This is a genomic window from Salipiger sp. PrR002 (genome assembly GCF_010500775.1).
Classification (GTDB): Bacteria; Pseudomonadota; Alphaproteobacteria; order Rhodobacterales; family Rhodobacteraceae; genus Salipiger.
Genome location: NZ_JAAGOU010000031.1, coordinates 1 through 54,024, shown reverse-complemented (window position 1 = coordinate 54,024; position 54,024 = coordinate 1). Strand labels below are relative to the sequence as shown.

At 65.3% G+C, this 54,024-nt stretch carries 48 protein-coding genes and 1 riboswitch; of the genes, 21 read left to right on the top strand and 27 right to left on the bottom strand.

What is annotated here, in order from left to right; genetic code table 11:
- From G0A00_RS21465 to G0A00_RS21445, 5 genes are all read right to left on the bottom strand, one after another.
- Nucleotides 1-2,117: G8 domain-containing protein (locus G0A00_RS21465; RefSeq protein WP_203595470.1), on the bottom strand; the 2,117-nt coding region annotated here is incomplete at its 3' end.
- A gap of 747 nt (nucleotides 2,118-2,864) precedes the next feature.
- Nucleotides 2,865-4,097 (bottom strand): glycosyltransferase family 4 protein, encoded by a 1,233-nt coding sequence (locus G0A00_RS26900; RefSeq protein ID WP_164182830.1) that lies wholly within the window; start codon nucleotides 4,095-4,097, stop codon nucleotides 2,865-2,867.
- Nucleotides 4,094-5,044 (bottom strand): glycosyltransferase family 2 protein, encoded by a 951-nt coding sequence (locus G0A00_RS21455; RefSeq protein ID WP_164182831.1) that lies wholly within the window; start codon nucleotides 5,042-5,044, stop codon nucleotides 4,094-4,096. The genes G0A00_RS26900 and G0A00_RS21455 overlap by 4 nt, the downstream gene beginning before the upstream one ends.
- The gene (locus G0A00_RS21450; RefSeq protein WP_164214278.1) at nucleotides 5,037-5,801 is read right to left on the bottom strand and encodes a sulfotransferase family 2 domain-containing protein; all 765 of its coding nucleotides are present in this window, start codon (nucleotides 5,799-5,801) and stop codon (nucleotides 5,037-5,039) included. Before G0A00_RS21450 ends, G0A00_RS21455 begins: the two co-directional genes overlap by 8 nt.
- A 31-nt stretch (nucleotides 5,802-5,832) precedes the next feature.
- Entirely contained in the window at nucleotides 5,833-6,846 is a 1,014-nt protein-coding gene (locus G0A00_RS21445) for a glycosyltransferase family 2 protein (protein ID WP_235953131.1), read from the bottom strand.
- A 354-nt stretch (nucleotides 6,847-7,200) separates the two neighbouring features.
- Between G0A00_RS21445 and G0A00_RS21440 the strand changes: the two genes are divergently transcribed.
- Together G0A00_RS21440 and G0A00_RS21435 are read left to right on the top strand one after the other, a co-directional pair.
- Nucleotides 7,201-7,890 carry a hypothetical protein gene (locus G0A00_RS21440; RefSeq protein ID WP_164182835.1) on the top strand — a complete coding sequence of 230 codons (690 nt, stop codon included), beginning with the start codon at nucleotides 7,201-7,203 and terminating at the stop codon, nucleotides 7,888-7,890.
- Between the two features lies 1 nt (nucleotide 7,891).
- Nucleotides 7,892-8,785 carry a family 16 glycosylhydrolase gene (locus tag G0A00_RS21435; protein ID WP_164182837.1) on the top strand — a complete coding sequence of 298 codons (894 nt, stop codon included), beginning with the start codon at nucleotides 7,892-7,894 and terminating at the stop codon, nucleotides 8,783-8,785.
- Between the two features lie 42 nt (nucleotides 8,786-8,827).
- Here the strand turns inward: G0A00_RS21435 and G0A00_RS21430 are convergent, their stop codons facing one another.
- From G0A00_RS21430 to G0A00_RS21420, 3 genes are all read right to left on the bottom strand, one after another.
- On the bottom strand, nucleotides 8,828-10,060 hold the full coding sequence (locus G0A00_RS21430; protein WP_164182840.1) for a polysaccharide biosynthesis/export family protein: 1,233 nt from the start codon (nucleotides 10,058-10,060) through the stop codon (nucleotides 8,828-8,830).
- Entirely contained in the window at nucleotides 10,057-12,330 is a 2,274-nt protein-coding gene (locus G0A00_RS21425) for an exopolysaccharide transport family protein (protein WP_164182842.1), read from the bottom strand. The genes G0A00_RS21430 and G0A00_RS21425 overlap by 4 nt, the downstream gene beginning before the upstream one ends.
- Before the next feature lie 153 nt (nucleotides 12,331-12,483).
- Nucleotides 12,484-13,470, bottom strand: coding sequence for a sulfotransferase (locus G0A00_RS21420; protein WP_164182844.1), 987 nt, complete (start codon nucleotides 13,468-13,470; stop codon nucleotides 12,484-12,486).
- A 267-nt stretch (nucleotides 13,471-13,737) separates the two neighbouring features.
- Here G0A00_RS21420 and G0A00_RS21415 point away from each other — a divergent pair, with 267 nt between their 5' ends.
- Nucleotides 13,738-14,940 carry a glycosyltransferase family 2 protein gene (locus G0A00_RS21415; RefSeq protein WP_368667736.1) on the top strand — a complete coding sequence of 401 codons (1,203 nt, stop codon included), beginning with the start codon at nucleotides 13,738-13,740 and terminating at the stop codon, nucleotides 14,938-14,940.
- Nucleotides 14,941-14,967: 27 nt separating this feature from the next.
- Here G0A00_RS21415 and G0A00_RS21410 read toward each other — a convergent pair whose 3' ends face one another.
- From G0A00_RS21410 to G0A00_RS21355, 12 genes are all read right to left on the bottom strand, one after another.
- Complete coding sequence (locus G0A00_RS21410) at nucleotides 14,968-15,981, bottom strand: glycosyltransferase family 2 protein (RefSeq protein WP_164182847.1); 1,014 nt, start codon at nucleotides 15,979-15,981, stop codon at nucleotides 14,968-14,970.
- Between the two features lie 17 nt (nucleotides 15,982-15,998).
- Entirely contained in the window at nucleotides 15,999-16,748 is a 750-nt protein-coding gene (locus tag G0A00_RS21405) for an SDR family oxidoreductase (protein ID WP_164182848.1), read from the bottom strand.
- Complete coding sequence (locus tag G0A00_RS21400) at nucleotides 16,745-18,076, bottom strand: FAD-binding oxidoreductase (protein ID WP_164182849.1); 1,332 nt, start codon at nucleotides 18,074-18,076, stop codon at nucleotides 16,745-16,747. Before G0A00_RS21400 ends, G0A00_RS21405 begins: the two co-directional genes overlap by 4 nt.
- Complete coding sequence (locus tag G0A00_RS21395; protein ID WP_368667735.1) at nucleotides 18,076-18,498, bottom strand: GtrA family protein; 423 nt, start codon at nucleotides 18,496-18,498, stop codon at nucleotides 18,076-18,078. The genes G0A00_RS21400 and G0A00_RS21395 overlap by 1 nt, the downstream gene beginning before the upstream one ends.
- Nucleotides 18,495-19,958, bottom strand: coding sequence for a UbiA family prenyltransferase (locus tag G0A00_RS21390; RefSeq protein WP_235953133.1), 1,464 nt, complete (start codon nucleotides 19,956-19,958; stop codon nucleotides 18,495-18,497). The genes G0A00_RS21395 and G0A00_RS21390 overlap by 4 nt, the downstream gene beginning before the upstream one ends.
- A 269-nt stretch (nucleotides 19,959-20,227) precedes the next feature.
- Nucleotides 20,228-21,253, bottom strand: a complete 1,026-nt coding sequence (locus G0A00_RS21385) for a YeiH family protein (protein ID WP_164182850.1) — start codon at nucleotides 21,251-21,253, stop codon at nucleotides 20,228-20,230.
- 95 nt (nucleotides 21,254-21,348) lie between these two features.
- Nucleotides 21,349-22,407 (bottom strand): TRAP transporter substrate-binding protein DctP, encoded by a 1,059-nt coding sequence (dctP, locus tag G0A00_RS21380; protein ID WP_164182851.1) that lies wholly within the window; start codon nucleotides 22,405-22,407, stop codon nucleotides 21,349-21,351.
- A gap of 30 nt (nucleotides 22,408-22,437) precedes the next feature.
- Complete coding sequence (locus tag G0A00_RS21375; RefSeq protein ID WP_164182852.1) at nucleotides 22,438-23,727, bottom strand: TRAP transporter large permease; 1,290 nt, start codon at nucleotides 23,725-23,727, stop codon at nucleotides 22,438-22,440.
- 1 nt (nucleotide 23,728) lies between these two features.
- Nucleotides 23,729-24,316, bottom strand: a complete 588-nt coding sequence (locus tag G0A00_RS21370) for a TRAP transporter small permease (protein WP_164182853.1) — start codon at nucleotides 24,314-24,316, stop codon at nucleotides 23,729-23,731.
- A gap of 49 nt (nucleotides 24,317-24,365) precedes the next feature.
- Complete coding sequence (locus G0A00_RS21365; protein WP_164182854.1) at nucleotides 24,366-24,872, bottom strand: flavin reductase family protein; 507 nt, start codon at nucleotides 24,870-24,872, stop codon at nucleotides 24,366-24,368.
- Nucleotides 24,872-25,762 carry an aldo/keto reductase family oxidoreductase gene (locus G0A00_RS21360; RefSeq protein WP_164182916.1) on the bottom strand — a complete coding sequence of 297 codons (891 nt, stop codon included), beginning with the start codon at nucleotides 25,760-25,762 and terminating at the stop codon, nucleotides 24,872-24,874. Before G0A00_RS21360 ends, G0A00_RS21365 begins: the two co-directional genes overlap by 1 nt.
- A gap of 38 nt (nucleotides 25,763-25,800) precedes the next feature.
- A complete protein-coding gene (locus tag G0A00_RS21355) occupies nucleotides 25,801-26,955 on the bottom strand; it encodes an LLM class flavin-dependent oxidoreductase (RefSeq protein ID WP_164182856.1) in 1,155 nt (384 codons plus the stop codon).
- A gap of 112 nt (nucleotides 26,956-27,067) precedes the next feature.
- Here G0A00_RS21355 and G0A00_RS21350 point away from each other — a divergent pair, with 112 nt between their 5' ends.
- The 5 genes from G0A00_RS21350 to G0A00_RS21330 all read left to right on the top strand — a co-directional run bounded on the left by G0A00_RS21350 (nucleotide 27,068) and on the right by G0A00_RS21330 (nucleotide 32,458).
- On the top strand, nucleotides 27,068-27,793 hold the full coding sequence (locus G0A00_RS21350) for a GntR family transcriptional regulator (protein WP_164182858.1): 726 nt from the start codon (nucleotides 27,068-27,070) through the stop codon (nucleotides 27,791-27,793).
- 18 nt (nucleotides 27,794-27,811) lie between these two features.
- Nucleotides 27,812-28,954, top strand: a complete 1,143-nt coding sequence (locus G0A00_RS21345; protein ID WP_164182861.1) for a Gfo/Idh/MocA family protein — start codon at nucleotides 27,812-27,814, stop codon at nucleotides 28,952-28,954.
- Nucleotides 28,955-29,124: 170 nt separating this feature from the next.
- The gene (locus G0A00_RS21340; protein ID WP_164182863.1) at nucleotides 29,125-29,583 is read left to right on the top strand and encodes a (2Fe-2S)-binding protein; all 459 of its coding nucleotides are present in this window, start codon (nucleotides 29,125-29,127) and stop codon (nucleotides 29,581-29,583) included.
- Between the two features lie 139 nt (nucleotides 29,584-29,722).
- Nucleotides 29,723-31,837 (top strand): xanthine dehydrogenase family protein molybdopterin-binding subunit, encoded by a 2,115-nt coding sequence (locus G0A00_RS21335; protein WP_235953142.1) that lies wholly within the window; start codon nucleotides 29,723-29,725, stop codon nucleotides 31,835-31,837.
- Nucleotides 31,838-31,840: 3 nt separating this feature from the next.
- Complete coding sequence (locus tag G0A00_RS21330) at nucleotides 31,841-32,458, top strand: Isoquinoline 1-oxidoreductase subunit (protein WP_164182867.1); 618 nt, start codon at nucleotides 31,841-31,843, stop codon at nucleotides 32,456-32,458.
- A gap of 149 nt (nucleotides 32,459-32,607) precedes the next feature.
- Here G0A00_RS21330 and G0A00_RS21325 read toward each other — a convergent pair whose 3' ends face one another.
- Nucleotides 32,608-34,677 (bottom strand): TonB-dependent siderophore receptor, encoded by a 2,070-nt coding sequence (locus tag G0A00_RS21325; protein ID WP_235953136.1) that lies wholly within the window; start codon nucleotides 34,675-34,677, stop codon nucleotides 32,608-32,610.
- Between the two features lie 167 nt (nucleotides 34,678-34,844).
- Between G0A00_RS21325 and G0A00_RS21320 the strand changes: the two genes are divergently transcribed.
- Nucleotides 34,845-35,801: a helix-turn-helix transcriptional regulator gene (locus G0A00_RS21320; RefSeq protein ID WP_164182871.1), complete on the top strand. Its 957-nt coding sequence runs from the start codon at nucleotides 34,845-34,847 to the stop codon at nucleotides 35,799-35,801.
- A gap of 148 nt (nucleotides 35,802-35,949) precedes the next feature.
- Nucleotides 35,950-36,465 carry a cell wall hydrolase gene (locus G0A00_RS21315; RefSeq protein ID WP_164182873.1) on the top strand — a complete coding sequence of 172 codons (516 nt, stop codon included), beginning with the start codon at nucleotides 35,950-35,952 and terminating at the stop codon, nucleotides 36,463-36,465.
- 255 nt (nucleotides 36,466-36,720) lie between these two features.
- On the opposite strand, the gene G0A00_RS21310 is transcribed toward G0A00_RS21315, so the two are convergent.
- Nucleotides 36,721-37,521 carry a class I SAM-dependent methyltransferase gene (locus tag G0A00_RS21310; protein ID WP_164214277.1) on the bottom strand — a complete coding sequence of 267 codons (801 nt, stop codon included), beginning with the start codon at nucleotides 37,519-37,521 and terminating at the stop codon, nucleotides 36,721-36,723.
- Nucleotides 37,522-37,710: 189 nt separating this feature from the next.
- On the opposite strand from G0A00_RS21310, the gene G0A00_RS21305 reads away from it, so the two are divergent.
- The 3 genes from G0A00_RS21305 to G0A00_RS21295 all read left to right on the top strand — a co-directional run bounded on the left by G0A00_RS21305 (nucleotide 37,711) and on the right by G0A00_RS21295 (nucleotide 41,865).
- On the top strand, nucleotides 37,711-38,142 hold the full coding sequence (locus G0A00_RS21305) for an SRPBCC domain-containing protein (RefSeq protein WP_164182891.1): 432 nt from the start codon (nucleotides 37,711-37,713) through the stop codon (nucleotides 38,140-38,142).
- Between the two features lie 268 nt (nucleotides 38,143-38,410).
- Nucleotides 38,411-39,613 carry a hypothetical protein gene (locus tag G0A00_RS21300; RefSeq protein ID WP_164182892.1) on the top strand — a complete coding sequence of 401 codons (1,203 nt, stop codon included), beginning with the start codon at nucleotides 38,411-38,413 and terminating at the stop codon, nucleotides 39,611-39,613.
- A 191-nt stretch (nucleotides 39,614-39,804) separates the two neighbouring features.
- Nucleotides 39,805-41,865: an ATP-dependent helicase gene (locus G0A00_RS21295; RefSeq protein WP_164182893.1), complete on the top strand. Its 2,061-nt coding sequence runs from the start codon at nucleotides 39,805-39,807 to the stop codon at nucleotides 41,863-41,865.
- A gap of 7 nt (nucleotides 41,866-41,872) precedes the next feature.
- Here G0A00_RS21295 and G0A00_RS21290 read toward each other — a convergent pair whose 3' ends face one another.
- From G0A00_RS21290 to G0A00_RS21270, 5 genes are read right to left on the bottom strand one after another with little or no spacing between them, the layout of a single operon-like run.
- Nucleotides 41,873-42,835, bottom strand: a complete 963-nt coding sequence (locus tag G0A00_RS21290) for a HesA/MoeB/ThiF family protein (RefSeq protein WP_164182894.1) — start codon at nucleotides 42,833-42,835, stop codon at nucleotides 41,873-41,875.
- Nucleotides 42,832-43,440 carry a thiamine phosphate synthase gene (locus G0A00_RS21285; protein ID WP_203595471.1) on the bottom strand — a complete coding sequence of 203 codons (609 nt, stop codon included), beginning with the start codon at nucleotides 43,438-43,440 and terminating at the stop codon, nucleotides 42,832-42,834. The genes G0A00_RS21290 and G0A00_RS21285 overlap by 4 nt, the downstream gene beginning before the upstream one ends.
- Nucleotides 43,440-44,198, bottom strand: coding sequence for a thiazole synthase (locus G0A00_RS21280; protein ID WP_164182896.1), 759 nt, complete (start codon nucleotides 44,196-44,198; stop codon nucleotides 43,440-43,442). Before G0A00_RS21280 ends, G0A00_RS21285 begins: the two co-directional genes overlap by 1 nt.
- A 3-nt stretch (nucleotides 44,199-44,201) precedes the next feature.
- Nucleotides 44,202-44,399 carry a sulfur carrier protein ThiS gene (gene thiS / locus G0A00_RS21275; protein ID WP_164182897.1) on the bottom strand — a complete coding sequence of 66 codons (198 nt, stop codon included), beginning with the start codon at nucleotides 44,397-44,399 and terminating at the stop codon, nucleotides 44,202-44,204.
- Complete coding sequence (locus G0A00_RS21270) at nucleotides 44,389-45,339, bottom strand: FAD-dependent oxidoreductase (protein WP_164182899.1); 951 nt, start codon at nucleotides 45,337-45,339, stop codon at nucleotides 44,389-44,391. The genes thiS and G0A00_RS21270 overlap by 11 nt, the downstream gene beginning before the upstream one ends.
- Nucleotides 45,340-45,495: 156 nt before the next feature.
- Nucleotides 45,496-45,622: riboswitch (TPP riboswitch) on the bottom strand.
- Between the two features lie 175 nt (nucleotides 45,623-45,797).
- On the opposite strand from G0A00_RS21270, the gene nadA reads away from it, so the two are divergent.
- From nadA to G0A00_RS21230, 8 genes are all read left to right on the top strand, one after another.
- A complete protein-coding gene (nadA, locus tag G0A00_RS21265; protein WP_164182901.1) occupies nucleotides 45,798-46,850 on the top strand; it encodes a quinolinate synthase NadA in 1,053 nt (350 codons plus the stop codon).
- Between the two features lie 4 nt (nucleotides 46,851-46,854).
- On the top strand, nucleotides 46,855-48,426 hold the full coding sequence (locus G0A00_RS21260) for an L-aspartate oxidase (protein WP_164182903.1): 1,572 nt from the start codon (nucleotides 46,855-46,857) through the stop codon (nucleotides 48,424-48,426).
- Nucleotides 48,426-49,274: a carboxylating nicotinate-nucleotide diphosphorylase gene (nadC, locus tag G0A00_RS21255; RefSeq protein ID WP_164182905.1), complete on the top strand. Its 849-nt coding sequence runs from the start codon at nucleotides 48,426-48,428 to the stop codon at nucleotides 49,272-49,274. Before G0A00_RS21260 ends, nadC begins: the two co-directional genes overlap by 1 nt.
- 134 nt (nucleotides 49,275-49,408) lie before the next feature.
- The gene (locus G0A00_RS21250; RefSeq protein ID WP_164182907.1) at nucleotides 49,409-50,347 is read left to right on the top strand and encodes a DnaJ C-terminal domain-containing protein; all 939 of its coding nucleotides are present in this window, start codon (nucleotides 49,409-49,411) and stop codon (nucleotides 50,345-50,347) included.
- Entirely contained in the window at nucleotides 50,344-50,673 is a 330-nt protein-coding gene (locus tag G0A00_RS21245) for a chaperone modulator CbpM (RefSeq protein ID WP_066111632.1), read from the top strand. The genes G0A00_RS21250 and G0A00_RS21245 overlap by 4 nt, the downstream gene beginning before the upstream one ends.
- 275 nt (nucleotides 50,674-50,948) lie before the next feature.
- A complete protein-coding gene (locus tag G0A00_RS21240; protein WP_164182909.1) occupies nucleotides 50,949-51,932 on the top strand; it encodes a TRAP transporter substrate-binding protein in 984 nt (327 codons plus the stop codon).
- A gap of 79 nt (nucleotides 51,933-52,011) precedes the next feature.
- On the top strand, nucleotides 52,012-52,593 hold the full coding sequence (locus G0A00_RS21235) for a TRAP transporter small permease subunit (protein ID WP_164182911.1): 582 nt from the start codon (nucleotides 52,012-52,014) through the stop codon (nucleotides 52,591-52,593).
- A 49-nt stretch (nucleotides 52,594-52,642) separates the two neighbouring features.
- Nucleotides 52,643-53,941 (top strand): TRAP transporter large permease, encoded by a 1,299-nt coding sequence (locus tag G0A00_RS21230; RefSeq protein WP_164182913.1) that lies wholly within the window; start codon nucleotides 52,643-52,645, stop codon nucleotides 53,939-53,941.
- Nucleotides 53,942-54,024: the final 83 nt, after the last annotated feature.

The window sequence follows — 54,024 nt, the reverse complement described above, 5'->3', positions numbered from 1 at the left end:
CCCGGATTGGTCCCGGTGTCGCCGCCAGAGCCATCGCCCGGATTGGTCCCGGTATCGCCGCCAGAGCCATCACCCGGATTGGTTCCGGTGTCGCCCGAGAAGCCATAGTCGCTGAAGATCTTGATCTCGCCCGAGGGCAGCTGGAAATCGGTGATTTCGAACTGCTGAAGATATTCATCGGTGTAGCCCACCAGCGAGATATCGATGCGATAGGCGAAATGCTCGCCCGTGATCCGGTCGGTGATCCAGATCGCGATGGGCATCACCCAGCCGCCGTTGCCGTCGCGCATGGCGCCGTGGATCGGGATAAGGTCTTCGGGTTCGGGCTTGCCGAAGTTGGGATCGTCGGTGGTGATGCCGTCACGAAGCGAGAACTTCTTGCCCTCCCAATCGTTCGAGCCAAGCCGCAGCGTCCCGGCGTTGTCGGTGATCGTCCCCGAGATCAGCAGCTCCCGGTCTTTCGGCCCCATGGTCAGATCCGCATCGGCATCGAGCACGAGGATCGGGCGCGCCAGCGTCTCCATGCTGGCACCAGACTGCGACTGCAGCCGTTCGTCGCCATAGTAGTCCGACTCGATGATGGCGCCGTTGTTTATGAAGGTGTTGCCGATATAGACGCCTTCGTGGTTGCTGCCCTGATCGTAAACCACCGATCTGAAACCATCGAAATGGCTGTCGACGATCGAGGTGCCCTCTTGCTTCAGACCAAGCACGATGGCACGTCCCGCACCGTCGTCATCCCCGATGAACAGACCGTCACGGATCACGTATTCGCCGGTGTAGTTGAAGGCGAGCAGGACCGTATCGACTTCCCATGCGGTCAACCCAACGAAATCACTCCGAAGGTCGGTGGTCATGGAGGCAAGCTGCCTGTGGCCGGTGTCGATCACCTCGCTGATGGCGACGGCCACGTTGTTGTGGAAGCCGACAATCGCAGGTTCTTCATTGTTGAGGACCGGCATCAGCGGCGCGGGATCGAATTGCAGCGCGTCGCGATCGGGGTTGTCGACGCTGGCTTCCGCTGCGCGGAACATCCAGCCAGTGTTGGCGTTGGCCGCGATATTGTCCTGCTGGACGATCTGACGGGCCTGATTTTCATAGGCCACGCCGCTGTGGCCGAAGTCTGCCGCAAGCTCGTCGCGGTCGATCGAGAAATCCGTGCCATCGCCGGGGATGCCGGTGACGAAGTTCCCAATCCATTGGCCGGTTTCGTCGCCGTCTTCCGACACGATGCCGGCGCCGACGATGTCGTGGACGAAGTTGTAATCCACCGCAGCATTGCTCGAGTGCTGTACGATGCCCCAGCCCGGCGAGCCATGCACCGAGTTGCCATAGAGCACAGCCATGTCGCTGCCAGCTTCGGTGCCGGTCTCGTGCAGGTGCAGAGGGTAGCGGGCCGACACGTTGTCACCCACATCAAGCGGACGGGACTTGTCGGTCCGGCCCAGTTCCGAGAACTCCGCAAACTGAATGGAGGCATCGGGGGTGTGCATCATCATCACGTGGCCGCGGACCCCTTCGGGGTTCTCCGAGGAAATGACGATGTTGCGGGTTTCGTTGCCGACGTAGATGTCCAGTTCGGCGTAGCCGGGCGGGGTGGTATGGTCGTATTGAAGGGCGCTGTCGAGGGTCAGCTTGACCCCGGTCGCCGTCTGTTCGATCGCAACGATCTTGCGGCTCTCGTCCTCGAACTGGCCAAGCTGGGTGCCCATGACGACGATGGTATCGCCGACCTGCCAGCCTTCGGTGCCGCCATCAAGGACCAGCGACGTGCTGCCAGCGGTCGCGTTGCCTTCCAGCGTTCCGTAGGGCGATTTCTCTGCGCCCTGCATCCGGACGCTGCCCTGCGCAATCAGACCGTGGCTGAGGTAGGTGGGGTCGATACTCGTGTCGATCGGGCCGTCGGCGATGACAATGTTCGCTGTCACACCGGCTTCGACCGGCTTCTCGGCGGTGCCGACGGTCAGCCGCGAGGCGGTGCCGGTGACCATGGTTTCGACAAGCAGGTTGGTGTCCTGATCGGTCGCGAAGTCGAGGGCGCCATCCACACGCACCCATTCAATTCTTGCGTTGGAAGTGGAGTCGTATTCGACGTCAACACCTTCGGGAATATACACTTTTGCGTCAGCTCCCGGGACTTTTCCATTTTCCCAGGTTGACGGATCGCTCCATTTTCCCGATGTTGACGCTACGTGAGTTGCTTCGGTTGGATTCGCAAAGGCCAGCGTCGCATCTTCATGCGAAGTCATATCGTCCATTGAGTACAGCTCTCCATTTTGCACACGCCCTTTTTCCACTTCAGCGTGTGTTTATACGAATTAGGTGATTTCGGTTTGCGGCAGATCGATGGCCAAACGTTGTTTGCAACGCGGTTTGCTTCCGGCTTTTTTTAGTACCCCTGTCCGGGAAGCTGACGTACTCAACACACGCTCTAACCGCCCGCGCGAAGTGAAGTTCAGCGCGAACAAAGGGATATGTCTCATACCTACGCGAAAACGTCGGGCCTGGCATAGTTGGCCGCCGGCGGCTTACATGGTTCTGGCCGCCTGTACTGAAGAATTTATGTCTGTCCCTGCTCTACTCCGCCCCTCTATTTGAGTTGTCGTTTTGAGCCGTCTGGACCAATACGGGCGCGTTCTCCAGTCTAGGTCACGCCCCTTTTCCTTGGGTAAACTTGTAAACGGCAAGAATCCGACATCATCCAAAGCGAATACCGGCGAGTTATTGCTCGTTTTCTTAGGGCGAAATAATTCACAAATACGCCCAATTAACTAAGCTATTTTTTATATTTCATAACCTTATGAACGCCATTATCCGGTCATAGTTGAGAGAGGTTTACTGAATTTACAGCGAGCAACAGATGCCTAAGCTTTAATCTCCAAAAGCACTGCATCATTGCTGAATCGCCCCGGCAGCTCTGCGGTCAGGATTGACATTTCCCGCCGAAGGCCCTCGTCGCGAAGAATCCTGCAGATTACGTAGGGATAGTCTGCCTCTGTCTTGGCTTCCAGAACCATCCCATCCAACGCGGTCCCAAATGGATTCAGTACATTTGGCGTAACGACAACCGGCATGCCGAGCGCCAGATAATCGGCGACCTTGATGGGTATGCCACTGCCCAGAAGCATCGGAGCCAGCCCGATCGCTTGCGGGCCACCCAGCACCCCCAAATCATCGACCCGTCCCATCAGGCGCAGCCCTTCGGCTTTGGCAGCGGCAGAGTCAACCCGGGCGCAGATACTGCCCGCAATCCAAAGCTCTGCGCCGGGCACCCGAGCGCGAACCTCCGGCCAGACGCGGCGGCGAAGATAGTCCAATGCGGCGACATTACCGGCGTGCTGAGAGCCGAGAAAAACCCCATGCGGCGCGGCGGCCGGGTCGCCATCTGCGCGGGCGGAAATGACCTCTGGCCGCATCCAGACATGCGCCGCCTGCGGCAGAAGCGGGCGGAGCTGCTCCAACTCGGTACAGCTTGCATGGATCAGCACGTCGGCACCAGAGCAGCGCGCGGCTTCTTCCTCCAGCGTCATCTCCGCATGATCGGGCTCGAGGCCAGCGTCACGGAAGGACTTCGCCCGCAGCGAAAACAGATCATGAAGAAACACGATCCGTTTTTCTGCATCGATTCGGTCCAGAAGCGGGCCCAGACTGCTGTATTCGACCGTCAGCACGTCAATCGGTTCGGCAGATGCCCGGCGCGCCACATCCCGGGCCTCCCGCTCCGACAGTTCCACGCCCAATGCGCTTGGATAGGGGCGTTCGGTTCGTCCGCGGAGCCTCCGCAGTGCTTCGGCACCGATCCGCCGCAAGAGACGCAACCACACTTCGGGCGACAGCGAGATCCAGAGCCCACCCACCCGGATCGTCTGCGCCCAGTCCACCCTGTCCACCAAACCCGCAAAATCCGGATGAAGGCGCGCCCAAGCAAGGTTCCCAAAAGACCTGCGCGGCGCGAACAGCAAACGCGTGGACAGGCCGGCGTCGCGACACAGCATGAGATACGGTTTGAGATAGCTGTTGCTGCCCTCGCCCATCGCATCCAGCCGACGGGCCACGATCAGGGTCGCACGGCGCGGCGTCGCCTTGTCGTCCTTCACTTCGCGCGCGCCACGCGCTTGCGCAGGGCCTCCGCCACATGGCCCATTATCCGACCAAACGCCGCCGGGTGCCGCGCCAGCCCCGCAAGCGCCGCGCTGGGGTCTCGGGACTTCAGGGCGCCGAGCACGGTTTCGGTTGTTGCAAGCCGCATCATGTTGCGTTTGCGCCGCGCAAAGAGCGGCGCGGTGGCCTTGCGCAGGTCTGGCGCAAGCCCAGCAAGAACGCGCTCGTCCGCGCGCGCAAGCGCCACCATATGGGCAGGGTCGAGACGGCGCGAAACCGACCCCTCGCGCCGCGTATAAAGATAGCCGGGCTCCGCCGTAAAATAGACGCGCGCCCCCTTGGCCAACGCCTCGAGCACGAGGTGGAAATCTTCACCGTTGCGCAAGGCGTGATTGTAGCTGAGGCCGCGCCCTTCCAGAAACGCTCTCCGAAACAGCGGCTTGGCATATCCGAAACTCACTTCGCCCCGGCGCAGTCCGTTGAGCTCCAGCCAATCTGACAGGCTCAGAAGCCCCGAGGGGCGACGGTCCGACAGCAGCGCCCCCGGACAGGCCGAGCCATCCGGCATCACCGAAAGGAAGTCGTCGATCACGATGTCGGCGTCTTGCGCCTCGCCAGCATGGCACATCCGCGCAAGCCGGCCCGGCGCGAATGCGTCATCCGCATCAAGGACCGCGATCCAATCGCCGCGCGCCGCGCCGAATGCCGCATTTCGCGCGCCCGCTGGCCCGCCATTCGTCGCGCAGCGGATCAGCGAAAGGCGAGGCTCTTCTGCCGCCATCCGCGCGATCACCTCGGCGGTTTTGTCGGGGGATGCGTCGTCTGCCACCACGACGTCGAGCGCGACACCCTCCTGCCGCAGTGCCGAACGGATCGCCGCCCCGACGAAAGTTTCGGCTGCATAGGCCGCGATCGCGACGGTGACGAAAGGGAACTCAGGCACTTCGCGCAGTATCCTGCATCGCGGCAATGATCTCGTAGTCCATCGCGTAGCGCGCCCTCAGCTGACTGGCGAGGTCATCGGGCAAGAGGCTCGCATCGTCCGGCATGCAACCTTCTTGGTCGTGAAGCGCGACAAGATCGCGGATCGGCCGATCAGCCGCCGCCGATACCTCGCGATGCGGCACGTGAAAGGTGCTGTTGGCCGGACGAAGAAAATACCGCGCCGCCACCGCCGGACCCAGAATACGGCACATGCCCGCGTAGATCTCCGACACCGGCAGGACATCGGTATAGAGCGCGCGCTGCAGGTGCGTGCGCTGCGGCAGCACATGGCGATCCAACGTGGAAAAATCCCGAGACAGATAGCCCGTGACGAAATCACGAAACGTCGCGCGTTCCACCGGCTTTCCGATGGTCCGCTCGAAGCTCTGATGAATATCCTCTGCCCCGCTCCGCGCGATGAATTTGTTGCGGAACATCGACAGCGTCCGCTGCACCGGATCGCGATACACAAAGATCAGGTGATCGCAGCCGCGCAGGTCCGCGCTTTTGAGACGGTGATGGCGGCGCATGAAATCTATCGGGCGCTCTTCGGCTTGCAACTCGGCCCGATGCGGCGAGCATTCGAGAAACATCTTCTTGAAGCTCGAACATCCATTCTTGCGGACATAACAGTAGCCGATCTTGCGTCCCGCGATCTCGAGCCCGAAATGGTTGCGACCGATCCCGCGCGCGACATCAAGGCGGCGCTGCAGCACCCGAAGGCCGATCTTGTCGAAAGCGGTGCGATTATCGAACATCGGAACTCGAGTCGGCGATGGTCACGGGGGGGGAGACGGTCTGTAATCGATTGCTGAAAATTGCGCAGGTCGCTGTGTAGAGGATGGCGAAGGCCCGTGTGCCAAGCGCCAGGCTGTTCGCCACGCCCAGCTTTCCCTGAAACGGAATTGTCATCGCGTAGCAAAGGGATACGCCGATCAATGCCGTGGCGCGCAGGGCGCAATAGAGCACGGAGATTGACAGCGGCTGCCGCAAAAGAAAGGTCAGCGCCCGCGTGCGACCGTAGTTGAACTGACGGTGCAGCGCCCAACGCCAGCAAAGACGCTCGGCTCCCTGCGTTTCGTGAACCCAAGCTTGCGCCGCATAGGCCCCCTCGCCGCCAGCGCGCACGATATCCTGAAAAAACAGAGTATCTTCGCCGGAATTGAACCGCATCCGCAGATCGAAACGGCAGTGGTGCTCTCGCACGAAAGGATGCGCGACCAGCACGTTGTTCGTCCAGCTCTCTACGCGTTTCGCGCCGTTCGGGAACCTGCGCTGACGAAAAAAGAGCGTGCGCAGCCACCAGCGGTCTTCTTGGCGTTCAACGCGCATATCGACCGGCCCCTGAACAAAGGTCGCCCCAGTGCTCTGCGCCACCGTGACAAGCTCGACAAGCCAATCAGGATCCACAGTCTCATCGTCATCGACGAATGCGAAGTAATCCACGTCGCGCAACTCCTGAAGAGCACGGTTGCGCGCCGACGGAACCCCCGGTCGAGGCTCATGGACGTAGTGGCAGGGCCATGGAAAGCTTTGTGTCTCCCGTTCGAAAACCCCCTGAGCGGTGGGCGTTAGATCATTGTCAACGATCAGGAAATCTACTTCCATGCTATCGGTTGTGCGAAGCCTCCGGAAAGACGCTAATAAATTTTCGAGTCCCCGGGGGCGCTGCCAAGTGCAAGCGCAGACGGTAATTTTCAACGCCAATTCCCCATAAAATTTAGTTTGGAAGAAATGCACTGAATGTAAATGCACCCTCATTATCTATATACAGCGAAATTTTTCAAGCCTCCGCCACCCGCCCCTATCGAAGCCCGACATATTTTCGCCGATTTCCGCGAACCGCCGGGAATTCGGGCGCGTGCATCAGCTGCTGCCACTTTTGACGCCGCCGCTCAAACACCATTAAGACCAATATGTTAGCAGCTTTCAAAAGAGAACCATCGCGAAGCGCTGCTTCTCTATGCACCGATGTGCCCAACGACGGATCGGGATGCTCGGCGCGGCCCCCTCACCTACAAAACGCTCGCGCGACGCACCCCCCGGTGATAGGCTTGGCCTTATTCTTCTCCCATCTTCTCTTCAAAATGTCTTTTCGCACAAAAGCCATTCTATATGATCGTATCACACCGCCATAAATTCATTTTCATCAAGACGTTGAAGTCGGCAGGGACCAGCATAGAACTGGCCCTCGCGCATCATTGCGGACCTGCGGACATCGTGACCCCGATCTATCCGGTCATCCCTGCGCATGAGGCGCGCAACTGGCGCGGATGGTTCGCGCCTTGGCGCGAGGTCCGGTCAAAGAACGACCTGAAGAAGAACGTCTCGGAACTCATGCGCCGAAACCGTCTCTACAATCATATCCCCGCCCGCTTTGCGCGCGCGCGCCTGCCGCGCCACGTCTGGCGCGACTATTTGAAGGTCTGCGTCGAACGGAATCCTTGGGATAAAACACTCTCGCATTATCACATGTTCAAAAACGCAAGTTGGCACCGGCACTATGATCCGGATCTGACCTTGGACCGCTATCTGCAGAACGGCATTTTGTGCCACAACGCGCCCTTCTACTGCGACACACAGGGGCAACTTCTGGTTGACCGGGTGCTTCGATACGACCGCCTTGATGAGGAATTGACCGACCTGTTCCAGACGCTTTGCCTGCCCTTTGACGGCTTGCCGCACGCCAAGGGAGACCTCCGAAAAGACAGAACGTCCTACAAGGAGGTGTTCACGCCCGGGCAGGCGGACCAGATCAGCCGCGCCTTCCAAAAGGAAATCGACCTTCATGGATGGGAGTTCTGAGATGTGGACACCGGTCGACCCAACTTCGGCACGTCGCCTCCGCAAACCCATGCTCGCGCTCAGCCTGTGCGCCGCAGCCCTGGGGGCAATCGCAGAGCCGGCGCAGGCGCAGAAACGCGAAAAGCAACAGAGCGGCGCATTCCGCAGCGCGTTCCAGTTCAGCGGTCTGGGGAAAGAATGGTGGCTCGCCGAATACGACCATCCGGCAAAATGGTTCCGCACGTCGTGGCGCAAAGACGCGGCGCATGCAGGGCCAGCGGGCCTGTCCATCACACTCCAGACGGTCCCCGAAGACCGCCGCGTTTCGGCAGATGAGATGGCGGCTGACGACGGAACGTTGCACAGCGCGGGAAAGACCGCGAAAGATTTCGTCAGCGCACAACTTCAGCGGCGGAAATGGTACGGCTATGGGCGCTATGAGGTGGTCATGCGCCCCGCCAGCGGCGCTGGGGTAATCTCGGCCTTCTATCTCTACACGGGTGCGCATTTCGGCGACAGCCACGAGGAAATCGACATCAAGTTTCTGGGCAGGGACACGACACGGGTCGAACTCAACCGCTTCCGCGATGGCGAGCCCCTTGCCGAGCCGCCATCGGTCGATCTTGGCTACGATGCGGCTCAGGATCCTGCGCTTTACGCCATTGAATGGACTGAGGAATCCATTGCCTGGTTTTACGGCGAGACCGAAGCCTACCGGATCAGCGACGCGAGTATGGTGCCCCGGCCACCGATGAAGATTTACATCGATCTCTGGGCTGGCAGCGCGCGGCAGGCCGATTGGCTCGGCACGGTTGCCGCCGACGTCGAGGCCGAAGCGCTCGTCCAATGCGTGTCATTCGTTCCAGCGGGCAAGAGCGGCATGCCTCAGTGCAGTGACCTTATGCAGGCGCAATAAGCGCCCGGCGCAATTGCTCGGCCCCCATAGCGCCGCGCCGCGCTACTGACTGTTGAAACCGAAGTCGATCGAGACCTCGAGCACGTCGCCCGGCAGCACCAGATCGTCGGGTTCAACAGCGATGACCTCTACGCCCTCCGGCCCATCACGGCGCACCTGCATGCGCGCCTCCACCGGACCCTCGCCTGTCGGCAACCCGCTCAAGGCGACCAGATTCATGAACATCTCTTGGCGCTTCGTTTCCAGTTCGATCTGGCGGCGCGCTTCCTGAAGCTGCGTGACAATCTCCTGCCGCCGTGTCGCTTGCGCCTGTTGCAGGTCGCGCTCGGTTTCGCCGATGCGCTGGCGTGCGCGGTAGGCCGCGGTGTTGAGGTCCAGCTCTTCGGAACTGAGTTCGGCAAGCGTGCGCTCGGCAGAGACGAGGCGGCTCACCACCACCGCACCCCGGTCGGACAGCGTCCTCAAGTTTTCCGCCTGCTCTTTGGCCAGTTGCATCTGCCTGCCGAAGCCTTCCAGCTTGCTGGCCAGCCCCGCCAGCTCGGTCTGGTACAGCTCGATGAGCGCTTTGCTTGACGCAACGCCACGCGCTGCGGCCTCGCGGCGGATCTCGAAAATGGTCTGCTCTTCAGCCAAGGTCCGCGCCACCGCTTCGACACCGTCCGGATGATGAAGCCCTTGCGGGAAGGTGATCTCCTCAGCCCCCTTCAGCTCTGCCTCCAGCCGCGCCTGCCGCGCCTGCAGCCGCATCAGATCGACCTGAACACCGCGCAAAGAACTGGTTTCCCGGTAGACCCCGGCGTCGCGCCCCGCCGCAGTGGCCTCGCGCAACATCCCCCCCGCGATCGCCAGCGCCTTGCTTGCGGTAAGACCGGGGCGCCACGCGTAGGAGCCCGGACCGCTGACCAAGCCCGCTGCGTAGAACGGTCGGTAAGAGGCGATCTCCAGCGCAACCTTTGGCGGCTGGTACAGGCCCGTGGCCTGCTGCAGCGCTTCGGCCACATCGTCGCCCACGTCAGAGAGGCTTTGCCCGGCGGCGCGCACTTCTCCGACGATCGGAACCATGATGCTGCCCTCGGCGGACACCTTGTAGCTGCCGGTCAGCGAGTCCATGGGCACATAGCTTGCCGTCTCTTCGTCCCAGGCCACTGCGCGCAACGCAATCACGTCCTCGGCGCCCAGAAGATACGCCTCCGCGGCGGCCGCAGTGGCGCTCAGCGCTCCCACTACGGCGGCAAGCAGCGCCGCTTTCAGCTGGCGATAGCGGCCCCCCGTCATGCGGTGACCGTTTTCTTGAAGCCCCGGTACTCGTATTTGCGCTGCTGGTTGCGGTCGACCTGCGTCATCACCACGAACATGCGCTGCGCCTGCATATCCACGAGTTCCTGAATACAGGCCTCGACGGTCTGCCGTGCGGTCGCATTCCACTGCGTCGCGACGACCACCGCATCGGCATGACGCTGAAAGCTGGACACATTCCCCAAAGTGAGGACGGGAGTTGTCTCGATGATCACCCAATCGTATCTCTCCTCAAGCTTCTTGAGCAATTGCCCGGTCCAGCGTTCCGACAGATGTCCGATGTCGGTGTCAGCCGCATCGGCAAGCGACAGAAAGTCATAGCCTGCCGTTGTTCGCGTGACCCCGCTTGGCGTCTCGGTTTCGCCCTCCGCAGACGGTTTTGCCGGGCGCTGCTGCGGGGCGTTCTGCGCAGCATCGACCAAGATGACCGAATGATCGCTGGACGCCAAAGCATGGGCGACCAGCATGGCCGCTCCGGATTTCCCCTCGCCCGGCACCGCCGAGGTGAAGAGCACGGTGCCCTTGCCCGCGTCGATCACACTGGACAGGAATAGGGCCACCTTCTGACCTTCCTGAACCAGCACCTTTTCCTTGCGCGAGAGTGGCTTGGCAGGGGCAGAGCGCCCCGCCTCAAAGCTTCTCCGCGAAAGGCCTCCGGTCTTGGAAAAGCTTCCGATCACCGGCAGCCCGGTCAATTTGCGCATGTCCCGCGCCGTCTTCACGCTGTTGTCGGTCAATTCCATGAAGAGCGCGACGCCAAGCCCGATCAACAGGCCGGCAACACCGCTGGCCGCCGTGCGCATCAGCGTGCGCGGAGAGCTTGGGGCACCGGGCACTTCGGCATAGGACAGCAATCTGACCGACGGCTGCTGCAGGGCCTTGAGCTGTGCGGATTCCGTTGCGACCTTCAGAAATTCCTCGTAGGCGATGCGGTTCGCATCCGCGATGCGGCGCAGCTTCGCCAGTTCGACCATGCTCCGCGACCGCGCGCTGGCGTCGGCATCCAGAGCCGCAAGGTTCTCTTCGATCGAGACCACGATGGATTCCCCGATGCTGATCTGCGTCTCAAGCTCTGCCGCGATGCGATCGGTCTCCAGCGCGGCTTCCTGTTCGACCCGCGCGATGACCGCGTTGAGCGCCGCGACCTGTGAGGCGTCCGGGCCGAACTGCTCCTGAAGGCGGCTGCGTTCTATGCGATAGTCCGACAGGCGGGCACGCAGCCCGCGCAGGATTTCGGAGTCGAACACTTCCGCCGCCCCAAGCGGACCTTCCGCCTCCACAAGTTCGCGAAGCTTACCCACTCGCGCCGTCGCGTTGGCGATGTCCGCGCGCACAGCCATGAGATTGCGGCCAAGCTCGTCCATCCGCCCCTCGGTGCGGTCCACGCTGGTGGCACTCAGCCCCGCCGCGCTGGACTGGAAATCGACGACCGCGGTTTCGGCCTCTTCCAAATTCTGGCCGAGCTCTTCGACGCGGCCGCTCAGAAGCTGCACCTGCTCTTCGATGGCCTCGCTGCGGATGCGCAGGCTGAACCGCGTGTATTCCGCTGCCGCCACATTCGCGATCAGCGCCGCATATTCGGGCGTGGCCGCCTCTGCCGACACGCCGATCACATAGCCGTTGCCAAGCTGGTTGACCATGAGCCGGCTGCTCAGAAGATCCGCGGCGGGCCCGTATTTGTGCAAATCGGCGGCCAGAACCGAGAGCGTGACATTGTCGTCCGCCTCCTCGCCCTCCCCGTCGCTCTGCGCTTCGGCGGTATCGCTCTCGACGCCCTCACCCGGCGTTGTACCGCCGCTCAGCACGCTCTCTTCGGACGGGGGCGGGCTGCGCTGAAGCAGGCCGGAGACGAACCCCTTCAGCCCCGAGACCATGCGCACCGGCAATGGCGGAGGGCCGCCGCCCTGTAGCAGGGGGGATGTCTCGTCAACGCCGAGCCGTTTGACCACTTCGATCATGAAGGCCTTCGAGCGAATGGTGGTGATCTCTTGATCCACCACCTGCCGGGAGAGCGGCACACCGGTCAGCAGATCCGCAATCGGCGAGCTTTGCTGCCGCGGATCGATCAAGGTCATCTCTGAGGTCGCCGTGTAGCGCGGTGCAGTCTGCAGCAGCATAAGCAGGTTGAGCACGACAACGCCCAGAAATATCAACGCAATCAGTTTCCAGCGACGCCACAGGAACATGACCGCGTCCGAAAATTTGATCCCGCCCGAACGGGGCGCGGTATCGAGCGGTTCCTCAATCATGAAATCGAAAACTCCCGGACGACGGTTCAAGGGCGTAACCTCCAGAATTGGTGCACATTCTGTGTGTTGAGCGGAGCTTGCGTGCCGCCGCAGCGGGATGCCTTGGCCTGCGCCAGATGCGCGGACACCGACAGGGGTAGAATGGATCCCATCTCAGCACCTCATGCCCGGCCAAAGCGCGTCGAGATCCCGCTCCAGCAGCTGCGAAAGGCCCGCATTGCGCGCAGACAGGTGCTGTTCGAGATACTGCCGGGTGCCTTCGCGCATCTCGGGCGGGCGGTCGACATTCATGAAGCGGGGGTTCACATAGGCGAACCACCAATAGTGCAGCTTGTTCTCGACCCGTCGGCCAATCCCGGCCTCCCCGCCCATGTGGCGATTGTACCGCCCCCGCACCAGCTTGCGCCCGACGTGGTTAGCCAGCCGGTGGAAGCGCGGTGCCGAGGGATATTTCGTGCGGTTGAACCAAACCCGCTCGGGGTCGATCTGCATCGGCTCCAGCCCCAGAAACCCTGTCACCGCATCGACGCAGCCCTGAATATCGTTCCGGAAGTCCTCGAACAGGCAGATATGGACACGGTCCCGACCCAGCGCATCGATGAACCGCTTCAGTCCGGCGGCGTAGCTCGAGCCGAGCATGATCTGGGGATAGCGGACCAGCGCCTGCTCAAAGCTCTCGACGGCGCGCGAGGTCTTCACCAGATGCCAATATTGCGAATAGGCCCGCCGCACAGGGTGGCGCAGCATAAAGATCACCTTGGCCTCGGGCAGCTGCTGGGCGATGCGCTTGGCGGCAACCTCCGACATCAGATAGGTCGTCGAATCCTCGCCGATCAGCCCGATCTCGCCAAACCCCCTGAACCGCTCCGCGTACCAGCGCTGGCTGTCCTCAGCAGCGGCCCCCGGATCCCACCACTTCAGCGCGCCGTCCTCCACCCGCAGAAAATCCGGGTGAGACACCGGATCATCAGCGTCGAAGAAATGCACCTCGTCGGTTGGAAGCGCCACATCGGGGTGCTGGTCGAGGATGAAGTGCAGCGATGTGGTCCCGCACTTCGGTGCACCGCCGATGATGAAGTCGGGGCCCCTAGGCCTCCGTGGCTCATGTAAGGCCAGATTCGCGGCTTCGTCTTCATGCATGGAAATCTGGTTCACAGCCGAAAAAGCCTCGCAAAAATAGTGCGCAGAATGCCGGGCGCTAAAATAAATCAATAGAAGAGATGATATGCGATCAGCCCAAACCCGGCAACATTTTCTGGCAGCGTGAGATTACGGCCCGCTCTGGCTGCCATTTTAATCCGCATCCGCACGACAAAGACCTGTCAAGATTCCGCAGAGATTGCGTTGGACAGAATCTGCGCCGAGACAGATAATCCATGAGAGACATTCATTTTCAGCAGGTCATATTTGTCGACAATTTCCGTAATAATTCCAACGTTCAATCGTCGGGCCTTTTTGCTCGAAGCGATCGCATCGATCTTGGCTCAGACCCGGCCAGTGGATCAGATCATCATCTGGGACGACGGATCGGAGGATGGCACCGCAGACGCGGTTGCGCAGGTCGCGGACCCGCGGGTCGAGTATTTTGGCGCCAAGAACGCGGGCAAGTCGGCCGCCCTCAACCGCGCCATGCAGCATGCAACGGGCGATTACATTTGGATTTGCGACGATGACGACGTGCTGGTCGAGGATGCGGCAGAGACCCTTGCCGGCGTGCTCGACGCGGAGGCCAGCATCGGCATTGTCGGGGGCAGCTACACCCGGTTCAGCGATGGCCGCGACGGGCGCCAGCAGACGGGGCCGGGTTATTGGCCCGATCTCTCCGCCGGGCCGCCGCTGCGGCACCTGCTCGAAGACATCTTTCTGTTCCAAAACGCGATGCTGGTGCGCCGCAGTTGCTATGATCGCGTCGGGCCGTTCCGCGAAGACCTTCACCGCTCGATCGACTATGACATGATCGTCCGTCTCGCGACGCGGTTTCCCGTGCATATGGTCGACAAGCAGGTGTTTCTGCAACGCAAGCACGATGGCCTGCGCGGCCCGGCGGCGCAGCGTCATGCGGCAAGCCATGTAGAGGATGTCTGGGCAAAGCAGGACGCCGAGGTCTTTCTTGGCCTGCGCACGCATGTGCCGCTGTCCCTGCTGCGGGCCATGTATGACGGCAACCCAGAAACGGTTTCGCGCGCAGCCTGCCTGCAACGTGGCGCGGCCTATGCGCGCCATGGCTTGTGGGACGAGGCGATGTCGGATTTCGAGGCGGGCGTAAAGGCCGCGCCCGATACGCCACTTGCCGAAACCGAGCTGAACATCTGCCGCCGCGCGGTCTCGGGAAAACATGGCGTGACACCTCCGCCAGAGGCTCTGGCACGCCTCAGCCTGCTGCGGCGCGGCTCCGTCGCCGGGCGCGATCTGGCCGGGGGGCTGGGGCGCGGCCTGCTGTGGAGCATTCGCCGCGCGGCCTCCGAGCGCGATCTCCGGGAAACCCTGCGGCTGTTGGGACTGCTGCGTCGCACTGGTCTTCGGCTGCAGAGCGCATCAGGCAAGGCGCGTGCGGTTGGGCCCAGTTTGCAGGAACGCTCGCAGATCCCTGCCGCCGCCTATGATTGGTGAGCGACCGGCCTTTCAGCGACCGCCCCGTCACCCCTGTCGCCGCGGTCCTGCCCCGAAACCCAGCCGGTGACACCCGCGCAACCACGCCTGCTCACCAAGCTTGCCCGCAAGCGATGCGAAGACCGCCGGGGGTTCGCGCCACATGGCGGCCATGGCCGGAAGGTCGCGCGCTTTGACCGCATCGATCAGCCGCCGCCATGCCCATTCCTTCCGCGTCTGCATGGAATGGCGCCGCAAAGCGAGACGCGCGGCGCGCGCAATCTTTGGGTGCTGAAGCAGCGCCTGATCCGCCGCCAGAAGCGCGCCCAGATCCTCGGTGCGATGGGCTGCGCTCAGTGAGCCGCTGCGCTGCACCGCGAAGTACCCCTTGGGGTCGACGAGCCGAAGCCGCGCCCCGGCGGCGAGGGCCTGCGCATAGAGGAAGTAATCCTCGCCGAGCCTCATGCCTTCATCATAGCGGAGCCCATGTTCCTGCAGAAACTGACGCCGCATCAGCGGCTTGATGAACCCCATCTCGCCGCGCTGCCCACGGGCCCCATGCAGGTTCGCGGTGACGAACTCTGCCAGAGACACGTCGATATGACCGAAATCCTGCCGCGACCACAGGCGATCCTCCGTGGCGTGCAGCCGGTCTTCGCGCACCCGGTAAAGATCGTCGGCGAGCAGATCGATCCCCTCGCGCTCGGCCTCGTCCAGCAGCCGGGCGATCCGATCCGGGGCCATATGGTCATCTGCATCCAGAACAGCGATCCACGGCGCGCTGCTGGCGTCGATGGCCCGGTTGCGCGCGGCGGCTGGCCCGGCATTCTGCGGTTGGCGAAGGACGCGCGCGCCCGGCACGCCCCGGGAGAGCCTGTCGGCGAGCGTGGCCGTCCCGTCCAGCGAGGCATCGTCGACCACGATGGTCTCGACCGGAACGCTCTGCTCGATGGCCGACATGAAGGCGCGCTCGAGCGTGGCTTCGGCGTTGAAAGCGGCGATCACGATGGTCGCCCGCGCCGCGCCGTCGCCGCCTTGCCTGCTCTCCGATAGTGCCGCCATCCCTTGCGCTCCACCGCTCACAGTTTGGTTCGCTTGAAAATGCCTTCGGGCAACGCGCAGATGATGCGCATGACCAGCCACCACACTGGACGAACATAGATCACATTGCGCTGTTTTTCGACCGCCCGCTGCACGGCGGCGCCGACCTCCTCGGGGGCTGCGGTCAGGGCTTTTGGCAGGTCCATGCCGCGGGTCATCTGCGTATCCACAAAGCCCGGCTTCACGGTCACCACATGCACCCCCTGCCCGGCAAGCCGGTTGCGCAGGCCCGACAGGAAGGCGGTGAAACCCGCCTTTGCAGAGCCGTAGACATAGTTCGAGCCGCGGCCCCGGTCGCCCGCCACGGAGCTGACCCCCACCAAGGTGCCGCCCGCACCCTCGGAGATCATCCGCTCGGCATAAAGGCTAAGCACCTGCGCCGGGCCCTCGAAATTCGTGCGGAACACCTGCGCAGCGGCGGCAACGTCGGTCTCGCTGTCGCGCTGATCCCCCATCGCGCCGATCACCGAGACGACGACGCTCGGCAGGCCGGGCGCGTCCTTCACGAACGGCCCGAGCGCCTCGGTCTCCAGCACGTCGAACTCCAGCAGTTCGACATCCACATTGTGACGCAGGGCGATATCGGCGCGCTCCGCTTCAAGCTCTGCCGCCCGGCGCGCCGCAAGGCTGATGGGATGGCCCTGCGCTGCGAAAGCCCGGGCGATGGCCAGCCCGATCTCTGATCGCGCGCCCAGCACCATGACCCGCCTTTTCACCGCGTCGTTCATAGCAAGAGCCTTTCCGACTGCGCCGAGGCAAAGGCCCGGTCGATCCCCGCATCCCGCCGCATCTCGCGCAGACGCGCGGCGCGCGGATCGGCGTGGTGCAGTGTCTGTGCCGTCATCCGCGCATCCTTTGCCAAGTAGAACCGCCCGCCATGCGCAAGCGCGATCTCGTCCAGCCGGTCGAGCAGCGCAAGCGTGCGCCGGTTCACCGGAAAATCGAGCGCAAGAGTGTAGCCCGGCATCGGGAAAGATATGCCGCCGCGCGCCGCGCCGAGCCGTTTCAGAACCGCCAGAAAGGATCCCTGCCCCGCCCGCGCCGTTTCCGTCAGCAGCGCCGTCAGCCCCGCGCGAGAGCTTTCCAGCGGCAGCACGCATTGGAACTGCATGAAGCCCTTGCGTCCGTAGATGCGGTTCCAGCCAAGCACCGCATCGAGCGGGTAGAAATAGCTGTCCCAATCCACCAATTGCGCCCCAGCCCCGCGCACGCCCTTGCGCCAGTAAAGCGCGTTGAACAGCTTGACCGAATACCGGTTGAGCGCAGCGGAAGGCGCATCAAAGGGAACTCGTCGCTTCTTGCGCGATGGCACCTTCAGGGGGGCCTGTCCAAACGGCTCCGGCAACTCATCAAGCCCCGCATGTTCGCCCAGCATCAGCAGCGAGCGGCCAAGCGATGGCCCATTGGCAAGACAGTCGATCCACGCCACGGAATAGGTCGCGTCCTGTTCGGCTTCAAAGCTGCTCAGCGCCGCATCCAGATTCGGCGCAACAAGGGTGCGCTGGCGGATCCAGCCGGTCTCGACCGGGCGCAGCCGGATCGCCGCCCGAAGGATCACGCCCGTCAATCCCATCCCGCCAAGCGTCCAGTCGAAAAGCTCGGTATTGTCGTCGCGGCTGAGCCTGACCACGCGCCCATCTTCGCGCAAGAGGTCGATCCAATCGACAAAGGCCCCGAAGCTGCCGTCGCGGTGATGGTTCTTGCCGTGGGCGTCCGCCGCGATGACCCCGCCCAGAGTGACGAATTTCGTGCCGGGCGTCACATAGGGGAACCAGCCGCGCGGCAGAAAGGCGTCGATCACGTCGCCGAGCAGCACGCCCGCCTCGGCCACCAACTGCCCGCTTTCCGTGTCGAAGGCGAGCATTCGGTTCATCCGGCGCATCGCAAGGGTAAGCGCGCTGCCCACCGAACTGTCACCATAGGACCGGCCATTCCCGCGGGCGATCCTGCCACCACCGGCGACCGAAGCCCGCAGTTCCGCCTCGTCTCGCGGGGTCGCCACACGGGCAAAGCGCGGCGGGAACCTGCCCCAGCCAGTCAGCGGTTCGGGATGCATCAGACCGCCCGCGCCGGCGCCGCGTCGGTGAAGACGAAACGGCGATCCAGCCAGTATTTGACCGCGTAGCCCAGCGTCAGCCCAAGCACCGCTCCAAGCTCGCGCATGCCGTCCGTCTGCCAGACCAGCCAGAAGGCGGTCTCGGTGGTCCAGAAGATGCCCGTCGTCACAAGACCCATGACGGTATAGCGCGAAAATTTGCGTCCATTCTCGCGCGCGCCCCTGGTCGGGTCGCGGAAGATCCAGCGCTTGTCGAGAAGATACTTCAGCACCAGCCCCGCGCCCGTCCCTGCGACGATCGCCAGCGCAAACCCTATGGTGCTCTGCTCAATCGCAAGAATTAGCCGCTGTATGCCGAGGTTGAGCAACGTCGCCAGCACCGCGAAAAGCGCGTAGAGACCTATCAGCGACAGGCGGCTCACAGCACGATCCCGCCCACGGCAAAGGCGAAGATCAGCGCAAAACAGACCAGCGAAATGCGGTCGCGCGCGGCAAACACCACCGGATCGTCGTGCATCCAGCCGCGGTGGGTGATCATCACCATCCGGCTGATCCAGAACAGAAGCACGAGGCAGATGCCCCATAGCGCGCCGGGATAGGAGTAAAGCTCGCGCACCGCCGGGCTGTTGAGATAGAGCGCCATCACCATGACCGAGACATAGCCCGAGGACACCGCCATATTGGCCACCAACGGCATGTCGGTCGTGCGATAGTCGCGGCCTGCGATACGTGTGGATTTGCCGCCGCTCTTGGACACAAGCTCAGCCTGCCGTTTCATCGCCGCGAGCGAGAAGAAGAAGAACATAGAGAACGCCAGCAACCAGACCGACAGTTCGATCTGCGTCGCCACGCCACCGGCAATGATGCGCAGCGTATACAGCCCCGCCAGCGCGCAGATATCCACGACAAGCCGGCGCTTGAGCCAGAAGGAATAAAGCGTGGTGACCGCGAAATAGCACATCATGACGCCGGTGAATTCCCAGCTGATGCTCAAGGCGATCACCGCTCCGGCCAGCAGCAGCCCCGGCACCACCACCGTGCCCCACGCCAAGGGCAGCGCCCCGCTGGCGAAGGGACGTTTGCGCTTGCGCGGGTGCGCGCGATCGGCGGAAAGATCCAGCAGATCATTCAGCAGGTAGACCGACGAGGCGATCAGGCAGAAGGAAACGAAGGCAAGCATCGCCGGGAAAATGGTGCCGGGCGAAAGATCATGCGCCGCCATAAGCGGCAGGAAGACCAGAAGGTTCTTCAGCCATTGATGTGGGCGCATGGCCTTGAGGAGCGGCGCAAAGTAGGAGGGCCGCTCGCTCAGATGCAGAACGTCGTCACTTTCTTGCTCCACCTCGGTCCGCAGTGCATCCGGCAGGCCAACGGTGACCGCGCGCGCAGCATCACGCCAGACCGCGAGATCGGCCCTTGAATCGCCAACATAGACATAGCCGCCTTTGCCATAGAGCGCGTCAAGCCGCGCCGCTTTCGCCGCGCCCTTCAGGTTCTCATCACCCTTCGTGCCATGGGCTTCGTCGAAAATCCCCAGATGATCCGCCACCCGCTTTACCAGCACCTCGTCAGAGGCCGAGACCAAGGCCGTGCGCCCGCCGCATTTCCGCCAGTTCTGAATATATTCGACAACCGTCTGATTGAACGGCAGTGTTTCGATATCCACTGGCCCGCCCGAAGCGAGCAGGCGCTTCATGGGCGCTTTGCCGTCTCGCAATGCCAGAATGGCCGGAATTACGGATTTGGCATTGCCGGAGAGTGAGGCCCAAAGCGTTTCATACAGCATATCGGATTTAATCAGCGTGCCATCGAGATCGACAACAAGCATGAGATCAGAGCGCGCGAGGTCGGCAATGGCCTCGAAGGTTCTCGAGTCATCCATGGCAAATCCAAACAATAATGGCTGTGCAATTATAATACTGGCACTAACAATATTGTAATTTATGGAAATTCTGGAAACGCGTAGCAACGTCCAAAGCTTGGCGCGTTCAAGAAGACCTGTCAACTTTAGGTCGAGAAGGTCCGCCGCGCGACACCCAACTGCACGTTCCTTAGGCACCCACTGCCCCTGTTCTGGGGCGGTGGCAGGTGAGGACGGGCGCGCGGCCCTCCCCCTTGCGCGGCCAGCGTCAGACCTGCGTCAGACCTGCGTCAGACCTGCCCGGTCAACAGCGGGATCAGCACCAGCGCGGCCAGAACGGCCGTCTGCACCGCCAGCATCGCAATGGCCGTGCCGCCAACGTCGGCGAGCTTGGCCAGCGAGGTCTTCATGCCCACGGCGGCGACCGCGGTGACCAGCAGCGCGCGGGACAAGGTCGAGGCGGGCTCGATCACCACCTCGGGCACGAGATGGAAGGAATTGAGCGCGGCCAGCACGAGGAAGGCCGCGACGAAGCCAGGCAGCAGCGGCGGGCGGGCCGCCGCAGTGGGCGCGTGGCGGCGCATGGCGAGCGCGCCGATCAGCACCACCGGGGCGAGCATGGTCACCCGGATCAGCTTGACCACCGTGGCGATGTCGCCGGTTTCGTCCGAGACCGAGTAGCCCGCGCCGACAACCTGCGCCACGTCGTGGATGGTGCCGCCAAGGAACAGGCCCGTCAGATGCTGGTTGAGCCCCAATGCCTCGGCAAAGATCGGATAGACGATCATCGCCAGCGTCGAAAAGGCGGTGACCGAGATCACGGTGAACGACAGATCCCGCTCGGCGGTGTCGCGCTGCGGCAGGATCGACGAGATCGCCATGGCCGCCGAGGCACCGCAGATCGCCACGGACCCGCCGGTCAGGAAGCCAAAGGCCCGGTCCTTGCCCACGAGGCGCGAGACAAGGATCGAGCCAAGGATCACCGCCGCGATGCAAAGCGCGATGATCAGCACGAAGCCCCAGCCGATCTGCCGCACCATGTCGAGCGAGACCCGCAGGCCAAGCAGCGCCACGCCGACGCGCAGCAGCCCTTTGGCGGCAAAGGTGATGCCGGGGCCGGTGTTCTCGTGTTCCGAAAGGAAATGGAAAGGAATGCCCAGCAGGATCGCCATCAGCATCACCGGCGCGCCGTAGTGGTTCGACAGGAACTGCGCCGCCATCGCCAGAACGATCGCCAGCGCCGTCCCCGGGGCGAGGATCTTGGCGCGGGCGACGATACGGCGGGGGTCCGAAAGGGTGGCGGTAAGGGCGCTCATGTCCTGTCCTCGGTGTCTTTTGAAATCGTATTGGGCCGGGCCCGAAGACCCGCGCCGGGGCGGGCGCACCCCTAAAGAGGCGCGCCCACAAGGGGTTATTGAATGTCGCTGGCGCGCTCGGCGTCAAGCTCTTCGGTCGCGGCCTGCACCGCATCCTGCATGGCGGTGAAGATCTCCTCGCCGCCCTCGACGTTGGCGGTGAACCACTCATAGACCGGCTGCGCAGCGTCGGCGAAGGCCTGCTTTTCTTCGGGCGTCGGCACGTAGAGATCGCCGCCCCCCTCGACAAATTCCTGATAGGCCGGGATCGACTTGCGCTTGGGCGAGGCGAAAGTCGCCTGCTGCAGCTGGTAGAAGCCGTCGACCACCACCCGGCGCATGTCTTCGGGCAGCGCGAGGAAGGTCTCGTTCGACATCCACCACAGCGCGCCCATATAGGCGTGACCGTCGAGGGTGACGTATTGCAGTCCGGCCTCGGGGAACTTCATCGACATGATGTCGGTGATGCCGTTCTTCGTGCCCTCGACCACGCCGGTTTGCAGCGAGGTGAACAGCTCGGGCCACGGGATCGGCGTCGGGGCAGCCCCAAGCGCGCGCACCAGTTCCTGCGGCAGATCGGCGACCACGGTGCGGATCTTCATGCCCTTGAGGTCCGCCGGCGTCTGCACTCGCTGCTTGGTGTTGGCGAAGTTGCGCCAGCCGCCGGTGTTGCCGATGGTCATCAGGCGGATCATCCCGCCAGAATCTTCCAGCGCCATCGAGCGCATGGTGCGGGTGAACTCCCCCGACAGCACCCGCTCGGCCACGCGGTCATCCTGCATCACGTAAGGCAGGTCCAGAACCTGCACATAGGGGAACAGCCCCGCCGCGCCGCCGGAGGTCGAGATATAGACGTCGATCGAGCCGTCGGCCACGCCCTGCAGACATTCCGCACCGTTCGAGCAAAGCTGCGTGCCCATGTAGATCTCGACAGCGATGGCTCCGTTCGAGGCGCTCTCGACGTAGGATTTGAAGACCTGCAGGCCGTCGTAGTCCTCGTCGTTCTCGTTGGAGTTGGCGACGGCGCGGATCGTGTAGTCCTGCGCCAGTGCCGGGACAGCGAGCGCCGCCGTCATCAGCAGCGTCGCCGCCAGCGTTTTGGTCTTCCCGAGCATGTTATCCTCCCTGATAGCTCTGGATTTTTCTTAGTTCGCGAACCCGGTCAGTCGCGGGATCGTCATGGAAATCGCGGGGAAATAGGTGATCAGAAAGATCACCGCGATCTCGACCGCGAGGAATGGCAGGATGGCGCGGGCGATGGTCGTCACCCGCTCGCCCGAGACGGCGGAAGCGACGAAGAGCACCAGCCCCATGGGCGGCGTCGCCAGCCCCACCGTCAGGTTCACGCACATGATGATCGCGAAATGCACCGAGTCGACGCCCATGCCGGTGAACACCGGGCCAAGGATCGGCCCCAAGATGATGATCGCCGGGCCTGCGTCGAGGAACATGCCCACCGCGAACAGCAGCAGGTTGATCAGGAACAGCAGCAGCAGCGGGTTCTCGGTCAGCGACAGGATGAAATCGGCCATCTGCTGCGGCGCGTGCGACAGCGAGACCACCGTCTTGAACGACATGGCGGCGCCCACCAGCAAAAGCACCACCGCCGAGGTCAGACCGGCGCGGCCCAGCACGTCGGGCAGTTCGGCAAAGCGCAGGGTCTTCAGTACGAAAAGGCTGATGAAGAGCGCGTAGAACACCGCCACCGCCGCCGCCTCGGTCGGGGTGAAGACGCCCGCAAGGATGCCGCCCAAGATGATCACCGGGGTCAACAGCGGGAAGAACGCCTTGAGGCTCGCCTCTCCCCGTTCGCCCCAGCTGTATTTGCGGGACGCCACGGGGAAGTCGTAACGGTTGGCCATCACCTTGATCAGCAGCATCAGCCCGATGCCCACCAGCACCCCCGGCACCAACCCCGCAAGGAACAGCGCCGCGACGCTCTCGCCCATGACATAGGCGTAGATGATCATGATCCCCGAGGGCGGGATGATCGGCCCGATGACCGAGCTCGCCGCGGTGATCGCGGCGGCGAAACGGCGGGTGTAGCCCTGTTTCTCCATCGCCGGGATCAGCATCGAGCCAAGCGCCGAAGTGTCGGCCACCGCCGAGCCCGAGAGCCCGGCAAAGAGCATAGAGGACATCACGTTCACATGCGCCAGACCGCCGCGCAGATGCCCCATGAAGGCTTGGCTGAACTCCACGAGGCGGTGCGTGATGCCGCCGCGATTCATGATCTCTCCCGCCAGCATGAAGAAGGGGATCGCCATCAGCGGGAAGCTGTCCATGCCGTTGTAGAGGTTGCGGTAGAGCAGCGTCAGATCGCGCTCCTGCCCGTTGAGGAACAGCAGGATGCCGGGCGCGGCGAGCAGGCCAAAGAACACCGGCAGGCCGATCATCAGGAACACAAGGAAGAGCGGAAGGAACCAGATCAGCATGTCATTCGGCCCCTTGCGTGTTGGCCTGCGGGATCGTGGGCAGATCGCGGACCGAGCAAAGCTCGGCAAGGTTGCGCAGGATCAGCTCGATATTGACCAGCACCAGCAGCCCCATGCCGACGAGGATCGAGGCCATCATCCAACTGCGCGGCACCCGGTGCCATTCGCTGAAATCGAGCGCAGTGGGAATGTAGAGCGACGCCGAAGCAAAGCGCCCGCCAAGGCCCGTGACCTCTTTCCAGCCGATCTGCAGCGCGAAGACGAGCACCATCAGGCTGATCGCCAGCAGCACAAGGTTGAGCAGGCTGGCCGCGCGGCGCGGCAGCAGCGAGGGCAGGATGTCGATGGCGACAAAGCCGCCCCGGCGAAAGGCGGTCGGGGCCATCAGCCCGGTCATCCACAGCATGCAAAAGCGCGCGGCCTCGTCCGGCCACGGCAGCGCATTGCCCAGCACATAGCGGCAGAACACCTGCACGAGGGTCACCGCCACCATGACCGCGATGGCCACGACGCCGATGCCGCGACCGACCTTCAGCAGGCGGTCGTTGATCCATGACAGCGGCCGGATCAGCCCGTCGAGTAACGTCATTCTCTCCTCCCCGTCATGCCGCGCCCTCCTCCAAGGCGGCGGCCTGCCGTCAGTTGATGTCGACCCGCGCGACCCGCCCGCCGAAGAAGGCCAGCGGATCGCCCTGTTGCATGGCGGCGTGCAGAACCTCGCCCACGACGATCGCGTGATCCCCCGCCGCGTGCACCGCGTGCCGGCGGCAGTCGAACCGCGCGAGGCAATGCTGCAGCACCGGCACGCCATTGGCATTGCAGCCCAGATCCACGCCCTTCAGCGCCGCGCCATCCTTCGCCACACGCCACGCCAGATCCTGCTGATCGGCGGCAAGCACGTGGATCGCGTAATGCTCGGCCCCGGCAAAGAGCCCGTAGCGGCTGGAACTGCGCGCGGGCGACCAGAGCACCAGCGGCGGCTCCATCGAGACCGACGAAAAGCTGTTGGCGGTGATCGCGGCGCAGCCGTCGGGCCCGCAGGTGGTGACGATGGTCACCCCCGTGGCAAAGAGCCCGAAGGCATCGCGCAGCGCCCGCCCGTTGCCCGGGTCGGGCACAAAGCTGTGGGGCTGCGCGATCTGCATCACGCCACCTCGCGGCCCAGTGCCGCCTCGTAGAGCTGGAACCATTGCACCCGGCTCAGCGCGACCTTGCGGGCGTCCGAGATCTTGGCGATGCGCTCCAGCGAGTTGGTGCCCAGCACCGGCAGGATGGTCGCCGGGTGACGCAGCAGGAAGGCCACGGCGATGGCGGCGCGGTCGACGCCGAACTCGGCAGCCATCGCATCCATGCAGCGGGTCAGCGGGCTGTCACCGGTCATCAGGCTGCCGCCACCCAGCGGCGACCATGCCATCACCGGATCCTTGCGGCGCTGGTGGAACGCCAGATCGCCATCGGTGAAGGGCTCGACACGCGCCAGCGAGATCTCGACCTGATTGGTGGCCAGCTTGGTGTCCATCGCGCTTTGCAGCAGCTCGACGTCCCAGGGGCGGAAGTTCGACACGCCCGCGGCGCGGATCTTGCCTGCCTTGACCAGACCGTCGAGCGCCGCGCCGGTCTCTTCGTGGTCCATCAGCGGATCGGGACGGTGGATCAGCAGCAGGTCGATGTAATCGGTGCCGAGATCGCGCAGCGAGCTCTCGACCGACGCTTCGATGTGCGCCTTGGAGGTGTCGTAATGCTTGCAGGCCACATCCGCGTATTTGCCGCAGGGCGCGACGATGTCGCATTTGGTGACCAGCTCGACCTTCTGGCGCAGCGCGGGGTCGGCCTTAAACGCCTGCCCCAGCACCGCCTCGGCGGTGTAAGCGCCGTAGATGTCTGCCTGATCGAGCGTAGTGATCCCCTGCGCAAGGCAGGCATCGATCTTGGCGCGGACATTGCCTGCAGAGGTGTCGGCGTCATCGCCGATGCGCCACATGCCGTAGACCAGCCGCGAGAAGCTGAGCCCCTCGGCCATGGTCACGCGGTCCATGTCTGCACTTTGGGGGGTGAAATCGCTCAGAGTATCCATCAGCGGCGGTCTCCTGCGCCAAGCGGCGTCTTCGGAAGGGTTTGCGGAACCCGGCCCCAGGCCTGGTTGAGCTGGCATGTATTGAGTTGCGGCAGCACGCGCGACCCGAAATGCTCGGCCTCTTCGATGTGCGGATAGCCCGAGAGCACGAAGGCACGGATGCCCATCTTCTGCAGTTCCTCGAGCTTGCTCAGCACCTGATCGGTCGAGCCGACGATGGCCGCGCCACACCCCGAACGCGCGCGCCCCACACCGGTCCAGAGGTTGGGCTCGATATAGCCCTCAAGGTCGGCCAGCTCGCGGTTGCGCGCCTGATGGCTGACGCCGAGACTGCCCGAGTCCAGCGCCCGCTCGCGGATCGCCTGCCCCAGCTCGTCATCGAGCTTGCTGGCGATGTAGCGGGCATATTCCTTGGCCTCCGCCTCGGTGTCGCGCACGATGACATGGCTGCGGAAGCCGTAGTCCAGCGTGCGGCCATACTGCTCGGCGGCGGCATTGGCGGCCTTCATCCGGGCGGCGATGTCCTCGGTCTTTTCTGGCCACATCAGGTAGACGTCGCAATGCTGGCCGCAGAGGTCGAGCGCGGCAGGGGAGTAGCCGCCGAAGTAGAGCATCGGCCCGCCCTTCTGATAGGGCTTGGCGGGATCGGTGGTGAGGCCAGTGAAATTATAGACCTCGCCCTCGTAGTTGATCTCGTCGCGGTTCCACGCCTGCTTGAGGATCTCGACCACCTCGCGCGAGCGCTGGTAGCGGAACTGGCTTTCGGCCTTCTCGCCGGGGAAGTCGGACGAGATGATGTTCACCGTCAGCCGCCCCTGCAGCATGTGATCGAGCGTCGCGATGGTGCGCGCCAGCATGATCGGCTGCATCTCGCCGCAGCGCACGGCGGCCAGCAGGTTGATGCTCTCGGTGATCGGTGCGCAGCCCGCGACGAAGCTCAGCGTGTCCTGCCCGACCTGATAGGACGAGGGGCACAGGATATTGCCAAAGCCCTGCGCCTCGGCGGTCTTCACGATGTCCGAGCAATGGTCCCACGACGAGCGCAGATCGCCGTCTGGCACGCCGAGGAACTGGTAGTCATCCGAGCAGAGCGCCGAGAACCAGGCCACCTCGACCGCGTCGAGATCGGCGGATGTAACGGGTACGACCGTCATGTTTTCCTCCCTGAAAACCTCCGAACTTTCCCTTTCACTACCCGCGTCTTTGATGTAGATCAATGGTGTATCAATTTTTTCATTCGCAGCATCCGCAGGGGGAGGCGGAAACATGCAGGAAAAAAACAGGAATTCGTCTCACAGGCCCGATGCGCTGCCGATTTACATGCAGATCAGCGAGCTGGTGATCCGCGATATTGCTGCCGGTCGGCTGGTCGACGGGCAGAAACTGCCGCCCGAGCGTGAGTTCGCCAAAGCCCATGGCACCACCGTGCGCACCTTGCGCAAGGCGTTGCTGGAGCTCGAGAAAAAGGGGCTGCTCGAGCGCCGTCAGGGCTCTGGCAACTACGTCCGCGCTGGTGGCGAGGTCGAATCGGTTTACTCGATGTTCCGGCTCGAACTCGCCGAAGGCGGCGGCGGGCTGCCCACCGCCGACATCCTCGCGGCCGACTATGTTCCGAAGGATCCGCGGCAGCCCGCCTATGGCACCTCGGACCACGGCACCCGCTTTCGCCGCCTGCGCTACCTCGACGATGTCGTCATCGCGGTCGAGGAGATTTGGCTCGACGGCGGCGCGGGTCAGGTGCCGCGCGAGATGGTGCAGGACTCGCTCTACCTGACCTACAAGCGCGCCCTGCAGCTTTGGATCACCCGCGCCGAAGACCGCGTGGGCATCGGGCAGGTGCCGGACTGGGCGCCTGAGGCGTTTCCGCTAAAGCCCGGCACCACCACCGCCTATATCGAGCGCCTGTCTTGGGCGCAGGGCAGCGAGGCGGTCGAGTTCTCACGCACTTGGTACGACACCCAAAAGGCGCTCTACGTCCAGCGCCTCATCTGAAGGGAGGAGGAATTCCCTATGACGACCCAGACCCTCGCGCGCAGCGAGACACGGACCATCACCTACGGCATCATCGGCTGCGGCATGATGGGGCAAGAGCATCTGCGCAATATCGCGCTGCTCGAGAACACCGCCGTCGGCGCGATCTTCGAGCCCGATGCCGAGATGCGCGCCCATGCGCGGCAGTTCGCCCCGAACGCGCAGTTCGTGGACAGCATCGAGGCGCTGCTGGACGCGGCCGAGATCGACTGCCTGCTGATCGCCAGCCCCAACTTCCGCCATGTGGAGCAGTTGCAGCAGATCGCAGGCAAACGCCCGCTGCCCGTGCTGGTGGAAAAGCCGCTGTTCACTGACCCCGAGCATGCCGCCGCTATCGACGCCTTTGCCGAAAGCTACCCCGCGCCGGTCTGGGTGGCGATGGAATACCGCTACATGCCGCCCGTCGCCAAGCTGCTGGAAGAGGCCGAGGCGGCGACCGGCGGCGTGAAAATGCTGACCATCCGCGAGCACCGCTTCCCCTTCCTCGAGAAGGTCGGCGACTGGAACCGCTTCAACCGCTACACCGGCGGCACCTTCGTCGAGAAGTGCTGCCACTTCTTCGATCTCATGCGGCTGACGCTGAAGTCCGATCCGGTGCGGGTGATGGCGATGGGCGGTCAGGCGGCGAACCATCTTGAAGAGACCTACGCCGGCGAAACCCCCGACATTTTCGACCATGGCTATGTGATGGTCGAATTCGAGAGCGGCGTGCGCGCCATGCTGGAGCTGTGCATGTTCGCCGAGGGCTCGCGCTATCAGGAAGAGATCTCGGCGGTCGGCCCCAAGGGCAAGATCGAGGCGCTGGTGCCGGGGCCGGGGCGCTTCTGGCCCGCGCATCTTGGCGCGGCGCCGGTGCCGCAGGTCATCGTCTCGCCGCGCGAGCCCAAAGGGCCCGAGGTGCGCGAGATCCCCGTCGATCCGACGATCCTCGAAGCCGGGGACCACAACGGTTCGACCTTTTACCAGCATCGCGGGTTCCTTGAGTTGGTGCGCGGCGAGCGCAGCGCCCCCGAGGTCTCCCTGCAGGATGGCAAATGGGCGGTGCTGATGGGCCTCGCGGCGCAGCGCTCGATGACCGAGGGCCGCGCGGTGGATCTGAGCGAACTGACCGGCGCGGCCTAAGCCACGGCGAGCACGAAACTTTCGGCAGGGGCCTTCATAAGGGCCCCTGCCCCACGCATCAGACATCGCTGCAATCCCGGCCTTCGGGCGTGGACGCGACACCCGTCAGCGCTACCTCCCCTCCACAAACCAAGCGCCAAGCTACGCATGCGCAGCCAGGGAGGAGAGCCATGGTTTCGTTCGAACTCAACGGAAAAGATGTGTCCGTCGATGTGCCCGAGGAGACGCCGCTCCTCTGGGTGCTGCGCGACGAGTTGCAGATGACGGGCACCAAATTCGGCTGCGGCATCGCCCAATGCGGCGCCTGCACCGTGATGATGAATGGCATGACCCGCCGTGCCTGCGTGACGCCGGTCTCTATGGTCGACGGCGCCTCGGTCACCACGATCGAGGGCATCGATGGACCCGAAGCCGAGGCGGTGCAAGCCGCATGGGAGGGGCTCGACGTGCCGCAATGCGGCTGGTGCCAATCGGGACAGGTGATGAGCGCCACCGCGCTGCTGCGCGAAGTGCCCAAGCCCAGCGACGAGGACATCGACAACGCCATGGCGGGCAACATCTGCCGCTGCGCCACCTATGTCCGCATCCGCAAGGCGATCCACGACGCCGCCGGCAAGCTGGAGAGCTGAGACGATGACACAGACCTTCGAAAGACTGGCCTTCGCAAAACCAGCCCCCGCAAAACCCGCCGCCGCAAAACCCGCCGCCGCAAAACCCGCCCTGTCCCGCCGCAGCTTCCTTGCCTCATCGGCGGGGCTGGTGATCGGCATGACGCTGCCGCTGGCCGCCCGCGCCCAGTCCGGCGCTGCCGCCGCGCTGAAATCCGGCGCGACGGGGGACGCCACCTTCGCCCCCAACGCCTTTGTCCGCGTCGCTCCTGACGACACGATCACCGTGATCATCAAGCACATCGAGTTCGGCCAAGGCCCGTTCACCGGCCTCGCCACACTGGTGGCCGAAGAGATGGACGCCGACTGGAGCCAGATGCGCGCCGAGAACGCGCCCGCCAACAACGAACTCTACAAGAACCTCGCCTTTGGCATGCAGGGCACGGGCGGATCGACCGCCATGGCCAATTCCTACATGCAGATGCGCAAGGCCGGGGCCGCCGCCCGCGCGATGCTGATAGCCGCCGCCGCCGAGGAATGGGGCGTGCCGGAGGGTGAGATCACCGTCGCCAAGGGCCAGATCAGCCATAGCTCGGGAAAGTCCTCGGGCTTCGGCGCGCTGGCCGAGAAAGCCGCCGGGATGACCCCGCCGGAGGATCCCCCGGTGAAATCGCCGGATCAGTTCGCGCTGATCGGCACCGACCTGCCCAAGCTCGACACCAAAGCCAAGTCCACCGGCACCGCGACCTTCACCATGGATGTCTACCGCGAGGGGATGCAGACCGTCGTGGTGGCGCATCCGCCCAAACTTGGCGCCACCGTCGGCTCCTTTGACGACAGCGCCGCGCTCGAGGTGCCGGGCGTCGAGGCCGTGCGGCAGATCCCGCAGGGCGTCGCGGTCTATGCCCGTTCGACCCATGCCGCGCTGAAGGGCCGCGAGGCGCTGAGCATCGACTGGAACGAGAGCGGGGCCGAGACGCGCTCTTCCGCCGAGATCTTCGAGGCCTTCTCGAAGGCCGCCTCGGAGGGTGGCAAGGACGCGGAAATGCTGGGTGATGGCGCGTCAGCCATCGAGGGCGCGGCGCAGGTGATCGAAGCCGAGTTCCGCTTCCCCTATCTCGCCCATGCCCCGATGGAGCCGCTCGACGGAGTCATCGAAGTGCGCGAGGACGGGGCCGAGGTCTGGATGGGCTCGCAATTTCCTGCGCTCGACAAGCCGACGATCGTGCAGACGCTTGGGCTGCAGCCCGAGGCCCTGCACCTCAACGTGATGTTCGCCGGGGGCAGCTTTGGCCGCCGCGCGCAGGACACCGCGCATTTTGCGGGCGAGTTGGCCGAGGTCGCCAAGGCGGCGGGCGGTCCCGGCGCTTTCAAACTGGTCTGGACCCGCGAGGACGATCTGCACGGCGGCTACTACCGCCCGCTCACCGTTCACAAGATGCGCGCCGGTCTCGACGCCGACGGCAAGCTCACCGGCTGGGAAGACGTGGTAGTCAACCAGTCGATCATGGCGGGCGGGCCGATGGCGCAGATGATGCAGGATGGGATGGACCCCACATCCTACGAAGGCTCGACCAAGATGCCCTATGACCTCGGCAACCTGCGCGTCGGCTGGGCCCAGCAGGAAAGCCCGGTCACGGTGCTCTGGTGGCGCTCGGTCGGGCACACCCATACTGGCTATGCCACCGAGGTGTTTCTCGACATGGTGCTCGAAGCTCAGGGCAAGGACCCGGTGCAGGGTCGGCTCGATCTCCTCCGCGAGGATGCGGGCCGGGATCGCGGCGTGCTCGAGAAAGTCGCCGAGATGGCAGGCTGGGACGGCAACAAGGTCAAGGGCGACAAGGCCTATGGCGTCGCCGTGCACGAAAGCTTCCAGACCTATGTGGCGCAGATTGCCGAGGTTTCGGACGCGGGCGGGCACCCGCGCGTGCACCGCGTCTGGTGCGCTGTCGACTGCGGCGTCGCGGTGAATCCCAACGTGATCCGCGCACAGATGGAGGGCGGCATCGGCTACGGTCTTGGCACCGTGCTGTTCGATGAGATCACACTCGGCGAGGGCGGCGCGGTACAGCAGGCCAACTTCGACAGCTACCGCATGCTGCGCATCCACGAGATGCCCGAGGTGATGGTCGAGATCATTGCCTCGGACGCCGACCCCACCGGCGTCGGCGAGCCGGGGGTGCCGCCCATCGGACCCGCCGTCGCCAACGCTTGGCGCGCGCTGACCGGCAAAGCGGTCACCGACCTGCCCTTCCTCAAGACCATGGAGGCCTGAGCCATGCGCAAGACGATCCTGATGGCGGCGCTGCTCGGCGCCGCACCCGCCCTCTTTGCCCTGCCCACCCTTGCCGAGACGGTGAAAGGGCTGCGCACCGTGGATGAATTCGACGGCATCGAAGATGAGGCCGAGCGCTCGGTCGCGCTCTTCACCGAGATGATGGCGGTGATCGAGCACCCGCGCTGCCTCAACTGTCACCCGGTCGGCGACAGCCCGCGGCAGGGGTTGGACATGCACCCGCATGTGCCGCCGGTGGTCCGAGGAGACGCGGATTTCGGCGCGCCCGGTATGCGCTGCAACACCTGCCACGGCGAGGAGAATTTTGCCTTCACCACCGGCGAAGGATCGATCCCCGGCCATTCACCGTGGCAACTCGCGCCGGTCGAGATGGGCTGGGTCGGCAAGAGCGCCGCAGAGATTTGCGCGCAACTCAAAGACCCTGAGCGCAACGGCGGGCGCAGTATGGAAGACCTGCACGAGCACAATGCCACCGACGGGCTGGTCGGCTGGGGCTGGGATCCGGGCAAGGGTCGCGAGCCTGCCCCCGGCACGCAGGAAATCTTTGGCCAGCTGACGAAAGCGTGGATCGAGACAGGGTCTGCCTGCCCCGAAGGGTGAAGCGGGACATCGCGGCGCGCCTGCGGCCCATGCGCGCGAAGACGGGCCTCGCCGGAGAAACAAGCCGGGGAAACAAGCCGGGGAAACAAACGGCGGGGCCCGTCCTGAGCCCCCGGCGCGCTTAGTGCGCCGGGAGCGGTGCCAAAGGGTCAGAACGACTTTGTCAGCGAGACGTTGAAGGTGCGCGGCTCGCCGCGGAAGTTGAACACCGAGGTGCTGCCGACGCGGGCGTAATACTCTTCGTCGAAGACGTTATCGACGCCCATGCGCAGCACCAGATCATTGTCCCAAGTCTTGGACGCCATCAGATCGACGGTGCTATAGCTCGGCGCTTCGATGCCGCGCGACGAGAACTCGGACATCCAAGTCACCCGGCCGCCAAAGCTCCAGCCCTGCAGCGCGCCTTCGGTGACGTCATAGGCGCCCGACAGCTTGAACATATGCTCGGGCGTGTAGGTCGAGAAGGCATCGCCCTCGTCGTCGCCGTTAAGATATTCGGTCCACGTGTAGGTGTAGCCTGCCGACAGGTGGATGTTTTCGGCAAGTTCCCCGGCCACGCCCAGTTCGAAGCCCTGCGACGAGACTTCTTCCTCGGCCTCGTAATAGTCCTCGTCGACCACCTGCACCGGGCGGTTGACCTCGCGCAGATCAAACAGCGCCGCCGACACGTCGAGCCCGTAAGCCAGCCGCGCTTTGACGCCCAGCTCGACCTGACGGCCCTCGATCGGGTCGAGCAGATCGCCGCTCTTGTCCACTTCGGACTGCGGGATGAAGATCTCGGAGTAGCTGGCATAGAGCGTGGTGTTCGGCGTGACGTCGTAGGTCAGCCCGGCGAAGGGGGTGACCTGCGCATCGACGTCATACTCCTCGGTCGCGACCGCGCCGGTCGAGAGCGTCTCGGTGTCCACGGTGCCGTCGTACCAGCTCAGACGCGCGCCGCCGATCAGGGTCAGCGCCTCCATCGGCTTCACCCGAAGCTGCGTGTAGAGGCCGGTGGATTCCGCCTCGGTCTCGGTCTTGGTGCTGTAGTCCACGTCGGGCTTGGCAACCGACGAGCTGTCCCAATCGTCCAGATCCCAGCTGCCGGAGATGGCGCCGCGAGCCTGATACATGGTGCTGTCGGTCTTCTGCCAATCTGCGCCAACGATGGCCACGCCGGTCCAGCCGCCCAGCTCGAACGGCAGTTCGGTGTGCAGGTCGAGCGCGAGGCTGTCCTGCTCAAAATCGCGGGCCAGCCACGAAAGGCGCGAGATGGTGTTGTCCTCCTCCGCCGCCGAGCCGGCATAGGCGTAGAGGAAATCGGCTTCCTGATGCGAGTTGCGCAGCGAGAATTTCACCCGCCCGCCATTGTCAAAGAAATGCTCGGCAGCGACCACCGCGTCGGTGGTGGCGTTGTCGAAGTCGTTCCAATCCATCGCCGTGGTGGTCGAGGCATCAGTCCAGATCAGATCGTTGTCTTCATAGGTCGGCAGACCGTTGAACGGCGAGATATCGCGCTCCATGTGGCTGAGCGAGAAGGTCAGCTTGGTGTCGGGCGACAGATCCCATGCCAGCGTGCCGTAGAGCGAGGTCACGCCGTTCTCGGTCTCATCCACAAAGCCTTCGCCATCGCCATAGGCCGCCACGAAGCGGCCGCGCAGCGTACCTTCCTCGTTGAGCGCGCCCGACACATCGACCTCGGCCCGCGCCTGCCCGTTGGAATCCGCCGAGATGGTGCCATAACCGGTAAGCTCGGTGGCCGTGGCTTGCTTGAGGCGCATGTTGATCGAGCCCGCAGGCTCACCGGTGCCGATGAACAGACCCGCCGGGCCTTTCAGCACCTCGACGTGGTCGACGATGGAAAGGTCGGGCTGGGTGCCGTAGATCGAGCTGACCGGCGCGGGAAGACCGTCGAAATAGAGGTAATCGAACTCATACCCGCGCGAGAAGATCGACGAGCGGCCCACGTCGTTGTTGAGGATCATGATACCCGGCGTGTCGGCCAGCGCCTCCTCGAGCGCGGTATAGCCCGCGTCTTCGATCACCTTGCGCGTCACCACCCAGCTCGACTGCGGCACATCGCGCGGCGCCATGCTGGCCTTTTCCCCCACCGAGATGCGGTCGGTGGTGTAGCTGTTGGTGCCTTCGGTTTCATAGCTCGCGCTGTCGATGGTGAGCTCACCAAGATAGACATCGTCCTGCGCAAAGGCTGGCGTCGAAAGCGATGTTGAAAGCAGCAAGACCAGTCTGATCGGCCTTCTTGTGGTTGTGGACATTGGACCCTCGTATATTCTGACTATTTTACTAGATTATTACGTGCGAAGCTGCGACACTGCTACTGCCGGACCTTTTCGGAACGTTCAGAGTCCTGTCCGGAAACATCAAACTCGCTGGGGAATTTGCCGAAATGGCGCAGATCGGACGTGCCGAAATCGAACAAGTGCTGCTCGGACGAAGCGCCGACTTCGGCACGACTCTCGCCGCCGGGCAGGTCGCGCTGCGCGGCCGCTGCCTTGGCGCGTCCACCCCGCTGGGCCTGTCGGTGAATCTGCATGACGCCTTTGCCGAGACCAGTTTCGAAACCCGCATGACGCGCCCCGCCAACCTCATGCTGCATCTCGTCCTGGAAGGCTCGGTGTCGGCGCATGTGGATGGCGCCGCCTTTTGCTTTGGTCGCAGCAAGGGCGGCCCGGTGCAGCTGGTTCTGAGCGCAACCGCGCAGCCAACCGACTTCCGGCGGCGCTTTACCGGCGGCCAGCGGCTGCGGAAGATCACTGTCGCCCTGTCTTGGGATTGGCTCGCCCGGCACGAGCTAGGCATGGACGACGTGCTCGAAGGGCGCGCGCATCGGTATGAGGCATGGCCCGTGCCGCAACAGGAAATCGCGCAGGCGGAGAAGCTGCTGGCCCCGATGGAGGAAGGCACGCGCCGCGCCGCCCGCGTTCTGGAGCAAGAGGCCTTTGCCCTGTCGCTCGTGCGCTTTGCGATGGCCTCGCTGCTGCATGTGGGGCCGGATCTGACGCGCGCCGAACGCGACCGGCTGGCTCGGATGGAGGCCTTTGCCAGCGCGCCGGGGCCGATGCCCGAGCTTGATCTCGTGGCGCGCTCCGGCGGGATCAGCGTGTCGACCATGCGCCGGATGTTCGAAAAGGCCTATGGGCAGACGGTGAAGGCGCGGCTGCGCGAGGTGCGGATGGAAAAGGCCGCCGCGGCGCTGCGCGCGGGGGCCTCGGTGCTGGAGGCCGCGCATGTGGCGGGCTACGAGACCCCCGCCGCCTTTGCCACGGCGTTTCGCAAGGCCAAGGGCATGCCGCCGTCGCATCTGGCGCGCACGCCGCGCGCCTTGCGGATGGATCGCAGCTGAAGACGCATCGAGTGGCCGATATGTGGCGCGCCCGCGCCTGTCGCGCCGCGCGATGATCCCCACCACAGCAGAAGCATTGATCCCTCCCGCCAAGGCCCGTTAGGCTTTCCTATGAACAAGCCGCGTCAAAGGCTGGAGGCAGAGCAGAATGAAAGCGACACGAACCATTGGACCTGCCCTTCTGATGGGGACGGCGCTTCTCATGCTTGCGGCCTGCGGCGGAGGGCGGCGGTCGCACACTCCCGGAGAACTGGAATGCATGGAACGCGCCATGTACTTCGAGTCGATCCGCTCCAGCCGCGACGGCATGATCGCCGTCGGCAGCGTGGTGATGAACCGTGTGGCCTCGAGCGATTTTCCCGGCTCGGTCTGCGGCGTGGTCGGGCAGAAGAACCAATTCGCCCCCGGCGTCATGACCCGCGAGATGAGCGGCTCTTCGATGCTGGCGGTGCGCGAAGCGGCGCTGTCGGTACTGCAGGGAGAACGCCACCCGCTGATCGGCAACGCGCAGTTCTTTCACGCGGCGAGTTACCGGGCCTCCTACAACAACATGCATTACGTGCTCACCACCGGGGGCAACGCCTTTTACGAAAAGCGCCGCCCCGAGTTCGTGACGCGCCCGAACCCGCCGGGGGCACTGGAAGGCATCACCGCGCGCCTTTGACTGCGCCCGCCACGTTTCCGAATACAATTGAAACACCGACGGGCATCGGGCCGGCATCGGGGTGAAACGCAATCGGCGCAGGGTTTGAGTGTCGAAACACTTCCCAGAAAGGCCGATCCGATGAGCCCCCAAAAGACCCCCACGCGCCGCCCGCAACCGCACCCCGGCCCGCGCATGCCGCAGACATGGCGCTTCACCGACTGGGCGTCGATCTGACGGCGCTCAGTACGCCCCCAGGCCGCCCTCAGCCCACCCTCAGACCCTGGCCACGGCAAAGAACGCAGGCGCGTCGAAGGACACCGTGCCATCGCTGTTGCGGTATTTGCCCAGCCTCTCCTCCGCCGCCTTTTCCAAAGATCGCATGACCTCCGGCGTCGCCATATCGGCAAGCGTCCAGCCACCGATCTCGGTGTCGAGCCATGTCTTCAGTGACCTATGGCGCACCTGCCCGGTCTTGTGGATGATCTCGGCACCGCCCAGCCCCGCTTGCTCAAGCAGCGCTGCAAGCGCCGTCTCATCGCCAAGGCAGAACGGCACCTTGAGCGCCTCGCCCGCCTCGGGGCCCATCACCTCCTGAAGCAGCGGGATGAGGTCGTTGTATCCCGGCGATTTCTCCCACGCCTCAAAGACCGCCACGGCGACGCGCCCTCCCGGGCGGCAGACCCGTGCCATCTCGCGCAGCGCAGCCACGCGGTCCTGCAGGAACATCAGCGCGAATTGGCAGGTCACCGCGTCGAAACTGTCGTCAGCGAAGGGCAGCGCCTCTGCCGCTGCATGCTGAAAATCTATATGCGGCTCAATCTCGCGCGCCACGGTGAGCATGCCCTCGTTGATGTCCACCGCCGAGACGCTGGCCCCGCGCTTGAGCGCCGCGCGCGCGACCACCCCGGTGCCCGTGGCCACGTCCAGCAGCCTGCCCCCGCCGTGCAGCCCGGCGGCCTCCACCAGCCACGGCCCGAACTGTCCAAAAAGCGCGGGAACGAAAAACGCCTCATACACGCGGGCCGCCTCAGCCGAGATTTGCCCCGTTTCTGCGTCTACCTCCGACTTGCCCATGACCTCCTCCTGTCGTTCGAGCATCGGTGCGCGCAGTATAGCACGGACAGCCCCAAAGCCGCGCCCGCGCAGCTCTCCGCCAAGGCAGCAGGGCAGACCCTCGTCGCCATTCCTTTGACCTTCGGCGCGTGGCAGGCTGACAGGCGCGCGCTTGATGCCGCATGTCTTTGCCCGAAAGGCTCTTTCACCATGTCCCAGCCCGAGATGATCACCGTGGAAACCACGGTCGCCTGCTCTCCCGCCGAAGCCTGGCACGCGTTCACGACGCCCGAGGCGATCATGGCGTGGAACTTTGCCTCGCCCGATTGGCACTGCCCTGCGGCGCGCGTGGACCTGCGAGTCGGTGGCAAGCATTGGGCGCGGATGGAGGCGAAAGACGGGTCGTTTGGCTTTGACCTCACCGCCACCTATGAGGCGGTCGACCCGCCGCATGTGCTGGCGCTGCGGCTCGACGATGGCCGCCTCGCCCGCACGGTGTTTGAGCCGGGGCCGGGTGGCACCGAGGTGACCACCCAGTTTGATCCCGACCCCGAGGCTTCGGTCGAGATGCAACAGGGCGGCTGGCAGGCGATCCTCGACAATTACAAGCGCTACGCCGAGGCGAAGACGCCGAAGACCTGAGGGGGTCCGCCCCCAAGACAGAGCACCTGACAGCCCAGCCGACAGCCTGCCAAACGGCGGAAAACCGCCCCTAGCACCGCCCCAAAGCCACGCCTGTAGACTGGGACGCGCTCTTCGCTAAGTCTCTGTGTCCGCAGGAAAGCAGCTGGGGTTCCCTTTCGGCATCCTGCGATTGTTGAAGGTCCGCCCCATTCACGCCCCGATAAGCGGGCATTGGGGAGGTGGCGCCGCTTGTCTTGCGGCGCCGAAAGACGGCAGGGAGGACGTGATGTTCGGAATTTTCAAAGTGGGCGTCTCGGCGCTGGTGCTCTCGACATGTGTGGTCGCGCCGGTCGCGACCCTCGCAACGGTGGGCGCGGCGCATGCGAAGAACAATGGCAACGGCAAAGGCGGCGAGAAGGGCAACTCCGGCAAGGGCAAAGCCAACGGCCACAGCAAGGCCAAGTCCAATGGCGGCGGCAACAAGGGCGGCACCAGCAACGGACGGCAGACCAGCGCGCACCTCGGCAAAGCCATCCGCGATGATTTCAGGTCGCTCGGTCAGAGCCTGAGGAAGAGCGCGCTTGGAGACCTGCTCGGGGTGACCGGCAGCCGCGGCGCGCAACGCACAGCCACCGTCCAGCGGCAGGCCCCGAAAGCGCAGCGGGTGTCGCTGTCCCCCACCCGATCCGCCCCGGAACGCTCGATGCGCCCGCCACTGCAGCGCACGGCGCTGCGCGAAACCCCGGAACTGGCCGAAGACTACGATGCCCTGCATCCGCGCAACCTCGGCAAGCTCAACGGCGCGCTCAACTCCAGCCCGCAGGCCAAGGCGGCGCATATCGCCAATGGAACCTATGCCACCGGCAGCGGTCCGGTGAGCCTTGCCGCCGCGCTGGCGGTCGCCGACCATAACCTCATAGAAGCCGCCAATGCGCTCGAAACCTACGACGCGGCGCAGCGCACGCTCGATCTGGCCGATGCCTTCGCCTTGGTCGAGAACCGCCCGACCGAGGCGGAGCGGGCCGTGGCCCTTGCGACGCTGGAAGACCCCGAGGCGACCGAAGCCGAAAAGCTCGCGGCGCAGGACGTGCTCGATTATCCCGATACCACCGCCGCCGAGGCCGAGATCGCCGGGCTGGACCGCCCAAGCGCGCGAGACCTGTACGACGCTCAGGAGGTGATCGACGCGGGCATTCCCGAAGAGCACGACCTGACCAATGCGGCCAATTCGGTCGCCGACGCGGAAACCGCTGTGCTCGCCGCCTATAAGGACATCCTGCCTGCGGAATACGAAGGAGATGTGCTGAGCGCGGTGCGGGCCTCCAATCCCGACGATGACACCGTCGCCGCCGCGCTGCAGGGCACTGCGCCGCTGAACCCGGACGCACTTGAGGAGGCCGAGCACTACGAGGCGGAGCGTTACGAAGACGCCGAGCTTTACGACGACGAAACCGTTTTGCTGGTGCCGTCCGACCGATACGCCGACTGATCCCCAAAGCCAGATGACGCGCCGGGCTCTGTCCCGGCGCGCCCCGCGCTTCTGCTCTGCTACCCGCCCCATCCAAGACGTCCCGAGACTTCAAAGTTCCCTTTATGTTCTGAATTCGTTATTCTGCCCTGACAGAACGTTGCCGCAAGGCAGGATCGGGCAAGATCGGGCAAGGCAGAACCGGGCAGGACATGGCACAGGCAGACACTCTTCAGAACCCTCTCGCGGCGCTGAACGACGCGCAGCGCGCCGCCGCCACCTTCGGCATCGCCCCCGGCGACACGCGCGCCGGGCCGCCGCTGCTGGTGATCGCGGGCGCGGGCTCTGGCAAAACCAGCACGCTGGCGCACCGCGTGGCGCATCTGCTCCTGAACGGCGCCGATCCGCAGCGCATCCTTCTGATGACCTTCTCGCGCCGCGCCGCCACCGAACTGACCCGCCGGGTCGAGGCGATCACCACCCGCGCCATGGGCACCGCCATCGTCGCCGAGGCGCTGACATGGGCGGGCACCTTCCACGCCATCGGCGCGCGGTTGCTGCGCGAGCATGCGCCCGCGATCGGGCTGAACCCCGAGTTCTCGATCCACGACCGCGAGGACAGCGCCGACCTGATGAACCTCTGCCGCAACGCCCTCGGCTTTTCACAGGCCGAAAAGCGCTTTCCGGCCAAGGGCACATGCCTTGCGATCTATTCGCGCGCGGTGAATGCGGGCGCGCCGCTGGAGGAGGTGCTGCGCGACCACTTCCCGTGGTGCGCCATGTGGGAAGACGAGCTGAAACGTCTCTTCGGCGCCTATGTCCGAGCCAAGCAAGAGCAGAACGTGCTCGACTATGACGACCTCTTGCTGGCCTGGGCGCAGGTGATGTCGGACGCCGAGTTTGCCGCGCATATCGGCAGCGCGTGGGACCATGTGCTGATCGACGAGTATCAGGACACCAACCGCCTGCAGGCGCGCATCCTCATGGCGCTGAAACCCGATGGCCGCGGGCTGACCGTGGTGGGCGACGATGCGCAATCGATCTATGCCTTCCGCGCCGCGACCGTGCGCAACATCCTCGACTTCCCCGCCGCCTTCACGCCGCCCGCCGATGTCATCACGCTTGACCGCAACTACCGCTCGACCGTGCCCATCCTGGAGGCCGCCAACGCGGTGATCGGTGAGGCCCGCGAGCGCTTTACCAAGAACCTCTGGACCACCCGCGCCTCTGCCGAGAAACCGCGGCTCGTCACGGTGAACACCGAGGCCGATCAGGCGCGCTATATGGTGGACCGCATCCTTGCGGACCGCGAGACCGGCACCACGCTGAAACAGCAGGCGGTGCTCTTCCGCACCTCCAGCCATTCGGTGCAGCTCGAGGCCGAGCTGACCCGCCGCAATGTGCCTTACGTGAAATTCGGCGGGCTGAAGTTCCTCGACAGCGCCCATGTGAAGGACCTGCTGTCGGTGCTGCGCCTCGCCCGCAATCCGCGCGACCGGGTGGCGGGGTTCCGGGTGCTGCAACTGATCCCCGGCATCGGGCCAAAGTCGGCGGCGAACATTCTGGACGCGCTCGATCTTGCGCCCGATCCCGCCGCCGCGCTGAACGATGTCGCCCCGCCCGCCAAAGCCGAGGCCGACTGGCCCGGTTTCGTCACCGCGATGACCACCCGCGCGCCATGGCCCGCCGCCATCGGCCTTGCCCGCGCATGGTACGAGCCGCATCTGGAGCGCATCCACGAGGATGCCGACACCCGCCGCAACGACCTGCTGCAGCTTGAGCAAATCGCCGCGGGCTACCCTTCGGCCGAAGCCTTCCTGACCGAGCTGACCCTCGATCCGCCCGATGCCACCTCGGACCGCTCGGGCGTGCCACTCAAGGACGAGGATTATCTCATCCTCTCGACCATCCATTCGGCCAAAGGGCAGGAGTGGAAATCGGTCTATCTGCTCAACGCCGTCGACGGCTGCATCCCCTCGGACCTCGGCACCGGCACCACGCAGGACCTCGAGGAAGAGCGCCGCCTGCTCTATGTCGCGATGACCCGCGCCAAGGACCGGCTGACGCTGGGCCTGCCGCTGCGGTTCTACGTCACGCAGCAGCGGCGCGGCGGTGACCGGCATGTCTATGCCACGCGCACCCGCTTCATCACCCGCGAGATGCTGGAGCATTTCGACAGCGCCCATTGGTCGCCCGCGCCGCAGCCCGGCGCGGCGGCTCCGGCACCGGGCCGGATCGACGTCGCCGCCAAGATGCGCGACATGTGGGGCTGAGCAAGGCTCAGCCCGCCGCCGCGATCACCACGTCACGCGCCCCCTCGCGCAGCAACCCCTGCGCCGCGCGCCACGCCCGCAGGCCGCTTGCACAGACCAGCACGGTGCGACCCTTGGCGGCGACTACGCTGCGGCCAACCTCCTCCAGCGCCATTCTCTCGGCCCAAGGCACCGGCAGGTGGGGCGCCTCGTCAGGGCCGCGAAGGTCGATCACCCGGTCGCGCTCGGTCAGGTCGCAAAGCGCGACCACCTTCGGACCGGCCACCTCCGGCTCGGGCGCGCCATCGAAGCGAAACCCAGCCGGCCGCCACGCCCCGGCATCCAGCGTCAGCATCTGCCCCAAAGGCGAAGGCACATGCCCAAGCAGCACCGCCAGCGCCATTTGCGCCTGCAACGCGCCGAGCGCCGCCACCACCGGCCCCATCACCCCCGCCGAGGCGCAGCTCTGCACCCGGCCGGGCAGGTCGGGAAACACCGCGCGATAGCTTGGCGCTCCGCCGCAAAAGCCCCCCACATAGCCCGAGGTTCCGACCACCGAGGCGCTGATCAGCGGCAGATCCGCCGCAAGGCAAAGGTCCGACAGCGCGTAGGTCACCGCCACGCTGTCGGCGGCATCCACCACCAGATCGGCCGTTCTGATCTCTTCGCCCGCCAGCGCCGGGTCGAGCCGCGCCACCCGTGGCCGCGCCGTGCAGCCGGGGTTCAGCGCCGCGAGCCGCTCCGCCGCCACCTCGGCCTTGGGCCGCCCGAGGTCCGCCATGGCATAAAGCGTCTGGCGGTGCAGATTGCTTTCTTCCACCACGTCGGGATCGACGATGCGGATCGCGCCAACGCCCGCCCCGGCGAGCAGCGGCAGCAGCGCCGAGCCAAGCCCCCCGGCGCCGACAACCAGCACCCGCGCCGCGGCCAGCCGCGCCTGCCCCGCCGCACCGACACCGGGCAGGCAGATTTGCCGCGCGTAACGGCTCATGCGAGCACCTTGCGCGTCGCGGCGATCCACTCGCGGCAGCGCGCCTCGGGGTCCGCGGCCTGCTGAATGTCGGTGACCACCGCCGCGCTGTCCGCCCCAGCGGCAAAGAGGTCCGGCAGGCGCTGAGGCGTCAGCCCGCCGATGCCCACCAGCGGCACATCGCCCGCGCGGCGCTTCCAAGCACGCACCCGGTCCAGCCCCTGCGGGCCCCATTTCATCTTCTTGAGCAGCGTCGGATAGACCGGTCCCAGCGCCACATAGGCCGGATCCAGCGCCAACGCGCGCTCAAGCTCGGCCTCATCATGGGTCGACAGGCCAAAGCGCATATTCGCGCGGCGCAGCGCGGCGAAATCGGCACCGTCCATATCCTCTTGCCCCAGATGAACGAAACGGCAGCGCAGGTCGAGCGCGAGGCGCCAGTGATCGTTGACCACAAGCTGCGCGCCATGCACGGCGCAAAGGTCGCGGGCACGGGCGATCTGCCGCCGCAGTTCTTTCTCGGGCAGGTCCTTGAGCCGCAGCTGCACCAGTTTGACCCCCTGCGGGACCAGCAGTTCGAGCCGGTTCACATGGCCGGTGATCAGGTAAAAGCGATCGAGCCCCATCATGCCAGATCCGCCATGCCGAAGATCGGCGTCGAGGCCTCGGCCATGTCGCGGCGCGGCATCAGCCCCGCCTCATACGCCAGCCGCCCCGCGTGAACCGCCTGACCAAAAGCCCGCGCCATGCCCACCGGGTCCAGCGCCTTGGCCACGGCGGTGTTCAGCAGCACCGCGTCGAAGCCCATTTCCATCGCCTCCATCGCTTGGCTCGGCGCGCCGATCCCGGCGTCGATGACCAGCGGCACGCCCTTGAAATGCGCCCGCATGCTCCGCAGCGCCTCGCGGTGCCGCAGCCCCTGCCCCGAGCCGATCGGCGCCCCCCAAGGCATCAGCACCTCGCAGCCCGCCTCCAGCAGCTTCTCGCCCACGATCAGATCCTCGGTGGTATAGGGGAACACCTCGAACCCCTCAGCACAGAGGATGCGCGCCGCCTCGACCAGCGCGAAGGGATCGGGCTGCAGCGTGTCGGCATGGCCGATCACCTCGAGCTTGATCCAATTGGTCCCGAAGATCTCGCGCGCCATCTGCGCCGTGGTCACCGCCTCGCGCGCGGTATGACAGCCCGCGGTGTTGGGCAGCAGGCGGCAGCCGGTGCCCGTGAGCAGATCGCGGAACGCAGCGCCGCCCGCCCCCTCGCGCCGCAACGACACGGTGATCACCCCGGCGCCCGAGGCCGACACCGCCTCTGCCAGCACCGCCGGTGAAGGGTATTGCGCCGTGCCCAGCATCAGCCGCGACGGCAGGTCAACGCCATAAAACATCGCTCAGCCCCCCTGCATCGGCGACAGAACTTCGACCTTCGCGCCCTCGCTCAGCGGCGTTGCGGCGCGCAGCCCGCGCGGCACGAAGGCCCCGTCGAGCGCGGTGGCGACACTGCCTGCGTCCACGCCCTGTTCGGCCAGAAGCCCCTCCAGCGTCTTGGCAGTCGTGGCCAGCCTCTGGCCGTTGAGATCAATTTGCATGGGTCTTCTCCCTTTGCGCCACGATCTCATCCGCCAGATCCTCGGCAAGGACCGGCGCCATAAGAAACCCGTGGCGATACATACCGTTGAGATGAATGCGTCCCGGCGTGCGGCGCAGCGCCGGAAGATTGTCGGGGAACGCCGGGCGCAGCCCCGCCCCCGCCGAGATCAGCGCCGCATCGGCAAAGCCGGGGTGCACCGTGTAGGCCGCCGACAGCAGTTCCATCACCGCGCGGGCGGTGACCGGGCCGGGGTCCGCGCTTTCGATCATCGTCGCACCGATCATGTAGCGCCCCGCGGCGCGCGGCACGATGTAGCAGGCAAAGCGCGGGTGCAGCAGCCGAATGGTGCGGGTCAGCCGCACGCCGGGTGCATGAAGCTCCAGCATCTCGCCCCGCACCGCGCGCAGATCGGGCAAACGGTCCCGCGCCGCCATACCCCGGCAATCCACGATGCGCCCCGAGGGCGCGCCGCCATGCCTCCGCACCCCGCGCGCGGCAAGCGCCGCGCGCAGATCCGCCATGGCCGCGCCCGGATCGAGATGCGCCTCTTCGGCAAAGAACAGCCCCGAGGCGAAGCGGCCCGAAAGCTCGGGTTCCAACGTGCCGGGATCGACGAGGGTCTGGCCGGTGGTGGCGCGGGCAAAGCGGGTCAGCTCCGCCCGGTCGCGCGGCGGGGCGAGGACCAGCGTGCCGCTCTGGCGAAAGCTCGCCGTGCGTGCCCGCCACCAGCCAAGCGCCGCCTGTCCGCGCCGGGTGATCTCGGGCGGGGCGCTCTCCCCCTCGCAGAAGGGTGCCAGCATCCCGCCCGCCAGCTTTGAGGCGGGTGGCGGCGCACCCTCGGGCACGATCAGCTCCACCTCAAGGCCGCGCTCGGCCAGCGCCAGCGCGGCGCAAAGCCCCGCTACACCGCCGCCAAGCACAGAAATCCTTTCGTCCATCGCGCGCTCCTCCTCACAAAGCCCCAAACCAAAGGACCCAAGCCAAAGACCCAAAGCCGAGGATGGACGGAGAAAGGGGCCACAGGCCCCGCGCATATGGATGCACAACAGGGCCCGATGGCCCGAAAGGACCACCCCGCGCGTGCTGCTTCGGAGAAGATTGCCCTTCGGTCTTCCTACGCCAGCGTCAACTGGGTCAGGTTCAAAGGGTCGCGTCACCGGGACGCCGCGGCGTCCCTGTCAGCCTCTCAGTCCCCATGGCGGGACTCCCCTGACGTTGGCCCGAGCATAGGCGCTGAGTGCCGCCGGTCAATCACCGAAATACGCCGCCTGTGCCCGGTCATCCGGCGCGGCTGCCTGCGACACAATGGTTCACTTTATCGCCCCGCCGCCTTGTCCTTAGGTCAGCTTGGGTCTAATGCCGGACGTCGGCACAAGACCCTGAGGAGGAGCAGGTCATGCTCGACCAGACCACCATCGCCGACACGCTCGGCCGCCATTACGACCTCGCACCCTCGCTCGAGGCGGCGGAACGGCTTGGCGATCTCTACGCCAGCATGAGCCGCGTCGTGACGCCCGCCGACTGGGCGATCCACGCCCCCTATGTCGAGGCGATCAACCGCCTGAAGAGAGAGCGCAACGCCGTCGTTCTGGCGCATAACTACATGACGCCGCAGATTTATCACGGCATCGCCGATGTCGTGGGCGACAGCCTGCAACTGGCGATCGAGGCCACCAAGGTGAAGGCCGATGTGATCGTGCAATGCGGTGTGCATTTCATGGCCGAGACCTCGAAGATCCTCAGCCCCGAGAAGACCGTGCTGATCCCCGATATGGACGCGGGCTGTTCGCTGGCCGAAAGCATCACCCCCGAGGGAATCGCCGAGATGCGCCGCCGCTATCCGGGCGCGCCGGTGGTCACCTATGTGAACACCTCCGCCGAGGTGAAGGCGGCGTCGGACATCTGCTGCACCTCGTCAAACGCCGCGCAGATCGTCGCCGCGCTCGACGCCGAGACGGTCATCATGACCCCCGACAAATACCTCGCGCAGAACGTCGCCAAGCAGGTGCCGCAAAAAAACATCGTCTGGTACGACGGCTCGTGCATCGTGCACGAACGCTTCACCGCCGCCGAGTTGCGCGACTTCCGCAGCTGGCAGCCCGACACCCGCATCATCGCCCACCCCGAATGCCCGCCCGACGTGGTGGCCGAGGCAGATTTCTCCGGCTCCACCGCCGGGATCATCGACTATGTGAACCGCGAGCAGCCGGGCAAGGCGATGCTGGTCACCGAATGCTCGATGGCCTCGAACATCTCGGACGCGCTGCCGGGCGTGGAGTTCGTCGGCCCGTGCAACATGTGCCCCTACATGAAGATGATCACCCTCGAGAAGGTGCTGTGGTCGCTGCACAGCATGGAGGGCGCGGTCGAGGTCGATCCCACCATCGCCGAAGGCGCGCGGCTGGCGGTGCAGCGGATGATCGATCTGTCGCAGCGCAGCGCTGCCTGAGCCCATGCAAGAGATATCCACCGGCCGGGTGGTGATCGTCGGCGCCGGTCTTGCGGCGCTCTACGCGGCGCTGGCGTTGGCGCCGCGCCCGGTGTTGCTGGTCTCGCCCGATCCGCTGGGCAGTGGCGCAAGCTCGGCGTGGGCGCAGGGTGGGGTCGCCGCCGCCATGGCGCAGCCCGACAGCCCCGAAGCCCATGCCGCCGACACGCTGCGCGCCGGGGCGGGCATCGTCGACGCGGAGGTGGCGCGCTCGGTCACCCGCGAGGCGCGGGACCATATCCTCACCCTCACCGATCTCGGCGCGCCCTTCGACCGCGACGCGGCGGGCGGCTACCTGCTGTCGCGCGAGGCCGCCCATGCCTTTGCCCGCGTGGTGCGGGTGCGCGGCGATCAGGCCGGGGCCGAGATCATGCGCGCGCTGGCCGCGCAGCTGCGGCAGACGCCTTCGGTGCAATTGCTCGAGGGCTGGCTCGCCACCGGGCTGCGCAGTGCGGCGGGGCGGGTCAGCGGCGTCGAACTGGCGCCCTCGGGCGGCGGCGCGCCCGTCGCCGTGACCGCTCCGGCGGTGCTCTTGGCGGGCGGCGGCTCTGGCGGGCTTTATGCGCTGACCACCAACCCCGCGCGCATCCGCGGGCAGGTTGCCGGGCTTGCCGCCCGCGCGGGCGCGGTGATGGCCGACATGGAGTTCGTGCAGTTCCACCCCACCGCCATGGACATCGGGCTCGATCCCGCGCCGCTGGCCACCGAGGCGCTGCGCGGCGAGGGGGCGGTGCTGATCAACCGGCTGGGCGAGCGCTTCATGGACGGGCAGCATCCCGATCGCGAACTGGCGCCGCGCGACGTGGTTGCCCGCGCGGTCTATGCCCAAAGCCGCGCCGGGCTGCGCCCCATGCTCGACACGCGCGCCGCGCTCGGCGAACGCATCCATCAGGAGTTTCCGGGCGTCGCCGCCGCCTGCGCCCGCGCCGGGATCGACCCGGCGCAGCAGCCCATCCCGGTGGCCGCCGCCGCGCATTACCATATGGGCGGCATCGAGACCGACGCCGCCGGGCGCAGTTCTCTGCGCGGGCTCTGGGCCTGCGGTGAGGTCGCCTCGACCGGCCTGCACGGCGCCAACCGTCTGGCCTCGAACGGGCTGCTGGAGGCGCTGGTCTACGCCCGCCGCTGCGCCACCGATATGGCCGCCGCGCTTGGCGAGGCGAGCGAGGCGACCGACGCGCCAGAGCTCATCCTGCCGCAGACCGGCCCCGCCGAGGTTCCCGACCCCGCTCTCGTCGCCCGGCTGCGCGCGGCGATGACGGCGGGTGCGGGGGTGATCCGCGACGCCTCGGGCCTTTCCGCCTGCCTGCGCGAGATCGCCGAGGTCGAGGCCGCGCAGCCGCATTGCACGGCGCTGCGCAACATGACCGCCACAGCAACGCTGATCGCTGCCGCCGCGCTGGCGCGGACCGAGAGCCGCGGCGCGCATTTCCGCTCGGACGCCACGCAAGCAACAACCGAGACCGGCTCCCGCAGCCGCATGACCCTGACGGAGGCCCTGCGCCTTCGCGATACGCTCCAGAAGGAACCCGCCTGATGTCCCTGCCCCCGCTGCCCGACATGATCCTCGACCCGCTGGTGCGCAGCGCGCTGATGGAGGATCTGGGCACTTATGGCGATCTGACCACCCGCACGGTGATCCCCGAGGGCACGCGCTACACCGCGCGGCTCTGCGCCCGCGAGCCGGGCGTGGTGTCGGGGATGCAGATCGCCCGCATGGCGTTTCACATGGTCGATCCTTCGCTGGTGCTGACCCAGCACAAGCTCGATGGCGATCCGATCACCCCCGGCGACGTGCTGATGGAGATCTCTGGCCCCGCCGCCTCGATCCTCTCTGCCGAGCGCGTCGCGCTGAACTTCGCGGGCCGTCTGTCGGGGGTCGCCACGATGACTGCGGCCTTCGTCGCCGAGACCCGCGGCACCGACACGCGCATCACCTGCACCCGGAAAACCACGCCCGGCCTGCGCCTCGTCGAGAAACAGGCGGTGCTGCACGGCGGCGGCTTCAACCACCGGTTCTCGCTGTCCGATGCCATTCTGGTGAAGGACAACCACATCGCCGCGGCGGGGGGCATCCGCCCGGTGCTGCAGGCGATCAAAGGGCAGGCCTCGCATATGGTGCGGGTGGAGATCGAGGTGGATACGCTCGATCAGCTGGCCGAAGTGCTGGACGAGGGCGGCGCCGACGTGGTGCTGCTCGACAATATGGACACGCCCACCCTGCGCGAGGCGGTGGCGATGACCGCGGAGCGGCTGGTCCTCGAAGCCTCGGGCAACATGAAGCTCGAGCGCATCGCCGAGGTCGCGGCCACCGGGGTCGATTACATCTCCTCGGGCGCGCTGACCCATTCGGTGTCGACCCTCGATCTCGGGCTCGATTTCTGACGGTGGCGGGGCGCGCCTGCCCCGCCTGCGCAGATCTGCACGCTGCGCCAGCGCCCTAGGGTGCGCACAGCTGTTGCGGCACGCGCCGGAAGGCGCTCTACTCGGAGCCAGCGGACTCACGGGTGGAGCGGCAGATGAGCGACAACCCCTACGACGTGCTTGGCGTGTCCAAGACCGCCAGCGCGGATGAGATCAAGAAGGCCTATCGCAAGATCGCGAAGGAGAGCCATCCCGACCTGCACCCCGGCGATGGGACGGCCGAGGCTCGGTTCAAGGCTGCGGGCGCGGCGTTCGAACTGCTCAAGGACCCGGAAAAGCGCGCCCGCTTCGACCGCGGCGAGATCGACGCCAGCGGGCAGGAACGCCCGCAGGAACGCCAGTTCTACCGCGATTTTGCCGAGCAGCCCAACAACCCTTACCGTCAGGGCCCACGCTATGAGGGCTTTGGCGACGAGGCCGACATCTTCGCCGAGTTCCTGCGGCGGCAGCGCGGCCACCCCGGCGAGGGCTACCAAGAGTACAGCTTCCGCGCCCGCGGCGCCGATGCGCAATACGCGCTGGAAGTGCCCTTCCTCGAGGCGGCCAACGGCGGCAGCATGCGCATCACGCTGCCCGGAGGCGGCAATCTTGAGGTTAAAATTCCCAAGGGCGTGGCCGATGGCACCACGCTGCGGCTGCGCGGCAAAGGCGGCCCCGGTCATGGCGGCGGTGCCCCCGGCGACGCCTATGTGACGCTGTCGGTCAAACCGCATGCGATCTTCACCCGCGACGGCGACGACATCGTAATCACCCTGCCGATCACCCTCTATGAGGCCGTGCTTGGAGCCAAGGTCGAGGCGCCGACGATTGCCGGGCCGGTCAAGGTGACGGTGCCCAAAGGGGCCAGCAGCGGACAGGTTCTGCGCCTGCGCGGGCGCGGCGTGGCGCGCGCGGGCCGCCCCGCCGGCGATCAACGGATCGAATTGCAGGTCGTCATGCCCAAGGAGGTGGACGCCGCATTGAGCCGCTTCATGGAAAGCTGGAGCCAAACCCACGCCTATGATCCGCGCAAAGACTGGAGGGCCAAGGCATGACCAGCGTCTTCTATTCCGAAGAAGAGGTGATCGCCGCCGTCGCGCGGCTCGACCGCACGCGTCTCAGCCGGTTTCTGCGGGCCGAGGTGATCGCGCCCGCCGAGACCGAGGGCAGAGCGGTCTATCGGCAGGTCGATGTCGCCCGGATGGAGCTGCTCTGCGATCTCTGCGACGATTTCGACCTGAACGACGATGCGCTTGGCCTCGTGATGCATCTCGTCGACCAGTTGCACGGCACGCGCAACGATCTGCGCGCCCTGATGCAGGCGCTTGGCGACGAGCCCGCAGAGGTCAAATCCCGCGTGCAGGGCCGACTCGCGCGCTGAGCCTCGCGCCCGCGTTCGCCAAAAACGCCGCAGTCCCCCTCTCCGCCTCGCGCTTCGGGGTGCAGCCCTTCTGCCGCAGCTGCCGCTGCGGCATTTGATTCAACCCGTCCATTTTTCGGACTATACTGCGCCAAAGTCGCCTAAATATTATGCACTTCATGTCTCGGGTGAGGTTTAATCGCTCACAGCCTTCCTTACGGATACAGGTGGTATACTGAAAGTCCGCAGATCGCGGTGAGCGGTCATCGTGAAAAACGCCAACAGGGGTTCTCTAAATGAAACATGGAATCGGCATCGCCATCGCCAGCTTGGGCATCACGCTGGGCTCGGCTGTCGCGGCACAGACAGCATGGGACATGTCCGTGGTCTGGCCGGAAGGCAACTTCCACACCAAGAACGCGATGACCTTCGCAGAGCAGGTCGCCGAAGCCACCGATGGCGACGTGCAGATCACCGTGCACTCGGGCGGCGCGCTTGGCATCAAGGGCCCCGAAGGCATGGCCGCCGTGCGTGACGGTCTGGTGCCGATCGCCGACATCCTGATGAGCCAGCAGGTCGGCGAGAACCCGGCGCTGGGTGTCGAAACCCTGCCCTACCTCGCTCCGACGCTTCCCGACCTCGCGCTGCTGCACAAGTTCTACCGCCCAATGGTCGAGGACATCGCCGAAGGCATGAACCAAAAGCTGCTCTACATGACCCCGTGGCCCGGTCAGGCGGTCTATTCGCCGAACAAGATCGAGACCATCGAGGATCTCAAGGGTCTGACCATCCGCGTCGTCGACGCCAATGGCGACGCCTTCTTCAACGCGCTCGGCGCCGCGCCGCTGCAGATGCCGTGGGGCGAAGTGGTTCCCTCGCTCGCCGCTGGCACCATCAAGGGCGTGACCACCTCGTCGTCGTCCGGCGTCGATGGCGCCTTCTGGGAGTTCATGGACAACATGAGCACCTTCAACTGGCAGGCCTCCTCGAACATCGTCACCGTGAACCTCGACGCGTGGAACGCGCTGGACGTCGAAGATCAGGAAGCGATCGAAGCAGTGGCCGCCTCGCTCGAGGGTGACTTCTGGCTGAACTCGGCCAATGAGGACGCCGCCAAGATCGCCACGCTCAAAGAGAACGGCATGACCGTCTCGGCCCCGTCCAAAGAGCTTCAGGCCGCGCTGATCGAGGCCGCCCGCCCGCTCTGGGACGCGTTCAAAGAGCGCGTGCCCGAAGCCGCGCCGGTGATCGACAACTATCTCGCCGTGCGCGGAGAGTGATCCAGCGGACCGGGCCCCGGCACAGGGGCCCGGTCCTGCATTCTGCCCCCAATAGAAGGCCGCAAGGATGGTGAACGCCATGGACAACAGTTCGGACAACAGCCTGAGCCAAAGCCCGGAACAGCCCCCCGCCTCGACACCCTCGGGGCGGTTTGGCGCGCTCATCGCGCCGATTGATGCCGTGACGCGCGCGGGCAACCTCATCGCCGGGCTCGCTCTGCTGGCGATCCTCGTGATGATCACCGCCGAGATCGTCTCGCGAAATCTCTTTGGAAGCTCGCTGCCCTTCTCTTGGGACTATTCAGCCTATGCCATGGGCGCCGCCTTCATGCTGGGCTCTGCCGACGCGCTGCGCCGGGGCGCGCATGTGCGCGTCACCGCCGTGCTGGAGAGCGTGCCGCGTCCGCTGTCGCGCCTGCTCGAGTTCGGCGCCTGCCTTGCGGGTCTTGCCGCCTGCGCCGCGCTCGCATGGGCGCTGAGCGAAATGGCATGGCTGTCGTTCCAGCGCGGCTCCACCTCCGCCACCGTCGTGCGCACGCCGCTGGTCTGGCCGCAGAGCCTCGTCGCGCTTGGCGCCATCGTCCTGACGCTGCAATGCGCGGCGCAGCTGCTGCGGCTGAGCCGCGGTGAACGGCTCGCCGAAGGCGCGGCGATCGAATGACCCTGCACACCGACGCACCCCACACAGACACTTCCCGAAAGGCGCCGCGATGACGCAAATTGCAACCTCCCTGGTGGGGATCATGGTCCTGCTGCTGGGCTCGGGCCTGTGGATCGGCCTTGGCCTCATTGCCACCGGCGTGGCGATGATCGCACTGTTCCGCCCGCAGATGCCCTTCCTGAAACTGCTCTCGCAGCAATCGTGGAACGTGCTCTCCTCGCCGGAACTGCTGGCGCTGCCGCTGTTCATCCTGATGGCCGAAGTGCTGTTCCGCACCAATATCTCGGCCTCGCTCTTCACCGGCCTCACCCCGTGGCTGCGCCGCGTGCCGGGGCGGCTGACCCATATCAACGTGCTGGGCTGCACGCTCTTCGCCTCGGTCTGCGGCTCGTCCGCTGCGACCACGGTGACGGTGGGACGGATCACTGCGGGCGAGCTGCTCAAGCGCGGCTACGACCGCGATCTGGTGATCGGCTCGCTGGCCGGCGCTGGCACGCTGGGGTTCCTGATCCCGCCTTCGACCATCATGATCATCTACGGCGTCATGGCCGAGGAATCGATCCTGCGCCTGTTCATGGCGGGCATCCTGCCCGGCGCGCTGCTGGCGGTGGCCTATATGGGCTACATCGGCATCCGCGCGAAACTCTCGCCCGAGACCATCGGCGAGGCCCCGCCCCCGTCGAGCCTGATGGACAAGCTGCGCGCGCTCACCGACCTTGGCCCGCTGCTGCTGCTGATCGTCTTCGTGATCGGCTCGATGTATGGCGGCATCGCCTCGCCCACCGAGGCCGCAGCCGCAGGTGTCATCGGCGCCATGGTCATCGGCTTCGCGCAGCGCAAACTTGACCTCAAGGGGCTGCTCGCCGCCGCCCGTCAGGCCGCCGAGAACAGCGCGATGATCGGCCTCATCATGGTCGGCGCCATGTTCCTGTCGACCGCCATCGGCTATCTCGGCCTGCCGCGCTACATCGCCGGGGTGATCAACGGCTGGGGCCTGTCGCCGCTGGCGCTGATCGCCGTGCTGCTGGTGTTCTACATCTTGCTCGGCATGGTGATGGAAGGGCTGGCGATCATCGTCATGACGCTGCCGATCACCCTGCCGCTGGTCGAGGCCGCGGGCTACGACAAGGTCTGGTTCGGCGTGTTCATCGTGATCGTCGTCGAGATGGCGCAGATCTCGCCGCCGGTGGGCTTCAACCTGACGGTTCTGCAACGCCTCACCGGCGACAGCATCGGCAAGATCACCCGCGCGACCATGCCGTTCTTCCTGATCATGGCGGCCTTCGTCTTCCTGATCGCGCTCTTTCCGCAGATCGTCAGCATCGTGCCGGACCTGATGCGGGGCTAAGGCCCCGCAGCCACCCCTCACGAACCCTCCGCGCATGAAAAAGCCCCCGGCCATCTGGCCGGGGGCTATTCGCTTCAGGGACT

Excerpts from the sequence above, each read along its gene's own strand:
- G0A00_RS21445 (WP_235953131.1), bottom strand. The coding sequence starts at position 6,846 with ATGAGGGTGCATTTACATTCAGTGCATTTCTTCCAAACTAAATTTTAT.
- G0A00_RS21440 (WP_164182835.1), top strand. The coding sequence starts at position 7,201 with ATGATCGTATCACACCGCCATAAATTCATTTTCATCAAGACGTTGAAG.
- G0A00_RS21435 (WP_164182837.1), top strand. The coding sequence starts at position 7,892 with ATGTGGACACCGGTCGACCCAACTTCGGCACGTCGCCTCCGCAAACCC.
- G0A00_RS21430 (WP_164182840.1), bottom strand. The coding sequence starts at position 10,060 with ATGACGGGGGGCCGCTATCGCCAGCTGAAAGCGGCGCTGCTTGCCGCC.
- G0A00_RS21425 (WP_164182842.1), bottom strand. The coding sequence starts at position 12,330 with ATGATTGAGGAACCGCTCGATACCGCGCCCCGTTCGGGCGGGATCAAA.
- G0A00_RS21420 (WP_164182844.1), bottom strand. The coding sequence starts at position 13,470 with ATGCATGAAGACGAAGCCGCGAATCTGGCCTTACATGAGCCACGGAGG.
- G0A00_RS21410 (WP_164182847.1), bottom strand. The coding sequence starts at position 15,981 with ATGGCGGCACTATCGGAGAGCAGGCAAGGCGGCGACGGCGCGGCGCGG.
- G0A00_RS21405 (WP_164182848.1), bottom strand. The coding sequence starts at position 16,748 with ATGAACGACGCGGTGAAAAGGCGGGTCATGGTGCTGGGCGCGCGATCA.
- G0A00_RS21400 (WP_164182849.1), bottom strand. The coding sequence starts at position 18,076 with ATGCATCCCGAACCGCTGACTGGCTGGGGCAGGTTCCCGCCGCGCTTT.
- G0A00_RS21390 (WP_235953133.1), bottom strand. The coding sequence starts at position 19,958 with ATGGATGACTCGAGAACCTTCGAGGCCATTGCCGACCTCGCGCGCTCT.
- G0A00_RS21385 (WP_164182850.1), bottom strand. The coding sequence starts at position 21,253 with ATGAGCGCCCTTACCGCCACCCTTTCGGACCCCCGCCGTATCGTCGCC.
- dctP (WP_164182851.1), bottom strand. The coding sequence starts at position 22,407 with ATGCTCGGGAAGACCAAAACGCTGGCGGCGACGCTGCTGATGACGGCG.
- G0A00_RS21375 (WP_164182852.1), bottom strand. The coding sequence starts at position 23,727 with ATGCTGATCTGGTTCCTTCCGCTCTTCCTTGTGTTCCTGATGATCGGC.
- G0A00_RS21370 (WP_164182853.1), bottom strand. The coding sequence starts at position 24,316 with ATGACGTTACTCGACGGGCTGATCCGGCCGCTGTCATGGATCAACGAC.
- G0A00_RS21365 (WP_164182854.1), bottom strand. The coding sequence starts at position 24,872 with ATGCAGATCGCGCAGCCCCACAGCTTTGTGCCCGACCCGGGCAACGGG.
- G0A00_RS21360 (WP_164182916.1), bottom strand. The coding sequence starts at position 25,762 with ATGGACCGCGTGACCATGGCCGAGGGGCTCAGCTTCTCGCGGCTGGTC.
- G0A00_RS21355 (WP_164182856.1), bottom strand. The coding sequence starts at position 26,955 with ATGACGGTCGTACCCGTTACATCCGCCGATCTCGACGCGGTCGAGGTG.
- G0A00_RS21350 (WP_164182858.1), top strand. The coding sequence starts at position 27,068 with ATGCAGGAAAAAAACAGGAATTCGTCTCACAGGCCCGATGCGCTGCCG.
- G0A00_RS21345 (WP_164182861.1), top strand. The coding sequence starts at position 27,812 with ATGACGACCCAGACCCTCGCGCGCAGCGAGACACGGACCATCACCTAC.
- G0A00_RS21340 (WP_164182863.1), top strand. The coding sequence starts at position 29,125 with ATGGTTTCGTTCGAACTCAACGGAAAAGATGTGTCCGTCGATGTGCCC.
- G0A00_RS21335 (WP_235953142.1), top strand. The coding sequence starts at position 29,723 with ATGACGCTGCCGCTGGCCGCCCGCGCCCAGTCCGGCGCTGCCGCCGCG.
- G0A00_RS21330 (WP_164182867.1), top strand. The coding sequence starts at position 31,841 with ATGCGCAAGACGATCCTGATGGCGGCGCTGCTCGGCGCCGCACCCGCC.
- G0A00_RS21320 (WP_164182871.1), top strand. The coding sequence starts at position 34,845 with ATGGCGCAGATCGGACGTGCCGAAATCGAACAAGTGCTGCTCGGACGA.
- G0A00_RS21315 (WP_164182873.1), top strand. The coding sequence starts at position 35,950 with ATGAAAGCGACACGAACCATTGGACCTGCCCTTCTGATGGGGACGGCG.
- G0A00_RS21310 (WP_164214277.1), bottom strand. The coding sequence starts at position 37,521 with ATGGGCAAGTCGGAGGTAGACGCAGAAACGGGGCAAATCTCGGCTGAG.
- G0A00_RS21305 (WP_164182891.1), top strand. The coding sequence starts at position 37,711 with ATGTCCCAGCCCGAGATGATCACCGTGGAAACCACGGTCGCCTGCTCT.
- G0A00_RS21300 (WP_164182892.1), top strand. The coding sequence starts at position 38,411 with ATGTTCGGAATTTTCAAAGTGGGCGTCTCGGCGCTGGTGCTCTCGACA.
- G0A00_RS21295 (WP_164182893.1), top strand. The coding sequence starts at position 39,805 with ATGGCACAGGCAGACACTCTTCAGAACCCTCTCGCGGCGCTGAACGAC.
- G0A00_RS21290 (WP_164182894.1), bottom strand. The coding sequence starts at position 42,835 with ATGAGCCGTTACGCGCGGCAAATCTGCCTGCCCGGTGTCGGTGCGGCG.
- G0A00_RS21285 (WP_203595471.1), bottom strand. The coding sequence starts at position 43,440 with ATGGGGCTCGATCGCTTTTACCTGATCACCGGCCATGTGAACCGGCTC.
- G0A00_RS21280 (WP_164182896.1), bottom strand. The coding sequence starts at position 44,198 with ATGTTTTATGGCGTTGACCTGCCGTCGCGGCTGATGCTGGGCACGGCG.
- thiS (WP_164182897.1), bottom strand. The coding sequence starts at position 44,399 with ATGCAAATTGATCTCAACGGCCAGAGGCTGGCCACGACTGCCAAGACG.
- G0A00_RS21270 (WP_164182899.1), bottom strand. The coding sequence starts at position 45,339 with ATGGACGAAAGGATTTCTGTGCTTGGCGGCGGTGTAGCGGGGCTTTGC.
- nadA (WP_164182901.1), top strand. The coding sequence starts at position 45,798 with ATGCTCGACCAGACCACCATCGCCGACACGCTCGGCCGCCATTACGAC.
- G0A00_RS21260 (WP_164182903.1), top strand. The coding sequence starts at position 46,855 with ATGCAAGAGATATCCACCGGCCGGGTGGTGATCGTCGGCGCCGGTCTT.
- nadC (WP_164182905.1), top strand. The coding sequence starts at position 48,426 with ATGTCCCTGCCCCCGCTGCCCGACATGATCCTCGACCCGCTGGTGCGC.
- G0A00_RS21250 (WP_164182907.1), top strand. The coding sequence starts at position 49,409 with ATGAGCGACAACCCCTACGACGTGCTTGGCGTGTCCAAGACCGCCAGC.
- G0A00_RS21245 (WP_066111632.1), top strand. The coding sequence starts at position 50,344 with ATGACCAGCGTCTTCTATTCCGAAGAAGAGGTGATCGCCGCCGTCGCG.
- G0A00_RS21240 (WP_164182909.1), top strand. The coding sequence starts at position 50,949 with ATGAAACATGGAATCGGCATCGCCATCGCCAGCTTGGGCATCACGCTG.
- G0A00_RS21235 (WP_164182911.1), top strand. The coding sequence starts at position 52,012 with ATGGACAACAGTTCGGACAACAGCCTGAGCCAAAGCCCGGAACAGCCC.
- G0A00_RS21230 (WP_164182913.1), top strand. The coding sequence starts at position 52,643 with ATGACGCAAATTGCAACCTCCCTGGTGGGGATCATGGTCCTGCTGCTG.